The sequence below is a fragment of the Actinoplanes sp. NPDC051861 genome (assembly GCF_040681145.1).
Lineage (GTDB): Bacteria > Actinomycetota > Actinomycetes > Mycobacteriales > Micromonosporaceae > Actinoplanes.
In genome coordinates, this window is record NZ_JBFAYE010000030.1 from 57672 (window position 1) to 106933 (window position 49262).

Sequence of the window (49262 nt, forward strand, 5' to 3'; positions counted from 1 at the left end):
GGGCAGGGTCGCGCCACTTGATCGGGCACGTTCGTACTCCAGCAGGCCCGCGTACCGGCCCGCCGTCCGCAGCATCTCCTGCCGCCGGGTCAGCTCGCCGTCGATCGCGTCCGCCATCCGGTCCACCAGCGGCAGCGCGTCCTCCAGGTTCGTGATGAGGGCGGCGGTGTGCGGCAGCCGGTCCATCGAGGCGAAGGTCGCGCCACCCTTGAAGTCGATCAGGACGAAGTTCAGCGTCTCCGGCGAGTGCGTCACCGCCAGCGCGAGCACCAGCGTGCGCAGCAGCTCCGATTTGCCCGAGCCGGTGGCGCCGACGACCAGGCCGTGCGGGCCCATCCCGTCCTGCGCCGACTCCTTCAGGTCCAGCAGCACCGGCACACCGTCGTCGGTCACCCCGATCGGCACGCGCAGCCGCGTGCGTGGCCTCCGGTCGACGGTCACGGTGAAGCTCTCCAGGTCGCCGATCCCGAGCAGGTCGGCCAGCCCGGCCTCGGCGATCGGCGAGCCCGGGTCCGGGCCCGGCGCGCTCATCGGCCGCAGCGGCGCCAGGCGCCTCGCCACGGCCTCGGCTTCGGAGGTGGAGATCTGGTCGGCACGCCCGGCCTGGATTTCTTGATTCAAGGTGTACGAGGTGAGCACACCGCCCGCACCGACCTCGAGTACGAGCATGGACGTGTCCAGCGCCCGCGGCGGCGACGAGTCCAGATCCAGGACGGTCATCGCGCCCGCTCGCACCTCGATGTCACCGGCCTCGTCCCGGACCACCACCAGATGCTGTCCGTCGTCCGGCAGCGACTCCAGGTCGGCGCCGTCGCCGAGGATCAGCCGGACCGGGCCGAGCGCGTCGCCGCGAGTGGGGTGCCGCGCGTGCGGCAGCCACTTCACCCACTCCCACTCCCCGCGGCGTTCCGGCCCGGCGCACACCGCGATCAGCAGGTCGTCCGGCGCGTGGAAGACGGCGAGCTGCAGGAGAACCGCGCGAACCAGGGCTCGGCCGCGCGGGCCGCCGGACCGGACGAACACCCGGGTGAAGGAGCGCAACGACATCGCGACCGGAAGGTCCGGCACGACCGAGTAGGCGTCGAGGAAGCGGCGCATGGCTCCGGCGGTCGTCGGATCCAGCTCGTCGAACGGCCGGGTCTCCGGCGGGATCAGCGGTGTCGCCAGCGTCTGCGGTCCGAGACCGACCCGGATCACGGCGAAGTCGGCGTCGGTGTGCCGTCGCTCCCAGACCCGATGGCTGACCACTGTGGACCAGAGGCGCTCCGGCGCGGGATGCCGATAGAGCAGGCCGACTCGCTGGCGGTGGGCGGTCTGGCGGACCTGCCGGCGCAGCCTGGCGAGATGCCGCAGGTAGTCGCGGCGGGCGGCGGCCATCTCGGCCCTGCGCGGACCGGCGGCGGCACCGGCCGACAGCGTCAGCATGGCCAGCGAGGAGACACCGAAAAGAGCACCGATTGCGTACGAGTAGGGCCCCGCGCGGCCCTGGCCCATCATCAACGCCATGGCCACCGTGCCACCGAGCATCGGCAGGGCCATCAACCACTGCTGCCATCGCCCGCCGGTCTGCCGTGGGATCTCCGGCGGCGGATCGACGGCCAGCTCACCGGAGGGAATCGCCGGGGCGGGCCGCCGGGCGGACCTCCGGATCGTCACGGTGCCCATCGACTGCCCCCTGTGGACGATCGCTTTCCGTATACGAACGGCTCATGCTAAGTAGTGTCCGATGGCCTGCGCCGGTTCATCTCCATCGATGTGGACAACCCCCGCGGGCCTGTGGATAACCCTGTGGACAACGGAGGACCCCGGTGAGCGCCGGTCTGGCCCGCGTCACGATCGACGCGCCGCAGCGCCGCGTCGACGTCACGCTCCCCGAGCACGTGCCGCTCGCCGAGCTGCTCCCGGACGTCCTGCGCCACGCCGGCGAGGGTCTTGCCGACGAGGGCGAGAAGCACGGCGGCTGGCTGCTCCGGCGCGCCGACGGCGTCGCGCTCCAGGTGGGCCAGGGCCTGCACCCCCAGGGCGTACGCGACGGTGAAGTCCTCCACCTCGTCCCCGCCGACGAGGAGTGGCCGGAACCCGACTACGAGGACGTGGTCGAGGTGATCGCCGAGGGCGCCCGGCGGCGTGGCGGCCTCTGGACTCCCACCGCCACCCGCCGGGCCTGCCTGGTCGCGGCCGCGGTCCCGCTCCTGCCGGCGCTGCTGGCCGCAGGTTCCTCGAGCACCGGCTGGGTGGCCCTGGGCCTCGCCGGGGTGCTCACCCTCACCGGGACCATCGCCTCCCGGGGGTACGCCGACCGCGACGCCGGCCTCACGCTGGCCGCCTACGCCCTGCCCTTCGCCTTCGTCGGCGCCGCCCTGACCGTCACCGATGCTCTCTCCCTGACCCGGATCGGCGCTCCGGAGCTGCTGGCCGGATCGGCCGCGGTGCTGGTGTGCGCAGCCCTCGGCGGCACGGGCGTAGCGGCCGGCCGCCGCTTCTTCACGGCGGCCGTGACAGCCGGCCTGCTGGGTGCCCTGACCGCCCTGATCGGACTGGCCGCCCCACCCGTAGCCGCCGCGGCCGCCCTGATCGCGACCCTGGTCTGCGGGATCGCCGCCCTGCCCATGCTGGCGACAAGACTGGGCCACCTACCACGCCCACCGATCCCCGTCCACGCAGAACCGGACTCGCCGACCGGCCTCCCGCAAGAGCCCACGAGCTCTCCCGTGGATCGGGCCGCCGTCTTCGCCGCGGTGGATCGTTCCGACGACTTCCTGGGCGGGATGCTCCTGGGACACGCGGTCCTGGCTGTCGGCGCCCTCTCGGTGCTCGCGTTCGCCGGCACCCTCCCCGCGAGAGTCCTCATCGCGGTCAGCGCGGTTGCTCTGCTGCTGCGCGGCCGGATCTTCCTCGGCCGCAGCCAGCGCATCCCGCTGCTGGTGGGCGGGCTCTTCGGGCTCCTGGCGCTGCTCGTGGACCTGCTGCGCCCGGCCGCGGCCCTGCTCGCCGCGAACACCGGCACCCTGGCCGCCGCCATCGCCGGCGCGACGCTGGTCTCGCTGCTGATCGTGGTGGCGGGCGCGACCTACGCGGCCCGTCCGCCGTCGCCCTACCTGAGCCGAGCCGCCGACCTCCTCGACGCCACAGCCGTCATCGCCGTGATCCCGACGGCCTGCTTCGTGGCCGGCCTCTACACAGCGATCCTCGACCTCACCTGATCCGCCGCTCTGCCGCCCGCCTGGCCCGCCGCTCTGGCGCCCCACCCGACACGGCGGTCGCCGCCCCACCCGGCGCGGCGCGGGCGAAATGCGGAACGACCGCACCTGCGGGGCAGTCACGCGGGTGCGGTCGTTCGGCGGTGCGGCGGGGGAGTGCGGTCAGTGCTCTCCTTCAGTGGCCTCGGCGGCCTCGGCGCGCTTGAAGGAGGCGCGGATCTCGTTCTCCGCCTCGATGCGGCCCACCCACGTGGCGCCCTCGACGGACTTGCCCGGCTCCAGGTCCTTGTAGACCGTGAAGAAGTGCTGGATCTCCATCCGGTCGAACTCGCCGAGGTGGTGGATGTCGCGCAGGTGCTCCTGACGCGGGTCCTCGTAGGGCACGCACAGAACCTTGTCGTCGCGGCCCTTCTCGTCGGTCATCCGGTACATCCCGATGGCGCGGGCGCGGACCAGGCAGCCGGGGAACGTCGGCTCCTGGATCAGCACCAGTGCGTCCAGCGGGTCGCCGTCCTGGCCCAGGGTGCCCTCGATGTAGCCGTAATCCGCGGGATACTGTGTCGCGGTGAAGAGGGTCCGGTCCAGGCGGATTCGCCCGGTCTTGTGGTCGACCTCGTACTTGTTGCGCTGCCCCTTGGGGATCTCAACCAGAACGTCGAAATCCATTATTCGCTCCCCTTTAGCTTGCCCGCATGATTAGACCGGTCCGGCGTGCGGGAGCGGGGCGTGGAAGCAGGGCCCGCAGGATCCGCGCGCAACGGTGTGCCGGATGTCGCTAGTCTCCCCTAAGTCTGACGCCACGGGCGAGGAGGGGCGTGTGACGAGGCAAGATTCACATAACGGTCCGGACAATACCGGCGTGTCGGGTTCGCAAAACGTCTCCGAAGGCGCTAGTCGGTCAACCGGCCAGGCCAGCGTGCCCCCGTCGCACCCACCCGTCCCGGGCCGCGCGGCGGTTCCGGCTCCTCCTGCTCAGGACCCCACCTCGTCCCCGGATCGACAGCCGTTCCCGTGGCAGCGAGAGCAACCCTCGCCCGCCCTACCCACACAACCACAGTCTTCCGCCTGGCCGGGCGGTTCTCCCGCACATCCCCCATCTCCGACATTTCCGCAGCCCCCGACCCGACCCGCGTCCGCCTGGGCCGACCTGCTCTCGGCACCCCAACCTCCGGCCCAGCAACCAACGCCGCCTCAGCCGCCGGTCCCGCTCCAGCCGCCGGTCTCACACCAGTCGCCGGTCCCGCCTCAGCCGTCGGTCTCACATCAGCCGGCGGTCCCGCATCAGCCGTCGGTCTCACACCAGCTGGCGGTCCCGCATCAGCCGGCGGTCCCGCATCAGCCGACGCAGGCGATGCCGCATGTGCCGGTGCCGGGCCAGGCGTCCGTGCCCCCCGTTCCCGGGCAGGCGTCCGCGCCCAGGCCCCCGATTCCCGGGCAGGCGTCTGTGCCCGCGCCGCGATCGGCTCCGGTTTCGCCGCCAGGGACGGATACCGGCAAATCGGTCGGCTATCCGGCGGCTGCGTCCGCCCCGGTCAGCCCGTGGAGTGCTCCTCCGGCCGGATATCAGGCGGTCGCCGATGAGAGCGAGCGCACCCAGAACCTGAGCACTCCGGCGACGCCGGGCGTCCGCCCGCCGGTGCAGCAGCCGATCAGCCCCGCGGCTTCCGGGGGCGGCATTGTCGACGCGCTGGGTGGGTGGAGTTCGGGGGCGGGGGAGGCTCAGGGGAAGGCTCTGGCGGGCGATCAGAACCGTGTGAGCGGATCTTCCGGGGAGCCGGGGCAGCCGCGTGCGGAAGCGTCGGCGGAGACCGCGGCGGGGACCTATGGGCGGGCGTCGGTTCCGCTGAACACGCTGCGGCCGACCTCACCGGCCGGGACCAGGGGAGCGGCAGCCACCGGCGGCAATGCCAAGCCGGGCGGAAGCGCGGGCGTGAGCGGCAATGCCAGGCCGGGCGGAAGCGCGGGCGTGAGCGGCAATGCCGGGCCGGGCGGAAACGCCGGGGCGGTTGGAAACGCCGCGGTGGGTGGAAACGCCGGGACCGGAGCCGGAGGCGCAGTCGGAGTCGGTGGTGGCGGCGGGGTCGGGGTTGGTGGGGTGGCAGCTCCGCCCGGCGCGGGCGGCAAAGGCGGGACCGGCGACGGTGAGCGCGGGGTGGCGGCGGGGCCTGGCATATCGCGTACCAAATTGGTTTCTGGCTTTGTGGTCCTGATCGTCGTCGCGTTGGTGGCGGCAATCGGTCTCGTCGTGCGGCCCGGGCCTGTCGACGGATGGCTCGGCGCTTCGGCGACCACCGCGCCCACCCTCCCGCCGGCGACGCCCGATCCCAGCCCTACGCCGGTCCTGGTGGCCGCAGAGGCACAGGGCACCACCCCGGACACCGCGGCGGTGAAGGCGGCGCTGGACCCGCTGGTGGGCGCGAACGCGCTCGGCTCCAAGGTGAACGTGCAGGTCATGGACGTCGCGTCGAGCACGGTGCTGTACGAGAAGAACGCGGACGGCATGATCACGCCGGCCTCGACGACGAAGGTGCTCACCGCGGCTACCGCGCTGGCGGCGAGGGGGCCGGCCTACCGGTTCGAGACGAAGGTCGTGGCGGGGGCGAACCCGGGCGAGATCGTGCTGGTCGGTGGCGGTGACGTGACGCTCGGTGTGGGTAAGAAGACGCTGTTCCCGGGTGCGGCGCGGCTGGATCTGCTCGCCGCGCAGGTGAAGAAGAAGCTCGGCGGTACCGAGGTGACGAAGGTGCTGGTGGACACGTCGCTGTTCACCGGGCCGGAGACCGCCACCGGTTGGGGCAGCGGGGACATCGGGGCTGGTCAGGTCGCGCGGGTCCAGTCGTTGATGACCAACGGTGGCCGTGTCGATCCGGTGCACAACGAGCGCGGTGGTGACCCGCGGTTCGCGAATCCGGCGATCTCGGCGGGTAAGGCGTTCGCGAAGTTCCTCGATGTCACGTCGGTGAGCAAGGGATCGGCGCCCGAGCAGGCGGAGGCGTCGGCGGCACCGGCGATCGCGCCCGGCACCGAGTTGGGGAAGGTGCAGTCCCCGCCGCTCGTGCAGGTCGTCGAGTGGATGCTGCAGATGAGCGACAACGTGCTGGCCGAGGCGATCGGGCGGCAGGTGGCGCTGGCGGCCGGCAAGGAGGCCAGCTTCGAGGGCACCGCGGACGCGATGGGTGACAAGCTGACCGAGCTGGGGCTGCCCTCCGAGGAGGCGCTGCTCTACGACGCCAGCGGGCTCTCCGACCGCAACGCGATCAGCCCGGCGCTGCTGGTGCAGACCCTGGCCCTGGCGGCCGGCGGGCAGCAGTCCGCGCTGAGCAACATGTTCAACGGGCTGCCGGTGGCCGGCTGGTCCGGGACGCTGCGGACCCGGTTCGTCACGCCCAGCCCGAATCAGAGCGCGCAGGGCATCGTCCGCGCCAAGACCGGAACGCTGAGCGGGGTGAACACTCTGGCCGGTGTGCTGATCACCAAGGACGGGCGGGTCCTGGCGTTCGCGATCATGGCGAAGGGTGGGCCGAGCGCGATCGCCGCACGCGCCGCGCTGGACCGGGTCGCGGCCCGTCTGGTGGCCTGCGGCTGCTGATCTCCGGGTTTCACCTGAGTGCGCTCTGGAGCCGCGCGGGTACGGTGGGCTGCATGGCGCAGTTCGTTGACTGGGATCTGGCCGCCGCGACCGCGGGAGCGCTCGCCAAGACCGGCCCCGCGGTGAGCCTGGACGAGGCGACTCAGGTGGTGTCCGAGCTGCGGGCCCTCACCGATGAGGCAGCCGGGCACGTGGCGGAGTACACGGGGTTGGCTCCCCAGGTCGAGGTGCCGCCGGTGCGCGTGGTCGACCGGCGGGACTGGGCGAAGGTGAACATCGCCGGCCTGCGGCAGGTGATCGGGCCGCTGGTCAGCCGGCTGTCCGGCGACAAGCAGCCGGGCACGTTCGCCGACGCGATCGGGTCCCGGGTGACCGGTGTCCAGGCCGGGACGATCCTGGCCTACCTGTCCGGCCGCGTCCTCGGGCAATACGAAGTGTTCTCCGCCGACCCCGGCCAGCTGCTGCTGAACGCGCCGAACATCGTCGAGGTGGAACGCAAGATCAACGCGGACTCCCGTGACTTCCGGCTCTGGGTGTGCCTGCACGAGGTGACACACCGGACGCAGTTCACCGCTGTGCCGTGGATGCGGGGCTACTTCCTCGGCGAGGTGCAGGCGTTCGTCGACGCCTCCCAGGACACCTCGCACATCCTGGAGCGGCTGCGCCGCGGCGTCGCCACGCTCTCCGACGCGCTGCGCGACCCGGAGAGCCGGGTCTCGGTGCTGGACATCGTGCAGACGCCGGGGCAGAAAGCCGTGCTGGACCGGCTGACCGCGCTGATGACGCTGCTGGAGGGGCACGCCGAGTTCGTGATGGACGGTGTCGGCCCCGAGGTGATCCCCTCGGTCGAGTCGATCCGCTCCAAGTTCAACCGGCGCCGGGAGACCGGTAACCCGCTGGAGAAGGCGGTCCGCCGCCTGCTCGGCGTCGAGGTCAAGATGCGGCAGTACGCGGAGGGCCGCAAGTTCGTCCACGGCGTCGTCGAGCGGGTCGGCATGACCGGCTTCAACAAGATCTTCACCTCACCGCTGTCCCTGCCCCGGCTGGAGGAGCTGGGTGACCCGGACGCGTGGGTCGCCCGGGTGCACAGCTGAGATGGCCCGGATTCCGCCTCCGGTCGCGGCCGTGCGCACCGCGGTGCGCCGCGGCCTGTCCGGGCTGCCCGCCGACGCCCTGGTCCTGGTCGCCTGCTCGGGTGGCGCGGACTCGCTGGCGCTCGCGTCGGCGGCCCGGTTCACCGGCAAGCGGGTCGGTCTGGTCACCGTGGACCACGGCCTGCAGGAGGGCTCGGACCGGCGCGCCCGGTCGGTGGCCGCCTGGGCCCGGGACGCCGGCTTCGACCCGGTGCGGATCGAGACCGTCTCGGTGGCCGGCCTGCACGGCGGGCCGGAGGCGGCCGCGCGCACCGCGCGCTATGCGGCGCTGAGTGCCGCCGCCGACGAGCTGGGCGCGGCCGCGGTGCTGCTCGGGCACACCCGCGACGACCAGGCCGAGACGGTGCTGCTCGCGCTGGCGCGGGGTGCCGGTCCGCGCGGCCTGTCCGGGATGCCGGCCCGCCGCGGGGTGTTCCGCCGTCCACTGCTCGACATCGCCCGTGCGGAGACCCGCAAGGCGTGCGCGGCGCTGGGACTGGCGCCCTGGGAGGACCCGCACAACACCGACCCGGCGTACGCGAGATCCCGCGTCCGCGCCTCGGCCCTGCCCGCCCTGGTCGCCGCGCTCGGGCCGGCCGTGCTGACGAACCTGGCCCGGACCGCGACCCTGATCGCCGCCGACACCGCCGCGCTCGACGAGCTGGCCGTCGCGGCGCTGGCGGAGTCGCGCAGCGGTGAAGGGCTGTCGGTGTCCGTTCTCGCCGGTCTGCTGCCCGCCGTCCGCGGCCGTGTGCTGCACAGCTGGGCCCGTGAGCTCGGCGCGCCCGGCGGCGCTCTGGCACACCGGCACGTGGTGTCTCTGGACGCTCTGGTGACCGCGTGGCACGGCCAGGGCACGGTGCATCTGCCCGGCGGGATCGGCGTGGCGCGGCGCTCCGGTGAACTCGTTCGGGTGGTTCCGGCACATATCAAGTGATGTGGCTGACCACAATCCGGCCCCGTTCGACTATCCGTAACCTCGATGGGGCAGGCTTACCCCCATGGCTGATGGCTCTTGGTACGACGCCGACATCGACCACGTGATCATCTCGGAGCAACAGATCCGGGACAAGATCGACGAACTGGCCAAGCAGGTCTCCGCGGACCACACCGATGCCGTGGACGGGATTCTGCTGGTCTGCGTGCTCAAGGGCGCGGTCATGTTCATGGCTGATTTCGCCCGTTCGCTCGGGCGGCACGGCCCGTCGACCGAGATGGAGTTCATGGCCGTCTCGTCGTACGGGCAGGGCACCACCTCCTCCGGTGTGGTGCGCATCCTCAAGGACCTGGACCGCGACATCGCCGGACGGCACGTGCTGGTCGTCGAGGACATCGTCGACTCCGGACTGACCCTGTCCTGGCTGATGAAGTACCTCGAGTCCCGGCAGCCGGCCAGCGTCGAGGTGGTCGCGCTGTTCCGCAAGCCGGACGCGGTGAAGGTGCAGGTCCCGGTCCGCTACGTGGGCTTCGACATCCCGAACGAGTTCGTGGTCGGTTACGGACTGGACTTCGCGGAGCGTTACCGGGAGTTGCCGTACGTGGGTGTACTGAAGCCCGAGGTGTACGCCCGTAGCTGAACCGCTTTCTCAGCGTGTTCTCAGTATTGGTTCGGTATGGGCGGTTTTGCACCTGAACCGCCCCGACTTATCGCCGGGTACGCGTGGTTCACCGTGAGGCCTCACGGGTTCGCAAACGGCACCTACGGTGTACGGTCGAGTGACCAATGGCGTAGTCGTCACTAACGCCGGAGGGGCCGCCTAACGCGCGGCGACGTTGAGGTGACCAGGACGCCGATCAGGAGGGTCCGGGCGCTTGGCGCCCGACAACAGTATGGAACGTACGCGTTTCTTCCGCCGCCCGGTGGTCTGGATCATTCTGGTGATCATCGGCGTAGTCGCGCTGAGCTCTTTCTTCACCAGTGGTCCCAGCTACCAGCGGGTAGACACTTCGGTCGCTCTCGAGCGCCTGAACCAGCCGAACATCGAGAAGGTCGTCCAGAAGGACAAGGAGCAGACGCTCCAGATCGATCTCGCGCAGTCCGAGCGGTTCAACGGCAAGATGACCGACAAGATCGAGACCCAGTATCCGTACGAGGTCACCGCCGCCATCTGGGAGGATGTGCAGCAGGCCAAGACCGCCGGCCGGATCACCGGGACGATCAACGCCACGGTCTCGGGCGACAACATCCTGATCAGCCTGCTGATCAACCTGCTGCCGATCGCCATTCTCGTGGTGCTGCTCCTGCTGTTCATGTCGCAGATGCAGGGCGGCGGCTCGCGGGTGCTCAACTTCGGTAAGTCCAAGGCGAAGATGATCACCAAGGACACGCCGAAGACCACGTTCGCGGACGTGGCGGGCGCCGACGAGGCGGTCGAGGAGCTCCAGGAGATCAAGGACTTCCTGCAGAACCCGGCGAAATACCAGGCGCTCGGCGCGAAGATCCCGAAGGGCGTGCTGCTCTTCGGCCAGCCGGGTACCGGTAAGACGCTGCTGGCCCGTGCGGTCGCCGGCGAGGCCGGTGTGCCCTTCTACTCCATCTCCGGTTCGGACTTCGTCGAGATGTTCGTCGGTGTCGGCGCCAGCCGGGTCCGCGACCTCTTCGAGCAGGCGAAGTCGAACGCTCCGGCGATCGTCTTCGTCGACGAGATCGACGCGGTCGGCCGGCACCGTGGCGCCGGCATGGGCGGTGGCCACGACGAGCGTGAGCAGACCCTCAACCAGCTGCTGGTCGAGATGGACGGCTTCGACACCAAGGGCGGCGTGATCCTGATCGCCGCCACGAACCGGCCCGACATCCTCGACCCCGCGCTGCTGCGCCCGGGCCGTTTCGACCGGCAGATCCCGGTGGACAACCCGGACATGGAGGGCCGCAAGGCGATCCTGCGGGTGCACGCCAAGGGCAAGCCGTTCACGCCGGACGTCGACCTCGACTCGGTGGCCCGCCGGACGCCCGGTTTCTCCGGTGCCGACCTGGCCAACGTGATCAACGAGGCAGCGCTGCTGACCGCCCGTAACGAGAAGCGGGCGATCTCCAACCACTTCCTCGAGGAGGCGATCGACCGGGTCATCGCCGGCCCCGAGCGCCGCACCCGGGCGATGAGCGACCACGAGAAGAAGATCACCGCGTACCACGAGGGCGGTCACGCGCTGGTGGCGTACGCGCTGCCGCACTCCGCTCCGGTGCACAAGGTGACGATCCTCCCGCGTGGCCGCTCGCTGGGTCACACGCTGGTGCTGCCGACCGAGGACAAGTACACCCAGACGCGGGCCGAGATGATCGACACCTTGGCGTACGCGCTGGGTGGCCGGGCCGCCGAGGAGCTCGTCTTCCACGAGCCCACCACCGGTGCCGGCAACGACATCGAGAAGGCCACCGGGCTGGCCCGCGCCATGGTCACCCAGTACGGCATGAGCTCGAAGCTGGGCGCCGTGAAGTACGGCACCAGCGGGGACGAGCCGTTCCTTGGCCGCAACATGGGCCACGAGCGGGACTACTCGGACTCGGTCGCCGCCGACATCGACGCCGAGGTGCGCGCGCTCATCGAGCTCGCCCACGACGAGGCCTGGGAGATCCTGGTCGAGTACCGCGACGTGCTCGACACCATGGTCTTGGAGCTGATGGAGAAGGAAACCATCACCCGCGAGGACATGGACCGGATCTGCGGCCGGGTGGCCAAGCGCCCGCCGATGTCGCCCTTCAACGGCTTCGGCAAGCGGCTCCCCTCGGAGGCGCCGCCGGTGCTCACCCCCGCCGAGCGGGACAAGCTGAAGGCACAGGCGGAGGCGGACGGCCAGATCGCCGTCGGACAGAACCCGGGCGCCAACGCGAACGGTTCGGAAGGTAGCAACTGATCAGCCCTTCAGAAGAGCTCGACTATCTCGCCGCCCGGCTGGTCGACGGCAAGCTCACCGGTACCCCGGTCGAGCAGGCCGTCGACCTCGGGCGGATCGAGAAAGCGGTCCGGGAGATCCTCATCGCGGTCGGTGAGGACCCGGACCGTGACGGTCTGCAGCGCACCCCGGCCCGGGTCGCCAGGGCGTATGCGGAGCTGTTCGCCGGTCTTCGGGTCGACCCGGCGACCGTGCTCACCACCAGCTTCGAGGCGGACCACGAGGAGCTCGTGCTGGTCCGTGACATCGAGGTGCAGAGCATGTGCGAGCACCACCTGCTGCCGTTCAAGGGTGTCGCGCACATCGGTTACATCCCGGGCACCGACGGCCGGATCACCGGCCTGTCCAAGCTGGCCCGGCTCGTCGAGGTCTTCGCCCGCCGCCCGCAGGTGCAGGAGCGGCTCACTTCGCAGATAGCCGACCTGCTGATGGCGCAGCTCGGCGCGCGCGGCGCGATAGTCGTCCTGGAGTGCGAGCACCTCTGCATGGAGATGCGCGGCATCCGCAAGGCCGGCGCGCGGACCGTCACCAGCGCGGTGCGCGGCGGCTTCCAGACCGACGGCAAAGTCCGCGCCGAGGCGATGGCCTTGATAAACGCTAGATGAGGCTGCGGAACTGGTTGGCCGAGTCCATCGCCGCCCGGGTCAGCTGAGTCGCCTCGTCCAGCCGCTCCCGGGCCTGCTGCAGGCTCGCGATGGCGGCTGCGGCAGCGGGGTGCAACGAGCCCACCGCGGTCAGCCGCATCAGAGCCAGGGACTGGTCCAGCTGCTCGGCGACGGCCTGGATGCCGACGATCGCGCGTTCCGACCCGGCCACCGACGTCGCCACGTTGACCTTGACCTCTTCGACGTTCGCCATCCGCGCCTCCTTCAGTTCAGCAGTGCCTCTAGACCCGCGCCCATGCAGGTCAGCAGCACCGGGGTGAGACAGGTGATCACGCCGAGGATCGGGGTGCGGTCCACCGCGGCCTCGCCCTCGCCGCCGTAGACGAAGCCGATCGTCGCCCACCCCAGCCCGAACGCCAGCAGCGGCATGCTCAGGCCGCAGAGCAGGGCGTAGGTCGGCGGTGAGCCGGGCGGGGCGACCAGGAACAGCAGCACCTGCACGATGAGCACGGCGGCCGCGAACGGTCCGTAGATCAGCAGGTTGCGCACCCAGGGACGATGCGGTCCGGCGGGTGCGGGGCCGATGAAGGCGTGATCCGCGGCGTCCGCGGTGACCCGGGCCTCGCGAAGCGCGGCCAGCACGGCGGCCGGACCGCCGGTCACCCTTTCCATCGCCGCCGCCTGGTCCGTGGGCTGCGGTGTCAGATCATTTTCCGGTACGGCGAAATCGCGCACCAAACGCGCCTTTTGCGGTGCCAGCCGTGCGCGTACCGAAGAAAGCTCCTGCCTTGCTGCCGCCACTGTCGCGGCGTGCTCGCCGGCCGCGTTGCTGACCGCACGGCGAACCTGGTCGAGTTGCTGGGCCGCCCGCAGATATTCCGCCCAGGGGTCGCTCTCCCGGGGGGTCTGGGCGGGAACGATCTGTCCTTCCTTCTGCTCGGTCACGGGGCCTCACCCTCCGCGTTCACAAAAGGCACGATGGTCACCAACTGGTCGGCGTGCCGATCGTGGAGCAGAGCCCGGTTCGCCCGGGGGTGCCAGTCCACCGGGCGGCCCAGCAGCAGCATCACGTCGGACTGCGGCACGTTGAGGAACAGCAGCCCGGCCACGTCCTCGCGGCCCATGCTGCCGCCGGTCTCCTCGCCGAACCGGCGAACGCCACGCCACCAGGACAGCAGGTGCGCACCCCGGCCCGGGCCCTCGCGCAGCAGCTTCCGCAGACCGGTCAGGCTGCCGGGCGCGGCGGCGTCCATCCCGAACACCACCCGATAACCGGGGCGGTCGGCGTCCAGTTCCTCGGCCAGTCCCGCCGCGTCGACCACGACGACGTCCTGGCGGTGCGCGATCTCCGCGGCCAGCGCACGAGCCGAGGCGTCACCCTCGGCGACCAGTGAGGCGATCACGAACCGAGCCGTACGCGGAGCGTGGCAGGCGGCGACACTGCGGGCGGCGGCGTCCAGCACCTCGGCGCCGGTGGTCTGGGAGCCCAGGATCGCCAGATGGCGGCCGGGGGACGAGTCCAGGGGGAAGGTGGCGGTGGAGAGGTTCACGTCGATCACGCGGCCGATCAGGGCCGCGGGGCGGGCCACCCGTCCGGCCAGGGCGGATCGGTAGGTGGGGTCGTCCTCGAGGTGCTGCTGCGCATAACCGGCGAAGACCCGCGGGGGCAGCGCCTCCGGGTCGCGGGCACCCCACAGCCGGTGCCGCAGGTCGCTGAGCAGCGGCTGGTCGGCGTGCGGATCGGGGAAGCGCACCACGCGCTCGTGACCGCGCGTCGCACCACGCGGCCCGCCAAGACCGCCGGCCGTGTTCACCACGGCACTGCCCATCGGCAGCCCGGCGGCCGAGTCGTTCGTCGGCTCCAGCACGTCGCCGCCGCCGGGCAGCGCGATCCGCACCGGGAACTGCCCGAAGATCGAGTCACGCTTGGCATAGAGCGCTTCCACACCGAGCACGGTCTGGCTGGCCAGGACGAGGTGTATCCCGTACGACCGGCCCTTGCGCGCCAGCGACTCCAGCAGGCCGACGGCCTCGGTGGCCATCGGGTCGTTGCCGGCCAGCAGCACCTGGAACTCGTCGATCACGCACAGGATCCGGGGCAGCGGGGTGCCACGGCCCTCCTCGGCGACGACCGCCCGCAGATCGGTGAAGCGCGAGACACCCGCCCGTTTGTACGCCAGAGAGCGGCGGCTCATCTCGGCGTCCAGCTCGCGGAGGACGGCCAACCCGTACTCCCGGTCCGACTCGACGCCGACGGCGCGCGCGTGCGGCAGCCAGGTGCGGTCCCGCTGGGTGGGGACGAACTCCGCGAAGGAGACGCCCTCCTTGAAGTCGAGCAGGTAGAGAGCGAGCTGGCCGGGACCGTACCGCGCGCCGAGCCCGTAGAGCACGTTGATCAGGAAGGCGGTCTTGCCGGCGCCGGACCGGCCGCCCACCATCCAGTGCGGAGTGAGGTCGTTGAACCGCAGGATCAGCGGCACGTCGCCGTGGTGACCGACCACGGTCTCCACCCCGGCCGCCGCGTCACCGCTCCACAGCTCCTCGCCGGAGTCCGGCAGCAGGTCGGCGAGCGTGACCCGGGACGCCTCCAGGGTGTCCGCGGCCAGCTCGTGGCAGACCGCGTCGATCAGGTGCGGCGGCGGGTCCTCGTCGAGGAACACCGGCGCGTTCAGCCACAGCGCCTCCGGCGTCGAGCCGAACGTGCCGCCCGGCGGGTCACCGATGATGGCGAACGGGTTCCGCACCGACACGGCGGTCGTCCGCGGCAGCGGCGCCTGGGTGGTCTCCGTGGTCAGCGGCGGGGGCGGCCAGCCGGCCACGATCAGATGCAGCCCCGAATCCGGCCCCTGCTGCGCCAGCGCCGCGATCCGCCGCAGTTCCTCGCCCTCGGTCATCTCCGGCAGGCTGGCGATCACCACGAGCATCATCCGGTCCCGCCGGGACCGCCGCGTGGCGCCGCCCCGCACCGGGCGCAGCCATTTCTCCGCCTCCGACAGCACGTCCCGCAGGCCCTGCCGATCGGTGGCCGGCGGCGCCATCAGCCCGGCGTCGGCAAGCTCCTCGAACGGCGCGAACACCGAGCCGCCACCGACCCCGTCCACGGTGCGGACCAGCAGCGAACCCGCCGGAGCCGCCGCCAGCAGGCGCAGCAGCAGCGACCGCAGCAGGCCGAACACCCGCGGATCGGTCGCGGTCGCGTCGATGGTCAGGTGACCCGTGCCGAGCAGCGGCACGATCGCTGGAAAACGGACGTCGTCCAGCGGCTGGGCGATCCCCAGCCGGACGAACGGCGACGTGGCCTGGCTCTTGAGGCTCGTGGACACCACCGTGTTCAGATCGGCGCCCAGCCAGCCCGGTGCCAGCTCACGGGCCACCGTCCGCAGCCGCTCGGCAAGCCGATGCTGCTCCCGGGGGTCCGGCGGGGCCGGCGCATAGGCCTCGAGCGCGGCTGCGGCGGCGTCCACCGTGGCCACTGCCTGCCGGTGCAGAGCAGCGGCCTGCCGGACTCGCAGAGTCGAATCAGCCACTGCCACCACCTCCTGTCCGCGGATAAAACTTATCCCAGAGCCGCTCGGGCGCCGCGCCGCGTCCCCGGTGCCACTTTCGTACCTCTACGTATCGCCTTGAACCCGGAGCGTGCATCCGCGGTACTCGTCTTTACGGGAGGTCGACATGTTCTTTGGTGACGCTTTGGACGGCCGGGTTCGGATCGAACTCGGCGATGACGGGCGGCTGTGGGATCTGACCCTTGACCCCCGGGTGACACAACTGCCGGTCTCGGAGCTGCGGGCCGGGCTGATCGCGGCATTCACCCGTGCGCAGGACTCCCTGCTCGGCTCCTTTGCTGCTCCGGCTCTTGAAGATGGTTCGGAAGCGGTCGAGATCGCGTCGCGCCGGTTCGAGGAGATCTCCTCAGTTCTGTACGACCTGTCGCGCCAGGCGGTGCGGAAATGGTGAGCGTGGGGCTCCGGGTGGATCCCGACGCGCTCACGGCGGTGAGCAGTGAGCTGGCCGGGATCGCAAAGCGGATGGCGGATGACGTCGCCGCTCTGGAGGCCACCGTGGCGGCCCCCGGGGCGCCGTGGGGTGCCGATGAGGGTGGGAGTGCCTTCGGGGTGGCCTACCAGGGGGTGCTGGGGCACGCGTTGACGGCTCTGGGGTCCTATGTGCAGCAGGTCGGGCAGGCGGCAGTCGGGCTGGCTGTGCAGGCTCGCTCGGTCGCCATGACTGACGCGTCATCGGCCGCGTCCCTCGGTGATCCCCCGTGACCATCGAGCTGCCTGTCGAGCTCACCGAGCCGCTCGGCTGGGTCGGGCTCACCTGGCCGCAGGCTGACGAGGACCGCCTCTATGCCGACGGGCGCGCCTGGATCGAGCACGGCGCCCGGCTCCGCATCCACGCGGCTGCGGCGAACACGGCTGCCCGCCGGGTCTGGATGGAGAACGAGGGCGCGTCGGTTGAGGCCTTCGAGCAGTGGTGGAACGGCCCCGACGGACCTGGAACCCACCTGGACGACGCCGCCACCGCGGTAGAGCTGATCGGCGCCGGCCTTCTTGCCATGGCGGGCGTCACCGTTGCTCTCAAGACCGCCTTCATCGCGCAGCTGACCGTCCTCGCCTTCCAGGTCGGCCAGGCGGTAGGAACCTCGTTCGTCACCGCCGGCGTCACCCTCGCCGAGATCCCGCTCTTCATCGCCGCCAGCCGGGTCGCCTGCCGCGAGATCGTCCACAAGGCGTTGCAAGTCGTGGAGGGCGAGGTGGCCACGTGTTTCGCCCGCGCTGCCGACCTCCTCCAAACCGCCGGCACCCGAGCCGCCGCGCAGCACGCCGGTCAGCTGGCTCGACACTTCGGACAAAACTCCGAATTCCATCGGCTCATGCGGGAGGTGGAGAGGGCCGACGTCAACAGTCCTCTCAACGGAGCCCATTTCTACTCAGGACGCAGTCCCGAAGGGGTCCCCATGCGCCTCTACGCCGAGAAGAACGCGGACGGTGTCGACTCGGTAACCTTGGAGCAAACCCCTGGCGGGCGAACCTTCGACGACATGAGGCTCTTCGCCGACAACTCACCGGTACGCGCCACCCACGCCCGCGACATCTGGGGCCGCCTCTCCGAACGCTACGCCGAGAACGCCGCAGGCGAGGTGACCGCCTGGACCCACAACCCCCGAGCCGACGGCATCTGGAACGCGATCGAACGCCGAGCCTTGGACAACAACCAGTCCGTAACGTCCTTGACCGAGATCGACCCGGCAGCCTGAGAGGAGCCAGCATGGGCGTCCAGGACCTCGACAGCCAGGCAGCCCGCACCGACACAGGCGTCCTCCTGCAAAGCCTCGACCGCGAAACCATGAGGCTCGAGTTCGCCGGCCACACGATGAACCTCCCGGTCGAACGGGGCTTGCTGAGCTACGGCTTCTACCTCCCACTTTCCCCACAGTGGTCCGACGGCGCCCCGATCTCCCCCAACGACCTAACCGTGATCAAACAAGCCATAGTGGAGATCCAAAAACACTGGGGCTTCCACGTCGACTTCCTGGTCTTGGAGACGTGATCCACCCTCCCGCCCAACTACGAACTACTGTCGTATGTATGCAGCCGCGCGATCCCGAGACGGGCACGGAAGCCGTACCGCCATCCACAACGGGCACGACTGGCGGTGCCATCGTGACGTCAGGGCCCGTAGCTGAGCGGTCTAGCGCAGCGGCGCGAAGAAGTGGCTGGCTGAAGAGCCGCCGAGCGCGGTTAGGGGTAGCGCTTGCTGGAGGTATGGCGGTGTTGCTGTGTTTAGGTGGCGTGCCCGTTCTGCTTTCACTCTACGATGACGCCACTGAGATCGAACGGACAGCTCCGAAAGCCGTAGTGGTGAGCTTTCTAGGTGCCTTCTTCATTACTGAGGACGACGAGCAAGCTGCGCTGTATCAGTGCGAGTCAGGCGGCGAATTCGAGCAGCTACTCCAGTTTCGGGAAGATACCCATCGCCGGGAGCAGGACTATTCCGTGGGGATATCGGTCAGCTGGTCCAATCTGCAGGAAGTCACCAGCGGTTCCAACAGTGTTGTCACGGCTGAGCTTACGCGCACCATCTCTGGCCAGAAGGGACGCGATAGCTCGTCATGGCAGTTCTCTCTAGTGGATCAAGGTGGCTGGCGAGTTTGTAAGGCAGTGTCAGCGTAGGATCTACTCAACCCAGGTTAGATGTGCGGGCATTTCTAGCGTTCTAGGCGTCTTCCCGTCCCAGGCCCAGCGATACCAGTCGAGTTCCTCGGCGACTCTCAAGCAGATATCCCCGCAGTCGCTGGTGTAGAGTTCGGTAACGGCGCGCAAACCGCGTTGTTCCCGACCGTCCTCCAATAATCGAACGACACGTCGGCCGGTTAGGAGGCCGGAGTCGCCGGCTGGAATCGGCGGACGACGCGGCGGCTCGTCAAGCGAAACAAGGCGGGTGACTGGGACCTCGGGTTCGCGCATGCCGGGAAAGCCGTACTCTTCGACCCAGACACGCTCTACTGGTACCAATGCCGCGAATACTTCGGTTTGTTCAGACTCGGCTCGATACCACTCTGCCTCGGCCATTACTGGCACATATGTTCGGCTGCCTTGTATGACCTTCTCATCGGCTCTTAGGTCAGCCCGCCATCCTAGACCTGGTGCGCCGACCAATATGCGTCGACCACGCAGCTGCCCACCCATCGTTGCAGGAGTCGGGACTATTGGGCGCGGCGCCTCTAGCTCCCCACTAGCCCTATCAGAAAAGGGTTCTGGCATCGGTCCGCTGATCATCCGTCACTACCTAGAGATGCTCCTTGCTCCCGCATGAATACCACCGGGTCAACGGCGCCGCTACTGGAGCGATCATTGTTGAGGTGAACTTCGAAGTGTAGGTGCGGGCCGGACGAGTTGCCGCTTGAGCCGACCCGTCCGATGACGTCACCTGCGGCTACCTGCTGGTTCTCGCGCACAAAGGGCCGTTGCACGAGATGACAATACCGCGTCATGACGTTGCCGGCATGCAGGATTTCGACCATCCAGCCGCAGCCTCCCTTACCCGGGTAGCCATCCACATTGCAGCTTTTCCGATTTCGGAAGTCCTCATCGCACTTAACGAGTGATACGACACCGCTCGCTACCGCTGCGATCGGAGTGTACTTTCCAATGCTCAGGTCGACACCCTGGTGGTTGGGCCGTGATGCAGTCCTGAATCCTGACCCGACACCAGCTCGTAGGGGAATAGTCCATCCGGAGGCCGCCACCTGTCCTGCCGCTGCGCAGACCATACTCGTCGAGCTGCCGACCGCGTTCGCGGCACCGTCGGCTAGGGAGTTGACGATCCGGGTGGCCAGCATTTCATGCTTCGCGTAGGCGTCAGGGTACGCACTAATCTGCACTGCTTGAGCGGCTCGGGTCAGCGACATTGCCTCCCATCCCTCAATGGTCTGGAGTTTCTTGTAGAACTTCGTGCTGGCGTAAACGGGATCTCGGATCTGCTCCGGGGTACCCCAGCCCGAGCTTGGACGCTGCTGAAATAGGCCGAGTGAGTCGTGGTCGTTGCGGGCGCCAAGATGTCCGAGATTGTTCAGGCGCGACTCTTGCATCGAGGTAGCCACGGCAATCACCCATGCGCGGGGCGGCATCTGCAGTTGCGAGCCGACATCGATGATAATTGCTGCATTACGGAGCTGTGCAGAGCCATAGGGGCGAATGCGTGGCAGCTTTGAGTCGGGGTCGACTACACCGCCCTGACCGCAGCCCAAAGCTGCGTTCAGTTGGTTTTGACCCTCATCGTCCACGCCATTGACTACGAAGACTGTGAGGCCTCCACCACAACAGAGCAGGGCAAGCGTGAGGACGAGGGCGACAAGGACGACAACTTTCCGCGGCCGCGCAACTCTCACGCTGGCTCCCAGTCGATGCCATCGACCAGCCAGGTTCCCTCCGGAGCCACGAGCCGCAGGCTCAGTTTTCCGGCGTCCATGGTGACTATCGCGTTCACCATAGAATCGTTAATCGCAACTAGTTCTGGCTTGCCGATTACTCGGTTAGCCGGCACTCCGGCCGGGTCTACACCTCGGAGTTGGTCTGACAGTTGCTCAGTGGTGTTTGGGAGAAGTCGGTCAAGCCACTTCTTTGAAGTGATGTCCACATGATCAACCCACGCTGAGGCGAATGCGTACGCCACTTGTTCTGGTTCTGCGCGACCGGGGCTTGTTTTCGGGGTCGGCGGCGGCTCGGGCGAGATGATGCTGTCGTCCTCAGAGGGGTCGACGCTGATTGCGGGCGCTGGGCTCCCTGCGCCCAGTGAGGGCGTCGGACTGCCATCTGAGAAGAGCCGTCCGAGTCCGACCACGAAGAGAACGATGAGGGCAAGCACCAGAGCAACCCCCCATCGGGACCGGAAGATCCCGGTGAGGCCGCGCTCGACAACTCCAGCCACCTAGCTCACCTGACCTCGGACCGCACCCGGGGGTTCGCTGGCTCCTGTGTGGTCGAGCCCGTCTCTGGCCGGTAGATCGCATAGGAGGTTGGGCGTTCGGCGACGTCAGGTTCGGTCCAGTCAGAAGTACTTCGAGCGCGAGCAGGCGCGGGGAGGCTGCGGGGTTTTGAGGAGTCGACCGGCACGTCCTCCCGGGCAGATTCAGTGCCATCAGGACGGGTCGCCACGACTGCAGCACCTGTCTCTACGCTATTCAAGGCGCCGCGACTGCCAGCGGAGTGTGCCGGGTCTTCGAGGCGTGCTTCAGGGCGAAGACTGCGCTGCTCCAGGTAGACGGGGCGGCCATCTTTGCCGAAGGTCGGCTCGCGAGTGCCTCCGCCCTCGGCAACCTCAAGCTTCGCGGCCTCTCGCATGTCACGGAAGAAGCGCCGATGCCACGAACCGGCTGAGGCGATCGCGGCAGCACTGTCTTTACCGCCAAGCTGAGTGACTCGGCGATACGGACGAAGAAGCAACCACCCCACCACACCGGTAAGCCACACCAATACGACTTGAAGCCAGCCAGCCAGGCTTGCGGTGTTCATGATTAGGTCAACCGCGAATAGATAAATGGCTGCGCCGGTGCCGAAGATAGCGATGTTGAAGATTGCTGCTACAACCGCGTTTCCAAGGCGCCGAATTCCAGCGCTGGCTGGCCTGAGGAGTCCGATTGTTCCGAGGATAGGGGCGGCGATCACAGCCCATCTAAAAACGAGGAAACCGAGGAGCACTAGGAGAGATGCTGTGATATCGAACATGGCGTATAGGAACGCGGCCAACATGGCAATGAATCCGGCGCCTACCCGCTCCATGCCGTTAGTGCCCTGCAGGTATTGGTAAGCCTCCGGATCTTCGCCTTTAATCTGCTCAGCGACCCTCATCCACTGCTCTCTCTTCTGATTGAGCATCGCGTCGCGAGTTTCGGGGTTGTTTCGGATGTCCTCGACCTGGTCCCATGTCAAAACACGGGCGTCGTAAAGCGCCTCACCGTACTTCTTCGCCGTTTCGCTGTCGGCCGACCCGAGTAGGCCTCGTAGCCAATTGCGGTAGAGCATGGTTTCAGTCGCAGTGTCACTAGCGCGAACCGCGGGTGATCTGTCGTCCGTACATGCCTGAGGTCCGAGAGCGCAATCGTCACTCTGTTGTTCAGGACGAGGACCAACTGCATCGTGGACGACGCCAAGCGTGCTGATCAACGTTTGGTCAGCAATATTGGCGGAGCGAATGGGCCAGGCGGCGATTGCGGTGACAATGACCATGATTAGTATTGCCCAGCCCGTGGTGGTGGTTGCAGCCCCCATCTCGGCTTGTCTGGATCGCCAAAGTAGATATACTCCAACGATTGCCAGCGTCACCACGCCGAACACGGTGAATACCTTCTCGTAGATTGCCTTAGTCGCCTGGTCTACGAGCGGATCCGCCCATCCCCAGAGAGCTTCTGGATTCCAGGCGCGCTCCCTAAGGGCGTTAGATGCACCGATCACGGCAGTTGCTATCATTAGCTCGCCGTTGGCAATAGTTGTTTCGACCCTGACGTCAGCCTCGCTGATTGCTGATGTACAGCCTAAGTCATATGTAGAGTAGCTGTAACCTGCATATCCATAATCACTGTACAAGCCAGGAAAGCTGCTACTGGTCGATGACTCCGGGCGTTCGGCGAACCAGCCGGCCAGCCCAGAGTCGGGCGCGCTTGCCGTAGGCGGGCCGAGGCAGTCAAGTCTTTGATCTGTGACCTTAGCTAGCCTTTGAACGCAGCCCGGGATGTCCTGCTGCCACTCTTCGACACTGCACGCGCCGCCCGGCGCCTGAGCTGTCGGCGCTGCGTATGCGCCTTGCGGTGCCGCCACCGCCCAAGCAATAGACCCCACCACCATCACAAACAAGGCTGTAACAAACGCCACTCCCCGCCGCGCCATCTCACACCTCCGGCTCGGACGGGAGGGGCACCGGTACCGCCGGTTGGGCCACGCCCGGCGTCGTGTCCAGATGTTCGAGCAAGCCGTCGACGTAAGACACGTCGACTCTGACCTTCTGGACTCGCCCGTCCACGTCTCGCATGACGAATTCGCGGAAGCCCAGGCGTTGCTGGGATGAGGTGTCGACCTGGGACAGGGAGGCAAGTGTCGCCTCGTAGCCGTCGTGTACCGGGACCCGGAGGAGGCGGAGGGCTTCGGAGGCGATTTCCTGGTCCTCGGCGATGCGGCCCACGAAGACCGTCGAGACCAGGTTCTGCACGTCCAGGCCCAGGATGTCCTTCGGGTTCTGGGAGGCGACCAGTGCTGCCAGGTTCCACTTGCGGGAGTCTCGGGCGAGGCGGACCAGGAAGCTGCGGCCGGAGCGCCAGCCTTCCATGAAGTGGGCCTCGTCCAGGCCGACCATTTTGCGGGACGACATGGAACCGCCGTAGCAGCGGCGTACCGCCAGGCGGTGGGCCGTGTGCAGCATCGGCAGGGCCAGGGATTCCTCGGCCGACCAGTACTCGCGCTCGATTTTCAGGTCGGGTAGGCGGAGGCCGGCCATGGTGATGACCGTGAGTGCGGCGTCGGCGCCCAGGAGGTGCTGCGGGGGGTGGCCGAAGAAGAGCAGGGCCAGCGGCATCTCGGCGGTGTCCAGGAGGAGGTTCGCGAGTTCCTTGCCCTCGTCGTTGTCGAGGCCCTGGAGGGTACGGACGACGTCGTCGAGAGTGGACGACTCCTCGGCCGGGACCTGCCGGACCGCGTGCCGGAGCAGGGTGGCCGTGGATGCTTCCCGGGCGACCTGCGGCGGCACCAGCATCGAGCAGATGTCCTGGACGAGCATGCGGCGTTCGGCGCGGGCGTTGGAGACGGCGATCTCGAACTCGCGGTCGCCGGACGGGCCGGTGGGGAACTCGGAGCGAACGGGGGTGGGGATCAGGGCGTACGGCGCCAGGGTTCCCTGTTCCGAGCCGGTGAGGTTCAGAACGCGGCTGTAGGGGCGCAGTTCCGGCATCTGGCAGAGCCGGGCGAGCGGGCCGGACGGGTCGAGCAGGGTGACCTGGACGCCGCGGCGGGCGTTCAAGTAGCCGAGCGCGCCCATCAGGGTCGACTTGCCACCGCCGGGTTCGGCGACGAAGACGCCGAGGCCGGAGCGTTCGCGTACTTCCATGGGGAAGTGCAGGTCGAGGAAGACGGGGCGCCGGCAGGTTCCCGCCGTGCGGCCGATCAGGTCGCCTCGGCGGTCACCGACCGTGGAGGCCGCCTGGGGCAGGGCCGCCGCGAGCAGTTTGACCGGCATCCGGCGTACGTATCCGGTGTTGGCGATCGGTTCGCCCGGGATGAATTCCCGGGCGAGCTGGTCCTGGTTCTTCGGGTGCTGCAGCGAGATGCGCAGCTCACGGGAGTAGAGCTGGATCAGGCGCCGGGCGCGTTCCAGGCACTCCTCGCGGGTGGCGCCGCCGACCGCGATCCGGTGCCAGCCGTGCGCGCGGGCCGACTCGACCGGGAGGCCGGTGGTCATCTCGTCGCCGATGACCAGGGCGCGCTTGGCGAGGCGTTCGAGTTCCGGTGGTGCGTCGATGCCGTGCTCCGCGTAGTCCAGCTGCTGTGAGCGGATCATGCGGAGCCGGTGTTCGAGGTTCTTGAAGGAGCTGTTGGAGCCGAGGATGTCGATGCGCGAGGAGAGTTCCATCGGCCAGGGCAGCCGCTCGTGGAAGTGCATCCACGGCTCGTGCTTCTCCGGGATCTCCAGGGGTTCCATCCGGCCGACCGAGAGGACCGCGACGTGCCGTTCCTCGCCGGACATCCGGTTGACGAGTTTGACGGTCGACCCGTACGGCGTGCGGTAGCGCTCCACCTGCTCGGTCAGCGCGAGCAGGTCACCGGTCTCCCAGTGGCCGTTGGTGACCGGCGAGAGCAGGCCGGGCGGCGCCATGCACAGCGCCACCGAGCGGTACAGCAGCCACTCCAGTTCCTGGGGTGTTACCCGGCGCCCGCGCATGCCGAACGCGTTGAGCACCTCGTCGAACTGCTCGACGGTCCGGCCCAGCTTGCGGCGTTCGCCGTCGGAGGTGCCTCGGCCGAAGACCCGCAGGATCCGCTCGGAGAAGGTGTCGCCGAGCGAGCGCCGCGCGAACGTCACCCCCAGATAGGTCTGGCCCTCCGCGTGGTTCACCGAGAGCAGGTGCCGCTGTGCCGCGACCAGGTGGTTGGACCAGGAGGTGGCGCCGTGCACGTCGGGCAGCGGCTTGGTGGTGAACGAGTCGACCGTGCGGGCCCACTCGTCGGCCGGGAACGGGCGCGTGGTCCGGCGCAGGTGCAGCCGGAAGCCGGCGAGTCCCGCGTACTGCTCGGAGATGGCGCTGAGCAGTGCCTCGCGCTCCGCGTCGGGCCGGAAGGCCCAGCGCACCTCGGGCAGGTGATACCACGCGGTCACCGTGCTCTGGGTGAAGGTCAGGTGCCCGGCGATCTCGCTGATCGCGAGCTCCATGGCGGGGTCGCGGTCGCTGAACTTGAGCTTCTGCGGCCGCAGCGGCGCCGGCTTGGCCGGTTTCGGCTCGCGGCGCTTGACCTCCTTGGTCTTCTCGCGCTTCGCGGGCGCCTTCTCCGTGCGCTTGGCCGGCGCTTTCTCCGGCACGGGGACCGGGAGGGGCGCCGACGGCGCCTGCTGCCACAGGGCGGGCGAGGAGGGCGCGATCGAGGCGGGCGCGGGCAACGGGGGCGACACCGGCGATGCGGCAGGCGCAGAGGGGGTACGCGGTGAGCGCGCCGGCGCCGACGAGGGCCACTCGTCGAACTCGCTCCAGTCGTCCTCGTCGATGACGGGAGGTGTCACCGCGGGAGGCGCCGAGGCGGCCGGCGTCTCGACGGGCGGGTCCGGGAAGAAGTCCGCCTTGGGGCCGACCGGCGCCCGCGTGAACGGTGCTCCGTCCCACCCCGGCGACGCCTCGGAACCGTTGGATCCATTGAGTCCGAATCCCCGGTCCGGTTCGGATTCCACCGGTTTCGCGTAAAGATCACTCGGACGGGTACTCGTCGTACCGCCGAACAGGTCCAGGAACGGGGAGTCGATGTCCATCGTGGTGTCCACGGACGAACCGCGAGGTCGCACGGGTTGCGGCGCCTGGAACACCCCCACGCCACCGTGTCCGGGCGCGGGAACGAACTCGTCAGCGTCGTCCAGCGAATCAGGCGGCGAGTAGTTGTTCGAGCGCACACCGTTACTCTGCCTGCCTGTCGACGAGGCATCCGCGCGGGGATGCCCGTGCGGAGGAGTTCCGGTCATGCGGAGACCCCACCGAGACGCACGACAGTCCAGCCGGTCATACCAACTCCTCCCGAACCCGGATGCGAGTGGCGACAAGTCTCGGATCGCGCTGCTCCACCGCGGGCTCGCGGGTGCGACGCCAGTCGGTGAGCGCTGTGCGGATCACGACCCGGGCCGGCCGGTCCGGGTCGACGTGCCGGAACACGTACGAAGTGGTGACCATGGCCAGGGCGATCTCCCAGGCCGGGAACGGGTCGAACTTCAGCGTGATCAGGTAGTGCAGGAACATGAACAGCGGCACGAGTACGACGAACATGCCGTACTGCGCGTACGGAAGGTGTACCGGCAGCGTGTAGCCGGGCGGGCCGAGATAGACCAGGCGCGCCCGGTAGATGTCGTCGTCGGTCCGGAGCCGCATCTCAGTTGAAGATCAGGTCGATGATCGACTCGCCGACGAAGAAGAGAGTCGCGGCGCCGGCGATGAACGCCAGGCCCACGATCGCGATCGCCGAGCTGGTGAGAACCTTGGAGATCTCGCCGCGACTGGCGCGGCCGATGAAGATCACGCCGAGGACCGCGAGCAGGATCGGAGCGATGTTGCTCGCGAAGAAGGTGACGATTCCTTCGGTGTTGATGCTGCCTGCTGGCTCAGCCGCCAGGATGGCGAGCTCGGTGGCGATCATCGGTAAACCTCCCCGTGTCCGGTATGGGGGGTACGGACACGCTGCAGTTGTGAAGCCGTGCGGCAACGCCCATATGGTGCTACCTCTGGCCCACCACGTCGAGTGAGCCGTTCGGGCCCTGCCATGCTCATCTGCTCTCTTCGGTTACTTCATGATGCCCAGTTCCGAAGAGTACGGCCCGTACTTGCGAGCAACAAGCGCCCGTTTCGTTACCCAAGGTGAAGGAGTGGATGAATAGGAGTCACGTCGAATCGTACACGTGTTCGAAAACTACCCTTCTCCTGTGCCGACTAACCCGACAGACGCGCAGGTCACAGGCTCTGACCTGCTGCTCCGGGATCACCCGGTGGTGATGGGTGTCCTCAATGTCACGCCGGATTCCTTCTCCGACGGTGGGAGATACACCGATGTCGACGCCGCGGTTCAGCACGGCGTCGACCTTTTTCGTCAAGGTGCGCACGTCATCGACATCGGGGGTGAATCGACCAGGCCCGGCGCTCAGCGAGTGGACGCCAAGACGGAGACCGATCGGGTCGTTCCGGTGATCGAGCGGTTGTTCGCCGAGGGCGTACCGGTCAGCATCGACACGACCCGTGCCGCGGTCGCCGAGGCCGCGCTCGCCGCCGGTGCGGTGGTGATCAACGACGTCTCCGGCGGGCTCGCCGATCCGGACATGGCCGCGGTCGCCGCGGCGGCGCGCTGCCCGTGGGTGCTGATGCACTGGCGCGGGCACTCCCGGGACATGCAGAGGCTGGCCGAGTACACCGATGTGGTCGCCGAGGTCCGTGACGAGCTGCGGGCCCGTGCCGACGAGGCGGTCGCCGCCGGCGTCGACCCGGGCATGATCGTGCTGGACCCGGGTCTCGGGTTCGCCAAGCGCGCCGAGCACAACTGGGCGCTCAGCGCGCACCTCGACGTCCTGATCGATCTCGGGTTCCCGCTGCTGTTCGGTTCGAGCCGCAAGACCTATCTGGGTCATCTGCTGGCCGGCCCGGACGGCACGCCGCGGCCGGTCGGTGGCCGCGAGGCGGCCACCCTGGCCACGTCGGTGCTGGCGGTCGCTTCCGGCGCGTGGGGGGTCCGGGTCCACGAGGTGGGCGCGACCGTCGACGCGCTTGCGGTCTGGCGCGCCACCGGGTCACCGAGATTCAGGGGTACGCGAGACGCGCGCGACGATCGACAGGAGCGACGATGACCGGCCGGATCACGCTGACCGGGCTGCGTGCACGGGGGCATCACGGCGTCTACGACTTCGAACGGGAGCAGGGCCAGGACTTCGTCGTGGACGTGCGGCTGGACCTGGATCTGAGCCGTGCCGCCGAGACCGACGACGTGGCCGACACCGTCCACTACGGCGAGCTGGCCGGCAGCCTCGTCGAGGTGCTCACCGGCGAGCCCGTCAACCTGCTGGAACGGCTCGCCGACCGGCTGCTCGACGTCTGCCTCGCCGACGAGCGGGTGGCCGCGGCCGAGGTCACCGTGCACAAGCCGCAGGCGCCGATCCCGCACGAGTTCGCGGACGTCGCCGTCACCCTGCGGCGGAGCCGGTCGTGACCCGGGCGATCCTCTCCCTGGGCAGCAATCTCGGCGACCGGATCGCACACCTGCGCGCCGCCGTCGACCTGCTCGGCGAGAGCGTGCAGCTGGTCTCCGGCGTGTACGAGACGCCTCCTTGGGGCGACCGTGCTCAGCCTCCGTACATCAATGCTGTTGTGCTCGTGAACGACGAGAGCGCAAGCCCGCGGCACTGGCTGGAGCTGGCACGGGCGTGCGAATCGGCCGAGGGCCGGGTCCGTGACCCGGACCGCCGCTTCGGCCCCCGCACGCTGGACGTCGACGTGATCGCGGTGTGGGAGACGGACGGCACGCCGGTGCTCAGCGACGACCCCGAGCTGACGCTGCCGCACCCGCGCGCCCATCTGCGTGCGTTCGTGCTGCGGCCGTGGATCGACATCCATCCGCACGGCAGGCTGCCCGGACACGGCTGGCTCACCGACCTGCTCAACGCGCCGGACCTCGCGGACGACCTCGCCACGATGAGCCCCCGCCCGGATCTGTCGCTAGAGTCGAAGGCGTGAGCGCCAACCCGGAAGGCCGCCGGACCGACCCCTCGCTGCGGCCGACGAGCATCTCCGTGCTCGTGGTGGCCGGACTCGCCTCCGCCGCGGTGGGCTGGCTGGTGCTCAGCTTCACCTACTCGCGCCTGCCCGCCCTGCCCTGGACGCCGGTGTTCGTGCTGGCCGTGCTCGCGGTCGCCGAGGGCCTGCTCGCGCAGAACACCAGCGCGCGAATCCAGCGCAAGCCCGGCGCGCTGCCGGTCCAGCCGCTGATGGTCGCCCGGTATGTCGCGTTGGCCAAGGCCTCCTCGCTGGTCGGCGCGATCTTCGCCGGCTTCTCCGCCGGACTGCTCGGCTGGCTGCTGCTGGAGCCCACCGACGCGGCCCGCGAGGACGTGCCCGCCACGGCCGGTGGCCTGGTCGCGGCGCTCGCGCTGATCGGTGCGGCGCTCTGGCTGGAGCGCTCCTGCAGGGTGCCGGAGCAGCCCGATCGTCAGGATGACGACTCCGACCGGCCGTCTGGCCGACGTTGACGTTTGTCGAAGTCATCTAGCCTCTGAACTGAGGCCGTCTCGTATCCGTATGCTTTGCGGCGGGCGACCATAAGCCGGAGTAGCGTGCGCCTCGAACCGCTCGTGGAGGCGTGAGGAGGCGCGGAACATGGCCTACGACGAGACCACCTTCCGCCGGCCCGGTGGCGAGCCCGCCGCAACCGACCCGGCGGCCTACCGGCGCCGCGTGCAGTACGACGACACCGCCGGGACCACGCTCGACCAGTCGCTCAACGCCCCGGTCACCACCGGGTCGCTGACCCCGGTCGGCGACGAGGACGGGCGCGACCGGCTCGGCATCCATCTCGGCTGGGAGGTCATCCTCCTGGTCGTCGCGGGTGTCCTCGGCTTCTTCCTGTGGCGTGAGGACTCCGGCGCGCTCCAGCGGCCCGCGCTCGACTCGCTGCTGGTCACCGGCGCCGCGATCGGCCTGCTCACGCTCGGCGCCGGGCTGAGCCTGCGCGCCGGCGCACCGAACCTGGCGCTCGGCCCGGTCGCCCTGGCCGCCGCCATGCAGTATGCGGAGAACGGCGACAAGGGCGTCCTCCAGGCGCTGGTCCCGGCCCTGATCATCGGTGCGGCCGGTGGCCTCGTGGTGGCCCTGTTCGTCGTGACGCTCCACGTGCCCGGGTGGGCGGCCAGCCTGGCCGCGGGACTGGGCGTGATCGTCTACATCCAGCTGCGGGTCGAGCCGATCGTGGTGCAGGGCGACTGGGACCCGACCGACCAGGCCTTCATCCTCTTCGGCGGCTTCGCGTTGCTGGCCGTGCTCGGCGGCGGTGTGGGGGCGATCGGGCCGGTCCGCCGGTTCTTCGGCCGGCCACGCCCGTTCGGCGACCCGGCCCGCCGGCAGGGCACCATGGCCGCCGTGCCGGTCGTCCTCGCGCTGATCGTCTCCACGGTCTTCGCCGTCGGCGCGGGCGTCATCCTGTCCGCCCAGTCGGCCACCCCGATCGTGCCCGGCACCGGCCTCGAGTGGACCGGCATCGCGCTCGGCCTCGCGCTGCTCGCCGGCACCAGTGCGTACGGGCGTCGCGGCGGCATCTTCGGCACCCTGTTCGCGGTCACCGCGCTGACGCTCTTCCTCGACTTCGAGAACCGCCGTGAGCTCGACATCGCGCTGTTCGCGATCGCCGCGGCCGTGTTCTCCGCCGGCCTGATCGTCACCCGTCTGGTGGAGACGTATGGGAGCGCCTACACCTCCGGCTCCACCGAGGAGTGGAACGCGGCACCCTCCAGCGGCACGGCGAACTGGTCACCGGCCTCCCCGGAGACCTGGAACACCCCGGCGGCGCCGCCCGCGCGCAGCGACCGTTGGGATGACGGCCCGTGGGGTGCCGCGCGCTGATCTAAGCTTCGTTCATGACCGCCAGCTTCGCCGAACTGGACGCCCTGCCCACCGAGGTGCTGCGCGAGCGCGCCTTCGCCAAGGCCCGCGAGCACCACGACGTCAAGTTCTACTGGTCGGTGCTGCAGCACCTGCCGGACGCTGACGAGGCCGCCTCCCTCGACGGCGCACCGAACTCGATCGGACCGACCGTCGACGAGGCCGCCGCCCTCTGGCGCGAGCTGGAAGGCCGCGATCTGGGCGAGCTGGAGCCGCTGCTGCGCGCCGCGTTCATCGATTATCTGAGCAAGTAGTGACGGTCGTCGTTTGAGAGGCGTGCCCCGCTGGGAATAGCGGGCGCATGGCTCTCGGTAATCGATATAAGACCGCACCAGGCGCGGGCACACTCGCGGCTCTGGTGCTCGTACTCGTCTTCGGCAGCCCCTGGTATGCGGACTGGGCTGTGGAGAACACCGACCCGGAGACGGCCGGTGGATGGTGGCTGCAACTGCTGGCCTGGCCGCACTGGAGCTTCGACACCGACGACTCGTTGCGTGACGTGATCGTCGGCGACCTCAAGGCGATCCTGGTCGTCGTCCTGACCTTCCTCTTCCTCTACCTGCTGCCCGGTTCCCAGCTCGCTCGGGCGCGCGGCACCATCAGCCAGTTCTTCGCCGGCTGGGCCGCGTACATCTTCGCGGGCGGGTTCGCGGCCCTGCTCGCCACGCTGTTCCTCAGCAACCCGTCCCTGCTGGGCGCGTTCCGGGCGGCCGGGTCCGGCGCGTCGTACGGCCTGTTCGTCGGCTGGATCATCGGCCTGGCCACGCTCGGTGGCTGGCGCGGGACCCGGTGACGTTCAGACCGTCGCCGGCACCTGAAACACGGCCGCCCGAGTGACCGAACCCACCGGGCGGCCGTTCTCGACCACGACGACGGTCTCGCTGTCGTCGGTGAGCATCACGGCCAGCGCGTCGTGCAGGCTGGCGGTGGCCTCGACGGTGGGCAGGCCGTCGGTCGGGCCGTCGTACGGGCTCATCACGTCCCGTACCGGGGTCACGGCGAGTCGGCGGATGCCGCGGTCGGCGCCGACGAAGTCGCGTACCTCGGGTGACGCCGGCCGGCTGAGCAGCTCGGCGGGCGGAGCGAACTGCAGGAGTTTGCCGCCCTCGGCGAGCACCGCGATCCGGTCGCCCATCCGGACCGCCTCGTCGATGTCATGGGTGACCAGGACGATGGTCTTGCGCACCGAGGCCTGCAGGCGCAGGAACTCCTCCTGCAGCCGGGCCCGGACGATCGGGTCGACCGCGGAGAACGGCTCGTCCATCAGCAGCACCAGTGGGTCCGCGGCCAGTGCCCGGGCCACGCCGACACGCTGGCGTTGACCGCCGGAGAGCTCGTGCGGGTACCGCTTCGCATAGCGTGCCGGGTCGAGGCCGACCAGGTCGAGGAGTTCGTCGGCGCGGGCCTCGGTCCGCTTGCGGTCCCAGCCCAGCAGGCGCGGCACGGTGCCGACGTTGGTCCGGACGTTGTGGTGCGGGAAGAGTCCCACGTTCTGGATCACGTAGCCGATCTGCCGGCGCAGCTCGACCGGGTCCTGCTTCAGGACGTCGCGCCCGTCGATCAGGATCTGTCCGCTGGTCGGCTCGATCAGCCGGTTGATCATCCGCAGGATGGTCGACTTGCCCGACCCGGAGGGCCCGATCAGGACGGTCAGCTCACCGGCGCGCACCTCGAGGCTGAACCCGGAGACGGCGGCGGTGCCGTCCGGATACACCTTTCCGACGTCCTCCAGCGTGATCGATGCAGAGGTAGCGTCCACGTATGCCCTTCCTGTCGTGGGGACCGGCGCTGCACGCGCCGGTCGCCGCCCCCGCCGATGACGGCCCGGGGAACCCCTGGTTCTCCTGGCGGTACGTCCAAGAGAACGCCGACGCGATCGGCTCCGCGCTCAGTTTCCACGCCGGACTGACCGCGCAGACGATTCTCATCGCCCTGGTGGTCGCACTGCCACTCGCTGTCGCCGCCTACTGGATCAGACCGCTGACCGCGCCGATTCTCGCACTCTCCGGGGTTCTCTACACGATTCCCTCGCTGGCACTGCTCGCGCTCCTGGCCCCGCTGGTCGGCACCACCAACACCAGCTCGGTCCTGATCGCCCTGGTCATGTACGCGTTGCTGGTGCTGGTCCGCAACGCTCTCGCCGGGCTCACCCAGGTGCCGGCCGAGGTGCTGGAGGCGGCCACGGGCATGGGATACGGGCGGCTCGGCCGGCTGTGGCGCGTCGAACTGCCGCTGGCCCTGCCCGGGATCCTGACCGGCATCCGCCTCGCGACCGTGTCGACCGTGGCGCTCGTCACGGTCGGTTCGCTGATCGGCCAGGGCGGCCTCGGTGACCTGATCATGAGCGGCTTCCGGAACAACTTCTACAAGGCGCAGATCATGACCGGGGCGATCCTCTGCGTGGGCCTGGCGCTCGTGCTCGACCTGACCCTGACCGGTATCGGGCGGCTGCTCACCCCGTGGACGAGGGGACGGGCCGCGTGAACTACTTCGAGGAGGGCTTCGTCTGGTTCAACGACCCGCTCAACTGGACCAACCCGGGCGGGCTCCTGGACCGGCTGGGCGAGCACCTGGTGATCAGCTTCTGGGCGGTGCTGCTCGGCTGCGCCGTCGGCTGGCCCATCGGCATCTGGCTCGGTCACCGCGGCCGGGGCGGCGGCGCGGTGATCACTGTGGCCAACCTCACGCTCGCGATCCCGACGTTGGCGCTGCTCACGATCCTGCCGCTCACCCCGCTCGGCTTCGGCAAACCGCCGGTCGTGGTGGCGCTCGCCGTGTTCGCGGTGCCGCCGTTGCTCGCCAACGCGTACACCGGTCTGCGATCGATCGACCCGGAAACCAGGGACGCCGCGCGGGGAATGGGATTGTCCGGCGGACAGTTGCTGCGTCAGGTGGAGTTGCCGCTCGCGGCGCCGTATTTGGCGGCCGGGCTGCGCACCGCCGCAGTCCAGGTGGTGGCGACCGCGGCACTGGCCGCGTTCGTCAACGGCGGTGGTCTCGGTCAGATCATCAGCGCCGGGTTCGGGATCGGGATGAGCAACGGAGGTGGTGGCCAGATCGTCGCCGGCGGGCTCGCTGTGGCGCTGCTCGCACTCGCCGTCGAAGGGCTGCTCGCCCTGGTCCAGCGCCTGGTCACACCGCCTGCGCTGCGGGTCAGGAGACGTCGGGCACAACCTGCGGCGGCCCCGGCCGGATAACACTCCGGCATCGGAATAATGATCTTGTCATACCCGGCGAGTAGGAATGGCTGGGTAGGCAACTTTACGGGCATCGCTTTTCCGGCTGCCCGTCGGACACGCGGCACGGCCACCAGGGCCGTGCCGGGACACAGAAGGCGGCAGTAATGCGTCGAAATCTTTTGCGGGCGGCCGGCGTTTTTGCCGTGGCCGTCGTGCTCGCGGGTTGTGGTGAGGCCGGCTCGTCCGGCACCGAGGCTCCGGCGTCGGTGGCCGCGGGTGGCGGCGCGGGTTGCGCACCGGTCGCCGGTGACGCGCTGGTGGTCCTCACCGACGACAAGCAGTTGCAGAACACCGACAACGTCATTCCGGCCATCAACAAGAAGGCCGCTACCCCCGAGCTCATCGCCGCGCTCGACAAGGTCTCCGCGGCCCTCGACACCAGCAAGCTGATCGACCTGAACAAGGCGGTCGACATCGACCGCAAGTCGTCCAAGGCCGCCGCGCAGGAGTTCGCCACGGCGAACAACGTGACCGCCGGCATCACCAAGGGCGCGGGCGGCAACATCACCGTCGGCGCCGCGGACTTCAGCGAGAGCGCCACGCTCGGCGAGCTGTACGGCATCGCGCTGACCGCGGCCGGCTACACGGTCAAGGTCCAGCAGATCGGCAACCGCGAGCTGTACGAGCCGGCCCTCGAGAAGGGCGACATCCAGGTCGTCCCGGAGTACGCGGCGACCCTGGCGTACTTCCTGGCCGGCAAGGTCGAGGGCAAGGACGCCAAGGACCCGTCCTCGCCCGACCTGAACACCACGGTCACCAACCTCAAGGCGCTCGGCGACAAGAGCGGCCTGGCGTTCGGGCAGGCCAGCACGGCGCAGGACCAGAACGCCTTCGCCACCACGCAGGCGTTCGCCGACAAGTACGGCCTGAAGACCCTCTCCGACCTGGCGTCCAAGTGCTCCGGCACGGCGACGGTCCTGGGCGGCCCGGCGGAGTGCCCGCAGCGGCCCAAGTGCCAGCAGGGCCTCGTGGAGACGTACGGGTTCCAGGCCGGCACCTTCACCACGCTGGACGCCGGTGGCCCGCTCACCAAGACCGGCCTGAAGCAGGGCACCATCTCGGTGGGTCTGGTCTTCAGCTCGGACGGCGCACTGGCAGCGGGTTAGTCACTTCCGTCCCGTGGGCCACACCTGTTGCCCACGGGACGGCAATCCCCCGAGGGGCCGAGCGCTCCATGGTCCGGTGTGCCGTCCCGGCGCTCGGCCGTTTCGCCCCGGGCGCACTCTCGGTAACATCTGCGCCCATGCCGGAACGGGACCCCCAAGCGGGACACAACGCGCGCCTGCTCCGTGGCCTCGTCTGGGCGGGAGTGGTGATCGCTCCGCTGGCGGCCGCGGTCGTGCTGGTCAGCGGCGGGGCGACCGCGATGCGCTTCGCGGTGCTGATGGTCGCGGTCAGCGTGGTGCTGATCGGCGCGTCGGTGCTGATCCGCAGCGATCCCGTCCTGCTCCGGATGGAGGTCGAGGACCGCGTCGGCGAGGAGGTCGAGTCCCTCCGCAGAGAGCTGCGCGCCGAGATCGCCGCGGTGGCGTCCGCGCCGGCCCGGTCGGCTCCGCTGACGCCTCGCAAGCCTGGTGGTCGTGCGCAGGTCGGCCCGCCGCCGGCCGAGGGCGGGTTCCGGCCGCAGACCAGCTTTGTGGACCAGCCCGGCTTCGCGGACCAGGACGTTCCGGAGCAGGGCTACGACGAGTTCGAAAAGGCCGGCTCCGGTTTCTTCGGCCCGGACGCGGATGGGTACGGGCAGAGCGACTTCGGGTCCGGTGACTATGGGCCGGACGTGTCGAGCAATGGCGTGCGGCCGACGAATCCGGGGCGCAACACCGGTGGCCGGGCGTCGGTTCCCGGTCCCGGCCAGCCGATGCACGGCAACGCTCCGGCCGGGCGAGCTTCGGCAGCGGTCCCCGGCGGCCCCGGACCCGGCGGCCCGGGACCTGGCGGCCACGGACCCGGCGGCCCGGGACCTGGCGGCCACGGACCCGGCGGCCACGGACCCGGCGGCCACGGCGGCCACGGACCCGGCGGGCCCGGTGCGGCGGGTGCGGCTCAGGTGCGGCCGGTGGCGGCTTCGGGTGCGGCCTCGGTCAGCGGTGCGGCGTCGGTGAACGGGACGGGATCCTTCGACGCGGGCGCCGGGGACGGCACGACGTCCTTCGGCGCGGCATCCGTGAGCGGCGCCGGGACATATGGCACGGCGTCCGGGGACGGTGCAGGGACATATGGCGCCGGCGCCGGGACGTATGGCGTGGGTTCCGGGAATGGGCCGGCCGTCTACGGCGGGGCCTCCCGTAAGAGCCCGGGGACCTACGGAGGATCGGCCTCGGCGGCGCCTTCCTCGGACTCCGGGCCGGTGCCGCGACCGCGCGCTGCCGCGTCGGTGCCCCCGGCCGCCGGCCAGGCGCGGCCAGCGGGTGCGGCCTCGGTTCCGCAGCCCGGCGCGGGTCCAGCCCGCGCGGCGGCCTCGGTCCGGCCCGGCGGCATGCAATACGGACGCCCGGAGGCTCCCGAGGGTGATTTCGGCGCGGCCAACGGCTATGCCGACTACGGACCCGGCTACGAGCAGCAGAACAGCTTCGATCCCCAGCCCGGTTTCGACCAGCAGAACAGCTTCGATCCCCAGCCCGGTTTCGAGCAGCAGAACAGCTTCGACCAGCAGTCCGGTTTCGATTCGCAGGGCGGCTTTGTCTCGCAGGGCGGCTTCGACCATCAGGGCGGCTTCGAGCAGCAGGGTGGCTACGACGAGCAGGGCGGCTACTACGAGACGACCGGCGGTTACGACCAGGGCGGCTATGACAGCGGCTACGAGTCCGACGGCTACGACTCCGGCGCCTACCGAGCGGAGGTCTTCGAGTCGGGTGGGTTCGCACCGCAGGGCGCGAACGGATTCGACTCGGGCGGCTACCAGAGGGCGGACCAGACCGGGGACAGCGCCGAGTACAAGGCCCGCCGCCACCGCCCCTCAGCCAACGACACCAACGTGGGCAGCCTCGCCGACTTCGCCACCTACGGCGGCTACCGCGACGACCGCCGCTGACCAACCCAAACTCCACACCCCGCCGCTCTCACCCGCCTCCGTGTGGAGTTGCGGTGCGCACGCGGGCCAAACTCCACACGCTGCGGTTCTGACCGGTCTCCGTGTGGAGTTGGGGTGCGCACGCGGGCCGAACTCCACACGCCGTTGTCCTGACCCGCTTCCGTGTGGAGTTGGGGTGCGCACGCGGGCCGAATTCCACACGCCGTTGTTCTGACCCGCTTCCGTGTGGAGTTGGGGTGCGCACGCGGGCCGAATTCCACACGCCGTTGTCCTGACCCGTCTCCGTGTGGAGTTGGGGTGCGCACGCGGGCCGAACTCCACACGCTGCGGTTCTGACCGGTCTCCGTGTGGAGTTGGGGTGCGTGGGTGGGTCGAAGTTCACACGTTGGATGCTGTTGACGGGTGGGCGTTATTTGTCTATGTCGCCTACTACGAAGAACATGGAGCCGAGGATGGCGATCAGGTCGGGGACCAGGCAGCCGGGGATCAGCGTGGCCAGGGCCTGGACGTTGGCGTAGGAGGCGGTTCGCAGCTTCAACCGCCACGGGGTCTTCTCGCCTCGGGAGACCAGGTAGTAGCCGTTGATGCCCAGTGGGTTCTCGGTCCAGGCGTACGTGTGGCCCTCCGGCGCCTTCACCACCTTCGGCAGGCGCACGTTGACCGGGCCGCCGGTGCGGTCGACCTGGTCCAGGCACTGTTCGACCAGGTCGAGGGAGACGAACACCTGCTCCAGCAGGACCTCGAAGCGGGCGTGGCAGTCGCCGGCGGTGCGGGTCACCACCGGGACGTCCAGCTGGTCGTAGAAGAGGTAGGGCTCGTCACGGCGTACGTCGAAGTCCAGACCGCTCGCCCGCGCGACCGGCCCGGAGGCGCCGTAGGCAGCCGCGTCGGCGGCGGTCAGGACGCCGACGCCGACGGTGCGTGCCAGGAAGATGTCGTTCTTGTGGATGATGTTGTCGAGGTCGGGCATCCGCCGCCGCACGGCCGCGACCGCCTGCCGGGCCCGTTTGGTCCAGCCGGCCGGCACCTCCTCCTTCAGGCCGCCCACCCGGTTGAACATGTAGTGGATCCGGCCGCCGGAGACCTCCTCCATGACCGCCTGCAGCGTCTCCCGCTCACGGAACGCGTAGAACATCGGCGTGATCGCGCCGATCTCCAGGGGGTAGGAGCCGAGGAACATCAGGTGGTTCAGGACCCGGTTGAGTTCGGCCAGCGCCATCCGCAGCCAGACCGCCCGTTCCGGCACCTCGATGCCCATGAGGCGTTCGACGGCCAGGACGACGCCCAGTTCGTTGGCGAACGCGGAGAGCCAGTCGTGCCGGTTGGCCAGCATGATGATCTGGCGGTAGTCGCGGACCTCGAACAGCTTCTCCGCACCCCGGTGCATGTAGCCGACGATCGGCTCGCAGTCGACGACCCGCTCGCCGTCGAGGGTGAGTTTCAGCCGGAGGACGCCGTGCGTGGAGGGGTGTTGCGGCCCGATGTTGAGGACCATGTCGGCGGTGTCCAGGCCTGCACCGGTTCCAACAGTCATCTCACGCATCAAAGGCAGCCTTCAGTCCGCATTAGGGTGGCGGGCGGGGAGGTCGGACGGGGTCACAGCAGCATCGTCTCAGACGGGACGCCGATGGAGTGGAACAGCCACCAGTGGGAGCCGAGGCCGGCCGGGTCGATGAGTTCGGCGGCGGAGCCTGCTGCGGCGAGAGCACGCAGATACGCCGCCGGGTCGGTGCGGGCAAGATCCAGCGGTGGCCGGGCGCCGTCGATTCCGAGCGCTTTCAGCGCATCACGCTGGCGGACGAGGGTGTACGGGGTACCGACGGCAGCTGCCACGGCATCCATCGCCACGTGTGCTGTGACATCGCAACTGCCGTCCGGGACCGGTGGCACCTGCCGGCCGTCCCGGAAGCCGGTGAGCGTGCCGAGCGGCGGGCGTTCGTCGCGGCGGTGTCCGTAGTCGACACAGAGCGCCGCGCCGCGCCGGATCGAGTCGACCGCGTCCGCCCAGGCGGTGTCCCGTGGCCATCCGATCTCGACCCGCCCGGGGCCGGGCCACCAGCGGCTCATCCAGAACAGGTCCGCCGGGTCGGCCGGTGCGCCGAGGGTCTCCGTGCCGGTCGCCCGGTCCACCAGGACCTTGCGGTGCCGGCCCTCTTCGTCGGCGTCCACGATGTCCAGCGGCACGTTGTCGAGCCACTCGGTGGCGACGAGGAGGCCGGTGATGTTCTCCGGTACGTCGCGTCGCCAGCGGATCGCCCGGTCGAGGCCGTCCGGCCGGGGGGCCACCTCCACGGCGACCATCCGGACCCGCTCGGCCAGGTCGCCCGGCAGCAGCGTGCGCACTGTGGTGAGCAGTTCGCCGCGGCCGGCCCCGACGTCCACCAGGTCGAACGTCTTCGGCCGGCCGAGGGCGGCGTCGAGGCGCTCGATCACCCGCAGCAGGGCGCCGGCGAACAGCGGTGAGGCGTGCACGCTGGTCCGAAAATGCTCGGCCGGTGCGCCGCTGGGCCGCACGAAGAACCCGCCGGAGCCGTAGAGGGCCGCCTGCATCGCGAGCCGCCACCCGATCGCCGTCATCGCGTCAGCGTAGGGCCGGGCTCAGCCGATGCGCGGGAGGCCGGAAGGGGTCCGGCTCAGCCGATGCGCGGGTCGGCCGAACGGGGGAGGTGCGGTTTGCCACTCGGTGTTGCTACGAGCGTGTGAACGCGGAGCATACTGGCGCTCGACCGGTACCCCGATCTAGAGGACTGGATCCACAGATGAACGCACTGACCGTCGGCGTCGTCGGCGCCGGCCGGGTGGGCGCTGTGCTCGGCGCGGCCCTCAACTCGGCCGGGCACCGCGTGGTCGCCGCCGCCGCTGTCTCCGCCGCCTCCCGCGAGCGCGCCGCCCGCCTGCTGCCGGACGCCGCGATCCTGCCCGCCGACGAGGTCGCTCGGGCCGCCTCCGACCTCCTGCTCCTCGCGGTTCCGGACGACGTCCTGGGCAGCGTCGTCGCCGGGCTGGACCGGACCGGGGCGCTGCGCGCCGGTCAGGTCGTGGCACATACCTCAGGGGCTCACGGACTCGCCGTTCTGGGCGATGTGAACGGCATGGCCCTGCATCCCGCGATGACCTTCACCGGCGCGGACTCCGACCTGGACCGGCTGCCCGGCATCGCCTGGGGCGTCACCACGCCGGACCGGGCTTTCGCCACCCGCCTGGTCGCCGACCTCGGCGGTGTGCCGGAGTGGGTGGCCGAGGACGCCCGGCCGCTCTATCACGCGGCGCTGGCACACGGCGCGAACCACCTGGTCACGCTCGTCAACGAGGCGGCCGGCCTGCTGCGCTCGGCCGGGGTGAGCCGTCCGGAGCGGGTGCTGGAGCCCCTGCTGACGGCCGCGCTGGACAACGCGCTGCGGATGGGTGACAGCGCGCTGACCGGCCCGGTCTCGCGCGGCGACGCCGGCACGGTGGCCCGGCACCTGGACCGGATGCCCGCCGAGGCGGTACCGGCGTACCTGGCGATGGCCCGCCGCACCGCGGACCGGGCGATCGCCTCCGGCCGTCTGCGCCCGCAGGACGCCGCCGCGCTGCTCGACGTCCTGGCCAACGCCTCGGTGGGGAGTTCCCGATGACGTCGCTGGTGCACACCCGCGCCGAGCTGGCCTCGGTCCTGGACCTCGTGCAGGACGAGATCGCCGTCGTGATGACCATGGGTGCGCTGCACGAGGGCCACCGGCAGCTGATGCGCGAGGCCCGGAAGCGGTCCGCGTTCGTCCTGGTCACGATCTTTGTGAACCCGCTGCAGTTCGGCCCGAACGAAGACTTCGAGAAGTATCCGCGGACGCTCGACGCCGACGTGGCGGCCTGCGCGGCCGAGGGTGTGGCGGTGGTCTTCGCGCCGGGACGCGACGACGTCTACCCGGCGGGGGCGCCGTCGATCACGATGCACCCGGGGCCGCTCGGCGAGATCCTGGAGGGTGCGAGCCGTCCCGGGCACTTCAGCGGGATGCTCACCGTCGTCGAGAAGCTGCTGATGCTCACCCGGGCGGACGTCGCGTACTTCGGGGAGAAGGACTTCCAGCAACTCGCGCTGATCCGCCGGATGGTCGCCGACCTGGAGCTCGGCGTGGAGATCGAGGGCGTTTCCACCGTACGCGAAAGTGACGGCCTGGCCCTTTCCAGCCGTAACCGATATCTCTCGGCGGATGACCGTCAGGCTGCTCTGGCGCTTTCCCGCGCTTTGCGCGAGGGCGCCGCGCGGAGTGACCCCGCGTCGGTCCTGGCCGTCGCTCACAAGATCTTGGCGGAAGAGCCGGGGGTACGCGTGGACTACCTCGAACTGACCGCCGCCGACCTCGGGCCCGCGCCGGACGAGGGAGATGCTCGCCTGCTGGTGGCCGCCAGGGTCGGCAGCACCCGGCTGATCGACAACGTTCCGCTCCGTCTCCAGAAGGGCGCCTGATGCTCCGCACGATGCTGAAGTCCAAGATCCACCGGGCCACCGTGACGCAGGCCGACCTGCACTACGTCGGCTCGGTCACGGTCGATCTCGACCTGCTCGAGGCGGCCGACCTGATCCCCGGCGAGCAGGTGGCGATCGTCGACGTCACCAACGGGGCGCGGCTGGAGACGTACGTGATCCCGGGCGAGCGCGGCAGCGGCGTGATCGGCATCAACGGCGCCGCCGCCCACCTGGTGCACCCGGGTGACCTGGTCATCCTCATCTCGTACGGGCAGATGGACGACGCCGAGGCGCGTGCCTACCAGCCGCGGGTCGTGCACGTCGACGCGGAGAACCGGATCATCGAGCTGGGCGCGGACCCGGCCGAGGCGGTCGCCGGAATGGCCGGCGAACTGGTCCGGGGGGATCTCACGCTGAGCGCTCGCTGACTTTCCCGAACGCCACCGGTGTCCGAACAGATCATCATATGATCGATAAATCGGACACCGGCGGCGTGTGGGAGGCGGGCGTTCATGCGACACCGGTGGGGCCTGGCCGCCACGAGTGTGGTCCTGCTGCTGGCCGCCGGGTGCGGCAGCGGTGGCGACGTCGACGGTGACCTGACCGACAACTGGGGCGCGATGGCGCCGGCCACCGTGTTCAAGCCGGTCGCCGGCACGTGCCACCTCGCCAACTTCGCCGTCGCGGGCCCGCGGGCCACCTACGAGGAGGCGAACTGCGACGTCCTGCACCGCACCGAGACCGTCTTCGTGGGCGAGTACGAGGCGCCGGCCGTGGACGGGGCGGAACCGCCGGAGAACACCTCGGCCGGGGCGAAGGCGGCGTACGAGTCCTGTGACCAGAAGACGTCGGCGTACGTCGGCGGTCAGTGGCGCGACGCCCGGCTCTGGATCGGCGTCACCCATCCCTCGCCGGCCGCCTGGACCGGCGGTGCCCGCTGGTTCCGGTGCGAGGTGGTCGAACTCGACTCGATCGAGGACGACGGCGCGCTCACCCAGCGCGAGGGCAGCCTGCGAAACGCCCTCGCGGGCGGGACCTCCGAGCTGATGCTGACCTGCTACGCCATCGAGATGCAGGACTCCGGCTCGATCGACACGATGCCGCCGGCCGAGTGCACCGACAAGCACAACGCCGAGTACGTCGGTGTGTGGAACGCGCCGGAGAAGGCCTCCTACCCCAAGGGCGACGCGACCTGGGAGGAGTTCCACGACGGCTGCCGCGGGCTGGTCGCCGACTTCGTGGATGTGCCCGAGGACGGCGACCTGCGGTACCGCACCGGCGTGGTCTCGCTGCCGGGCAACACCGACGTCTGGGCACAGGGCGACCACAGCGTGCGCTGTTACCTCTGGCTGGACGGCACCGAGCTGACCACGTCGCTGAAGGGCAAGGGGACGAAGGCCCTCCCGGTCCAGTACAAGTAACGGTGACCACGAATGGTGCCCCCGCCGCGACCGGTCCGCGCGGGCGGAGTGTACTGAAACACATGTCTCCACTCGCGGATCTTCCGGCGCTGCCCCGCCGGCTCGCAGCCGCCGAGCCGGGCTGGTCCGAGACGACCGACGTCGTGGTCGTCGGCTCCGGGATCGCCGGCCTGACCGCGGCCCTCCACCTGCGCGAGCACGGCCTGCACGTCACCGTCGTGACCAAGGTGAACATCGACGACGGCTCCACCCGGTGGGCCCAGGGCGGCATCGCGGCGGTGCTGGATCCGCTGGACACCCCGCAGGCCCATGCGTACGACACCGAGATCGCCGGTGTCGGCCTCTGCGACCCGGAGGCGGTCCGCGTCCTGGTCGAGGAGGGCCCGGCCCGGATCCGCGAGCTGATCCGCCGCGGCGCCGAGTTCGACCGCAACCCGGACGGCTCGCTGATGCTGACCCGCGAGGGCGGTCACCGCGCCGACCGGATCGTGCACGCCGGCGGTGACGCCACCGGTGCCGAGGTGCAGCGCGCCCTGCACGAGGCGGTACGCCGCGACCCGTGGATCCGCCTCGTCGAGCACGCCCTGGTCCTGGACCTGCTGCGGGCCGCCGACGGCCGGGCCTGCGGGCTCACCCTGCACGTGCTGGGCGAGGGCAGCGAGGACGGCGTCGGCGCGATCCTGGCCCGGGCCGTGGTGCTGGCCACCGGCGGGATGGGCCAGATCTACTCGTCCACCACGAACCCGTCGGTCTCCACCGGCGACGGTGTGGCGCTCGCGCTGCGGGCCGGCGCCGAGGTGACCGATGTCGAGTTCGTCCAGTTCCACCCGACCTCGTTCGTGACCTCGGATCTCAACTCGGTCCAGCGGCCGCTGATCTCGGAGGCGCTGCGCGGGGAGGGTGCCCACCTGGTCGACGAGGCCGGCAACCGGTTCATGGTCGGTCAGCACGAGCTCGCCGAGCTGGCGCCGCGCGACGTGGTCGCCAAGGGCATCTACCGGGTGCTGCGGTCCACCGGGACGGACCACGTCTATCTCGACGCCCGGCACCTGGGCAAACAGTTCCTGGAGGGCCGGTTCCCGACCATCATGGCCTCCACCCGCGGCGCCGGCGTCGACCCGGCCACCGACCTGATCCCGGTCGCACCGGCCGCCCACTACGCCTCGGGCGGGGTCCGCACCGACCTGCACGGCCGCACCAGCATCCCCGGCCTGTACGCCTGCGGCGAGGTGGCCTGCACCGGCGTGCACGGCGCCAACCGCCTGGCCAGCAACTCGCTGCTGGAGGGCCTGGTCTTCGCCAAGCGGATCGCCGACGACGTGGCCCGTGACCTGCCGGCGCAGGCCGAGCCCGCCCGGCAGGCCGCCGGCCCCGCCTGGGTGGCCGACCCGGCGATCCGCGGCGACCTGCAGCGCGCCATGACCCGCGGTGCCGGGGTGCTGCGCTCGGCCGACTCGCTCGCCGCCGCCGCCAAGGAGCTGACCCGGCTCGCCGAGCAGCGCTCCAAGCCGAACACCGCGGCCTGGGAGGCGACCAACCTGCTGACCGTCTCCACCGCGCTGGTCGCCTCGGCGCAGAGCCGCCGGGAGACGCGCGGCTGCCACTGGCGCGAGGATCACCCGACCGCTGCCGACGAGTGGCGCGGCCATCTGCTCGACGCGCTCGCCGCCGACGGCACCGTGACGCAGACCTTCCAGGAGATGGCGTGACCCACGCAGAAGTGGACCTGAACCTCGCCGAGGTGCAGCGTATCGTACTTACCGCGCTCGCCGAGGACCTCGGCGAGCCGCCCCGCGACGTGACCAGCGAGGCGACCATCCCGGCCGACCAGACCGACACCGCCGAGCTGGTGGCCCGCGCCGATGGCGTCGTGGCCGGCCTGCTGGTCGCGGCCGAGGTCTTCGCCGTCACCTCGGCCGGCACGGCCACGTTCGAGCGGATGGTGGCCGACGGCGCCGAGGTGCGCCGCGGCGACGTGCTGGCCGTGATCACCGGGCCGACCCGGGCGCTGCTGACCGCCGAGCGCACCGCCCTGAACCTGCTCTGCCGGATGTCCGGTGTGGCCACACACACCCGCAAGTGGGCGGACCGGCTGGCCGGCACCGGGGCGACCGTGCTGGACACCCGCAAGACCACGCCCGGCCTGCGCCTGCTGGAGAAGTACGCGGTCCGGGCCGGCGGCGGCACCAACAAGCGCATGGGCCTCTACGACGTCGCCATGATCAAGGACAACCACAAGCTGGCGGCGGGCAGCGTCACGGCCGCGTACCGGGCGGTGCGGGAGACGTTCCCGGACGTGGCGGTGCAGGTCGAGGTGACCACGCTCGACGAGGCGCGCGAGGCGGTGGCGGCCGGTGCGACGTTCCTGCTCTGCGACAACATGACGCCCGAGCTGCTCACCGAGGTGGTGGCGGCGGTCGGCGGCGGCGGGGTGGAGCTGGAGGCGACCGGGAACCTCACGCTGGAGACGGCCGCGGCGTACGCGGCGACCGGGGTCGATTACCTGTCGGTCGGTGGTCTGACCCACTCGTCGCCGATCCTCGACATCGCCCTCGATCTCCGGGCGCGCTGAGTCCCGTACACAATGAGGCTCTTGATTTTGATTCTTAGGGGCTGTCGTGCTGCTTTGCATTGACATCGGTAACACCAACACCGTGCTTGCCACCTTCGATGGTGACAAACTGGTGCACAACTGGCGGATCAAGACCGATGCCGCGTCGACCGCCGACGAGCTGGGCCTGATGTTCCGCGGGCTGCTCGCCGGCGACGCCGTGGAGATCACCGGGGTGGCGGCCTGCTCAACCGTCCCCGCGGCGTTGCGCAACCTGCGCACGATGCTGAAGCGCTACTACGGCGAGGTGCCCAGCGTGATCGTCGAGCCGGGGGTGAAGACCGGCGTCCAGCTGGCCATCGACAACCCCAAGGAGGTCGGCGCGGACCGGGTGGTCAACACGCTGGCGGCGCACGCGCTCTACGGCGGGCCGTCGATCGTGGTCGACTTCGGCACGACGACCAACTTCGACCTGATCAGCGCGAAGGGCGAGTTCCTGGGCGGCGCGTTCGCACCCGGTATCGAGATCTCCTTCGACGCGCTCGCCGCCCGCGCCGCCCAGCTGCGCAAGGTCGAGCCGATCAAGCCGCGCTCGGTGATCGGCAAGAACACCGTCGAGTGCCTGCAGGCCGGCCTCTACTTCGGCTTCGGCGGCCAGGTGGACCGGATCGTCGAGCGGATGGTCGAGGAGATCGGCCCGGTCCGCGCGGTGATCGCCACCGGCGGGCTGGCCTGGGTGGTGAAGGACGAGTGCCGCACCATCACCGCGCACGAGCCGATGATCACGCTGATCGGGCTCCGGATGGTATATGAGCGGAACGTCTGAGAGCCGCTGAGTACGCTTTCCTGGTCCTAGACACCTTCACCAGGAAGTCGAGCCGTGACCGAGCAGAACACGCCAGCGACCGATCCAGCCGAGGACCTTCCCGAGCAGATGCGGGTCCGCCGGTCGAAGCGGGACCGGATGCTGGCCGAGGGCGTGGCGCCCTACCCGGTCAACGTCCCCCGCACCGCCGAGATCGCCGAGATCCGCACCCGTTACGCGGACCTGCCGACCGACACCGCCAGCGGCGACAGGGTCTCGGTCACCGGCCGGGTGATTTTCGTGCGCAACGGCGGCAAGCTCTGCTTCGCCACGCTGCGCGCGGGCGACGGCACCGAGTTGCAGGGCATGCTCTCCCTGGACAAGGTCGGCCCCGAGGCTCTCGAGGAGTGGAAGCGCCTGGTCGACCTCGGTGACCTGGTCGCGCTCACCGGTGAGGTGATCACCAGCCGGCGCGGTGAACTCTCCGTTCTCGCCGATTCCTGGACCATGAGCGCCAAGGCGCTGCGCCCGCTCCCGGTCGCGCACAAGCCGCTTTCCGAGGAAACCCGGGTGCGGCAGCGTTATGTCGATCTGATCGTCCGCCCGCAGGCCCGCGACGTGGTACGCACTCGTGCCACCGTCGTGCGCAGCATCCGCGAGTCGCTGTTCCGCCGCAATTATCTCGAGGTGGAAACGCCCATGCTGCAGTTGCTGCACGGGGGCGCGGCGGCCCGGCCGTTTGTGACGCACAGCAACGCGCTCGATACGGATCTTTATCTGCGGATCGCTCCGGAACTGTTTTTGAAGCGGGCCGTGGTCGGCGGCATCGAGCGGGTCTTCGAGATCAACCGCAACTTCCGAAATGAGGGGATGGACTCCACCCACTCCCCGGAGTTCGCGATGCTCGAGGCGTATCAGGCGTATGCCGACTACAACGTCATGCAGCAGCAGGTCCAGGAGTGGATTCAGGAGGCCGCGTTCGCGGTCGCCGGTTCGCACGTGGTGACCCACGTCGACGGCACTGAGCTGGACCTGGGCGGCGAGTGGAAGCAGATCACCCTGTTCGGCTCGATCTCCGAGGCGCTCGGCGAGGAGGTCACGATCCGGACCGAGCTCGCCCAGCTCCAGCAGTACGCGGAGAAGGTCCAGCTCTCGGTCGACCCCAAGTGGAGCGCCGGGAAGCTCGCCGAGGAACTTTTCGAGCACCTGGTGCAGTCGAGCTTGCAGGCTCCCACGTTCGTGCGGGACTACCCGGAGGAGACCGCACCGCTCACCGCGGCGCATCGGGAGACCCCCGGGCTCACCGAGAAGTGGGACCTCTACGTCGGCGGATTCGAGCTCGCCACGGCGTATTCGGAGCTCGTCGATCCGGTCGTCCAGCGCGAGCGTCTGCACGCTCAGTCCCTGCTCGCGGCGGGTGGCGACGCCGAGGCCATGCAGCTCGACGAGGATTTCCTCCGCGCCATGGAGTACGGAATGCCGCCCACCGGCGGCATGGGAATGGGAATCGACCGGCTGTTGATGGCGCTGACCGGCCTCGGCATTCGGGAAACGATCCTCTTCCCGTTGGTCCGCCCGGAGTAGACGCGCAACAATTATCCCACCGCCATTGACGGCCTATGCGTCCCTGGCGTTATTGTCTTCCCATTGCTAGGGAGAGAACCTGTGTTCGGGAGGATAACCGCGCGTGGCGAAGCAGATCATTCACAAGTTGGTCGATGACATCGACGGTGGCGACGCCGACGAGACCGTGAAGTTTGCGCTCGACGGCATTCAGTATGAGATCGACCTCTCGGAGAAGAACGCCGCTGAATTGCGGCAGGTGTTCGACCCCTACCTCAACGCCGGCACGAAGGTGGCCCGCGGTGGTGTGGTGGTGGGTGGCCGCGCGGCGCGTGGCCGCGGTGGCGCGACCGCCGACCGGGAGCAGAACAAGGCGATCCGGGAGTGGGCCAAGAAGGCGGGGAAGGACATCTCCGACCGGGGCCGGATCCCGCAGGAGATCGTGGACGAGTTCCACGCGAAAGGTCCCGGCCGGGCCTGAGCATCTCTGGCCCCGGTTGAAGAGGGCGTGCTGATCACACGATCGGCGCGCCCTCTCGGCGTCTCTGTCCCCAGGTTATCCACAGGGCCCGAACGAGTTGTCCACAGCCTGTGGATCGCAGGGATTTCGCTGTACGCGTACACGTTCGGGTGGGGGAACAGCCGTTGAGCGTGCGAAGTTGGCTAAATCAACGTTGCGGATCGTTTCGAAGGGTCGCGAGGACCCAGCGGACCCCGTCGGCGGCGATAGAGTTACTGCACGGGCATCACCGATGCCCGTGCGCTGGCCCCGCCAGTTCAATTGGCGCACGGCACGTGAGGAGCACGAGGGCATGTTCGAGCGGTTCACCGACCGAGCGCGACGGGTTGTCGTCCTGGCCCAAGAAGAGGCCCGGATGCTCAACCACAACTACATCGGAACCGAACACATCCTGCTCGGCCTGATCCACGAGGGTGAGGGCGTCGCGGCCAAGGCTCTGGAGAGCCTGGGCATCTCCCTGGAGGGAGTGCGGCAGCAGGTCGAGGAGATCATCGGTCAGGGCCAGCAGGCGCCGAGCGGGCACATCCCGTTCACGCCACGCGCCAAGAAGGTTCTCGAGCTCTCCCTGCGGGAGGCTCTCCAGCTCGGCCACAACTACATCGGCACCGAGCACATCCTGCTCGGCCTGATCCGCGAGGGCGAGGGCGTCGCCGCCCAGGTGCTGGTCAAGCTCGGCGCCGACCTCAACCGGGTCCGCCAGCAGGTCATCCAGCTGCTCTCCGGATACCAGGGCAAGGAGCCGGCCGCGGCCGGCACCGCCACCGGCGAGGCGGCTCCGTCCACGTCGCTGGTCCTGGACCAGTTCGGGCGTAACCTGACGCAGGCCGCCCGGGAGGGCAAGCTCGATCCGGTGATCGGCCGGGAGAAGGAAATCGAGCGGGTCATGCAGGTGCT

The 49262-nt window shown here is 69.5% G+C and carries 48 protein-coding genes (1 of these 48 only partly in view); 33 read left to right on the forward strand and 15 right to left on the reverse strand.

What is annotated here, in order from left to right; all coding sequences use genetic code 11:
- Nucleotides 1–1665, reverse strand: partial view of a type VII secretion protein EccCa gene (gene eccCa / locus AB0M02_RS43155; RefSeq protein ID WP_364238311.1) — the 5' end (the start) only. 2154 nt of this gene lie to the left of the window's left edge; 1665 of the gene's 3819 nt are visible here — the first part of the coding sequence; it begins with the start codon at nt 1663–1665; the stop codon falls past the left edge of the window.
- Between the two features lie 143 nt (nt 1666–1808).
- On the opposite strand from eccCa, the gene eccD reads away from it, so the two are divergent.
- Nucleotides 1809–3203 (forward strand): type VII secretion integral membrane protein EccD, encoded by a 1395-nt coding sequence (gene eccD, locus AB0M02_RS43160; RefSeq protein WP_364238312.1) that lies wholly within the window; start codon nt 1809–1811, stop codon nt 3201–3203.
- 159 nt (nt 3204–3362) lie between these two features.
- Here eccD and AB0M02_RS43165 read toward each other — a convergent pair whose 3' ends face one another.
- Complete coding sequence (locus AB0M02_RS43165) at nt 3363–3866, reverse strand: inorganic diphosphatase (RefSeq protein WP_364238313.1); 504 nt, start codon at nt 3864–3866, stop codon at nt 3363–3365.
- Between the two features lie 1519 nt (nt 3867–5385).
- Here AB0M02_RS43165 and dacB point away from each other — a divergent pair.
- From dacB to folE, 6 genes are all read left to right on the forward strand, one after another.
- The gene (dacB, locus tag AB0M02_RS43170) at nt 5386–6789 is read left to right on the forward strand and encodes a D-alanyl-D-alanine carboxypeptidase/D-alanyl-D-alanine-endopeptidase (protein ID WP_364238314.1); all 1404 of its coding nucleotides are present in this window, start codon (nt 5386–5388) and stop codon (nt 6787–6789) included.
- Between the two features lie 53 nt (nt 6790–6842).
- The gene (locus tag AB0M02_RS43175) at nt 6843–7883 is read left to right on the forward strand and encodes a zinc-dependent metalloprotease (protein ID WP_364238315.1); all 1041 of its coding nucleotides are present in this window, start codon (nt 6843–6845) and stop codon (nt 7881–7883) included.
- Between the two features lies 1 nt (nt 7884).
- On the forward strand, nt 7885–8859 hold the full coding sequence (gene tilS / locus AB0M02_RS43180) for a tRNA lysidine(34) synthetase TilS (protein WP_364238316.1): 975 nt from the start codon (nt 7885–7887) through the stop codon (nt 8857–8859).
- 64 nt (nt 8860–8923) lie between these two features.
- The gene (hpt, locus tag AB0M02_RS43185; RefSeq protein ID WP_364238317.1) at nt 8924–9499 is read left to right on the forward strand and encodes a hypoxanthine phosphoribosyltransferase; all 576 of its coding nucleotides are present in this window, start codon (nt 8924–8926) and stop codon (nt 9497–9499) included.
- Nucleotides 9500–9752: 253 nt separating this feature from the next.
- The gene (ftsH, locus tag AB0M02_RS43190) at nt 9753–11774 is read left to right on the forward strand and encodes an ATP-dependent zinc metalloprotease FtsH (RefSeq protein WP_364238318.1); all 2022 of its coding nucleotides are present in this window, start codon (nt 9753–9755) and stop codon (nt 11772–11774) included.
- The gene (folE, locus tag AB0M02_RS43195; RefSeq protein ID WP_364238357.1) at nt 11771–12418 is read left to right on the forward strand and encodes a GTP cyclohydrolase I FolE; all 648 of its coding nucleotides are present in this window, start codon (nt 11771–11773) and stop codon (nt 12416–12418) included. Before ftsH ends, folE begins: the two co-directional genes overlap by 4 nt.
- On the opposite strand, the gene AB0M02_RS43200 is transcribed toward folE, so the two are convergent.
- From AB0M02_RS43200 to AB0M02_RS43210, 3 genes are read right to left on the reverse strand one after another with little or no spacing between them, the layout of a single operon-like run.
- Nucleotides 12411–12671, reverse strand: a complete 261-nt coding sequence (locus AB0M02_RS43200; RefSeq protein ID WP_364238319.1) for a hypothetical protein — start codon at nt 12669–12671, stop codon at nt 12411–12413. The genes folE and AB0M02_RS43200 overlap by 8 nt on opposite strands.
- An 11-nt stretch (nt 12672–12682) precedes the next feature.
- On the reverse strand, nt 12683–13363 hold the full coding sequence (locus AB0M02_RS43205; protein WP_364238320.1) for a hypothetical protein: 681 nt from the start codon (nt 13361–13363) through the stop codon (nt 12683–12685).
- Nucleotides 13360–15954, reverse strand: a complete 2595-nt coding sequence (locus AB0M02_RS43210) for an FtsK/SpoIIIE domain-containing protein (protein ID WP_364238321.1) — start codon at nt 15952–15954, stop codon at nt 13360–13362. Before AB0M02_RS43210 ends, AB0M02_RS43205 begins: the two co-directional genes overlap by 4 nt.
- 136 nt (nt 15955–16090) lie before the next feature.
- On the opposite strand from AB0M02_RS43210, the gene AB0M02_RS43215 reads away from it, so the two are divergent.
- The 5 genes from AB0M02_RS43215 (at nt 16091) to AB0M02_RS43235 (ending at nt 18594) form a co-directional block, all read left to right on the forward strand.
- Nucleotides 16091–16375: a hypothetical protein gene (locus AB0M02_RS43215; protein WP_364238322.1), complete on the forward strand. Its 285-nt coding sequence runs from the start codon at nt 16091–16093 to the stop codon at nt 16373–16375.
- Nucleotides 16369–16686, forward strand: a complete 318-nt coding sequence (locus AB0M02_RS43220) for a hypothetical protein (RefSeq protein WP_364238323.1) — start codon at nt 16369–16371, stop codon at nt 16684–16686. Before AB0M02_RS43215 ends, AB0M02_RS43220 begins: the two co-directional genes overlap by 7 nt.
- Complete coding sequence (locus AB0M02_RS43225; RefSeq protein ID WP_364238324.1) at nt 16683–17678, forward strand: hypothetical protein; 996 nt, start codon at nt 16683–16685, stop codon at nt 17676–17678. Before AB0M02_RS43220 ends, AB0M02_RS43225 begins: the two co-directional genes overlap by 4 nt.
- 11 nt (nt 17679–17689) lie before the next feature.
- Entirely contained in the window at nt 17690–17971 is a 282-nt protein-coding gene (locus AB0M02_RS43230; protein ID WP_364238325.1) for a hypothetical protein, read from the forward strand.
- Nucleotides 17972–18186: 215 nt separating this feature from the next.
- A complete protein-coding gene (locus AB0M02_RS43235; RefSeq protein WP_364238326.1) occupies nt 18187–18594 on the forward strand; it encodes a hypothetical protein in 408 nt (135 codons plus the stop codon).
- Nucleotides 18595–18597: 3 nt separating this feature from the next.
- Here AB0M02_RS43235 and AB0M02_RS43240 read toward each other — a convergent pair whose 3' ends face one another.
- Genes AB0M02_RS43240 through AB0M02_RS43270 form a run of 7 tightly spaced genes read right to left on the reverse strand, consistent with a single transcriptional unit; the run spans nt 18598 to nt 26796 of the window.
- Complete coding sequence (locus tag AB0M02_RS43240; RefSeq protein ID WP_364238358.1) at nt 18598–19197, reverse strand: hypothetical protein; 600 nt, start codon at nt 19195–19197, stop codon at nt 18598–18600.
- On the reverse strand, nt 19197–20312 hold the full coding sequence (locus AB0M02_RS43245; protein ID WP_364238327.1) for a M23 family metallopeptidase: 1116 nt from the start codon (nt 20310–20312) through the stop codon (nt 19197–19199). The genes AB0M02_RS43240 and AB0M02_RS43245 overlap by 1 nt, the downstream gene beginning before the upstream one ends.
- Nucleotides 20309–20851 (reverse strand): hypothetical protein, encoded by a 543-nt coding sequence (locus tag AB0M02_RS43250; protein WP_364238328.1) that lies wholly within the window; start codon nt 20849–20851, stop codon nt 20309–20311. Before AB0M02_RS43250 ends, AB0M02_RS43245 begins: the two co-directional genes overlap by 4 nt.
- A gap of 5 nt (nt 20852–20856) precedes the next feature.
- Nucleotides 20857–22806 (reverse strand): MFS transporter, encoded by a 1950-nt coding sequence (locus tag AB0M02_RS43255; protein ID WP_364238329.1) that lies wholly within the window; start codon nt 22804–22806, stop codon nt 20857–20859.
- Nucleotide 22807: 1 nt separating this feature from the next.
- Nucleotides 22808–26131, reverse strand: coding sequence for an ATP-binding protein (locus AB0M02_RS43260; RefSeq protein ID WP_364238330.1), 3324 nt, complete (start codon nt 26129–26131; stop codon nt 22808–22810).
- A gap of 37 nt (nt 26132–26168) precedes the next feature.
- Nucleotides 26169–26531, reverse strand: a complete 363-nt coding sequence (locus AB0M02_RS43265; RefSeq protein WP_364238331.1) for a hypothetical protein — start codon at nt 26529–26531, stop codon at nt 26169–26171.
- A 1-nt stretch (nt 26532) separates the two neighbouring features.
- The gene (locus AB0M02_RS43270) at nt 26533–26796 is read right to left on the reverse strand and encodes a hypothetical protein (RefSeq protein ID WP_364238332.1); all 264 of its coding nucleotides are present in this window, start codon (nt 26794–26796) and stop codon (nt 26533–26535) included.
- A gap of 352 nt (nt 26797–27148) precedes the next feature.
- Here AB0M02_RS43270 and folP point away from each other — a divergent pair, with 352 nt between their 5' ends.
- The 7 genes from folP (at nt 27149) to AB0M02_RS43305 (ending at nt 31584) form a co-directional block, all read left to right on the forward strand.
- The gene (gene folP / locus AB0M02_RS43275; RefSeq protein ID WP_364238359.1) at nt 27149–27991 is read left to right on the forward strand and encodes a dihydropteroate synthase; all 843 of its coding nucleotides are present in this window, start codon (nt 27149–27151) and stop codon (nt 27989–27991) included.
- On the forward strand, nt 27988–28350 hold the full coding sequence (gene folB, locus AB0M02_RS43280) for a dihydroneopterin aldolase (RefSeq protein ID WP_364238333.1): 363 nt from the start codon (nt 27988–27990) through the stop codon (nt 28348–28350). Before folP ends, folB begins: the two co-directional genes overlap by 4 nt.
- Nucleotides 28347–28874: a 2-amino-4-hydroxy-6-hydroxymethyldihydropteridine diphosphokinase gene (gene folK, locus AB0M02_RS43285; protein ID WP_364238334.1), complete on the forward strand. Its 528-nt coding sequence runs from the start codon at nt 28347–28349 to the stop codon at nt 28872–28874. Before folB ends, folK begins: the two co-directional genes overlap by 4 nt.
- Nucleotides 28871–29386, forward strand: coding sequence for a DUF3180 domain-containing protein (locus AB0M02_RS43290; protein WP_364238335.1), 516 nt, complete (start codon nt 28871–28873; stop codon nt 29384–29386). The genes folK and AB0M02_RS43290 overlap by 4 nt, the downstream gene beginning before the upstream one ends.
- A gap of 127 nt (nt 29387–29513) precedes the next feature.
- Entirely contained in the window at nt 29514–30752 is a 1239-nt protein-coding gene (locus tag AB0M02_RS43295) for an ABC transporter permease (protein WP_364238336.1), read from the forward strand.
- Between the two features lie 14 nt (nt 30753–30766).
- Nucleotides 30767–31045 carry a hypothetical protein gene (locus AB0M02_RS43300; RefSeq protein WP_364238337.1) on the forward strand — a complete coding sequence of 93 codons (279 nt, stop codon included), beginning with the start codon at nt 30767–30769 and terminating at the stop codon, nt 31043–31045.
- Nucleotides 31046–31092: 47 nt separating this feature from the next.
- On the forward strand, nt 31093–31584 hold the full coding sequence (locus AB0M02_RS43305; RefSeq protein WP_364238338.1) for a hypothetical protein: 492 nt from the start codon (nt 31093–31095) through the stop codon (nt 31582–31584).
- A gap of 3 nt (nt 31585–31587) precedes the next feature.
- On the opposite strand, the gene AB0M02_RS43310 is transcribed toward AB0M02_RS43305, so the two are convergent.
- Nucleotides 31588–32550 carry an ABC transporter ATP-binding protein gene (locus tag AB0M02_RS43310; protein WP_364238339.1) on the reverse strand — a complete coding sequence of 321 codons (963 nt, stop codon included), beginning with the start codon at nt 32548–32550 and terminating at the stop codon, nt 31588–31590.
- A gap of 29 nt (nt 32551–32579) precedes the next feature.
- Here AB0M02_RS43310 and AB0M02_RS43315 point away from each other — a divergent pair, with 29 nt between their 5' ends.
- From AB0M02_RS43315 to AB0M02_RS43330, 4 genes are all read left to right on the forward strand, one after another.
- On the forward strand, nt 32580–33275 hold the full coding sequence (locus AB0M02_RS43315) for an ABC transporter permease (RefSeq protein WP_364238360.1): 696 nt from the start codon (nt 32580–32582) through the stop codon (nt 33273–33275).
- Nucleotides 33272–33988 carry an ABC transporter permease subunit gene (locus AB0M02_RS43320; RefSeq protein WP_364238340.1) on the forward strand — a complete coding sequence of 239 codons (717 nt, stop codon included), beginning with the start codon at nt 33272–33274 and terminating at the stop codon, nt 33986–33988. The genes AB0M02_RS43315 and AB0M02_RS43320 overlap by 4 nt, the downstream gene beginning before the upstream one ends.
- 146 nt (nt 33989–34134) lie before the next feature.
- Nucleotides 34135–35136 carry a glycine betaine ABC transporter substrate-binding protein gene (locus AB0M02_RS43325; RefSeq protein WP_364238341.1) on the forward strand — a complete coding sequence of 334 codons (1002 nt, stop codon included), beginning with the start codon at nt 34135–34137 and terminating at the stop codon, nt 35134–35136.
- 137 nt (nt 35137–35273) lie between these two features.
- Nucleotides 35274–37061, forward strand: a complete 1788-nt coding sequence (locus AB0M02_RS43330; protein WP_364238342.1) for a hypothetical protein — start codon at nt 35274–35276, stop codon at nt 37059–37061.
- 409 nt (nt 37062–37470) lie between these two features.
- Here the strand turns inward: AB0M02_RS43330 and AB0M02_RS43335 are convergent, their stop codons facing one another.
- Together AB0M02_RS43335 and AB0M02_RS43340 are read right to left on the reverse strand one after the other, a co-directional pair.
- Complete coding sequence (locus AB0M02_RS43335) at nt 37471–38604, reverse strand: NADH-quinone oxidoreductase subunit D (protein WP_364238343.1); 1134 nt, start codon at nt 38602–38604, stop codon at nt 37471–37473.
- 53 nt (nt 38605–38657) lie between these two features.
- The gene (locus tag AB0M02_RS43340) at nt 38658–39638 is read right to left on the reverse strand and encodes an SAM-dependent methyltransferase (RefSeq protein ID WP_364238344.1); all 981 of its coding nucleotides are present in this window, start codon (nt 39636–39638) and stop codon (nt 38658–38660) included.
- 182 nt (nt 39639–39820) lie between these two features.
- Between AB0M02_RS43340 and AB0M02_RS43345 the strand changes: the two genes are divergently transcribed.
- The 10 genes from AB0M02_RS43345 to AB0M02_RS43390 all read left to right on the forward strand — a co-directional run.
- Nucleotides 39821–40678, forward strand: a complete 858-nt coding sequence (locus tag AB0M02_RS43345) for a Rossmann-like and DUF2520 domain-containing protein (RefSeq protein WP_364238345.1) — start codon at nt 39821–39823, stop codon at nt 40676–40678.
- Nucleotides 40675–41508, forward strand: a complete 834-nt coding sequence (gene panC / locus AB0M02_RS43350; protein ID WP_364238346.1) for a pantoate--beta-alanine ligase — start codon at nt 40675–40677, stop codon at nt 41506–41508. The genes AB0M02_RS43345 and panC overlap by 4 nt, the downstream gene beginning before the upstream one ends.
- Nucleotides 41508–41936: an aspartate 1-decarboxylase gene (panD, locus tag AB0M02_RS43355; RefSeq protein WP_364238347.1), complete on the forward strand. Its 429-nt coding sequence runs from the start codon at nt 41508–41510 to the stop codon at nt 41934–41936. The genes panC and panD overlap by 1 nt, the downstream gene beginning before the upstream one ends.
- A gap of 84 nt (nt 41937–42020) precedes the next feature.
- Nucleotides 42021–42929, forward strand: coding sequence for a septum formation family protein (locus AB0M02_RS43360; protein WP_364238348.1), 909 nt, complete (start codon nt 42021–42023; stop codon nt 42927–42929).
- Between the two features lie 62 nt (nt 42930–42991).
- Nucleotides 42992–44638 (forward strand): L-aspartate oxidase, encoded by a 1647-nt coding sequence (locus AB0M02_RS43365; protein WP_364238349.1) that lies wholly within the window; start codon nt 42992–42994, stop codon nt 44636–44638.
- Complete coding sequence (gene nadC / locus AB0M02_RS43370) at nt 44635–45501, forward strand: carboxylating nicotinate-nucleotide diphosphorylase (protein ID WP_364238350.1); 867 nt, start codon at nt 44635–44637, stop codon at nt 45499–45501. The genes AB0M02_RS43365 and nadC overlap by 4 nt, the downstream gene beginning before the upstream one ends.
- A 46-nt stretch (nt 45502–45547) precedes the next feature.
- Nucleotides 45548–46306, forward strand: a complete 759-nt coding sequence (locus AB0M02_RS43375; protein ID WP_364238351.1) for a type III pantothenate kinase — start codon at nt 45548–45550, stop codon at nt 46304–46306.
- Nucleotides 46307–46360: 54 nt separating this feature from the next.
- The gene (gene lysS / locus AB0M02_RS43380; protein ID WP_364238352.1) at nt 46361–47869 is read left to right on the forward strand and encodes a lysine--tRNA ligase; all 1509 of its coding nucleotides are present in this window, start codon (nt 46361–46363) and stop codon (nt 47867–47869) included.
- A 103-nt stretch (nt 47870–47972) separates the two neighbouring features.
- Nucleotides 47973–48329 carry an Lsr2 family protein gene (locus AB0M02_RS43385; protein ID WP_364238353.1) on the forward strand — a complete coding sequence of 119 codons (357 nt, stop codon included), beginning with the start codon at nt 47973–47975 and terminating at the stop codon, nt 48327–48329.
- Nucleotides 48330–48660: 331 nt separating this feature from the next.
- Nucleotides 48661–49262: Clp protease N-terminal domain-containing protein (locus tag AB0M02_RS43390; protein ID WP_364238361.1), on the forward strand; the 602-nt coding region annotated here is incomplete at its 3' end.

Excerpts from the sequence above, each read along its gene's own strand:
- AB0M02_RS43165 (WP_364238313.1), bottom strand. The coding sequence starts at position 3,866 with ATGGATTTCGACGTTCTGGTTGAGATCCCCAAGGGGCAGCGCAACAAG.
- AB0M02_RS43175 (WP_364238315.1), top strand. The coding sequence starts at position 6,843 with ATGGCGCAGTTCGTTGACTGGGATCTGGCCGCCGCGACCGCGGGAGCG.
- tilS (WP_364238316.1), top strand. The coding sequence starts at position 7,885 with ATGGCCCGGATTCCGCCTCCGGTCGCGGCCGTGCGCACCGCGGTGCGC.
- hpt (WP_364238317.1), top strand. The coding sequence starts at position 8,924 with ATGGCTGATGGCTCTTGGTACGACGCCGACATCGACCACGTGATCATC.
- ftsH (WP_364238318.1), top strand. The coding sequence starts at position 9,753 with ATGGAACGTACGCGTTTCTTCCGCCGCCCGGTGGTCTGGATCATTCTG.
- AB0M02_RS43200 (WP_364238319.1), bottom strand. The coding sequence starts at position 12,671 with ATGGCGAACGTCGAAGAGGTCAAGGTCAACGTGGCGACGTCGGTGGCC.
- AB0M02_RS43215 (WP_364238322.1), top strand. The coding sequence starts at position 16,091 with ATGTTCTTTGGTGACGCTTTGGACGGCCGGGTTCGGATCGAACTCGGC.
- AB0M02_RS43220 (WP_364238323.1), top strand. The coding sequence starts at position 16,369 with ATGGTGAGCGTGGGGCTCCGGGTGGATCCCGACGCGCTCACGGCGGTG.
- AB0M02_RS43230 (WP_364238325.1), top strand. The coding sequence starts at position 17,690 with ATGGGCGTCCAGGACCTCGACAGCCAGGCAGCCCGCACCGACACAGGC.
- AB0M02_RS43235 (WP_364238326.1), top strand. The coding sequence starts at position 18,187 with ATGGCGGTGTTGCTGTGTTTAGGTGGCGTGCCCGTTCTGCTTTCACTC.
- AB0M02_RS43255 (WP_364238329.1), bottom strand. The coding sequence starts at position 22,806 with ATGGCGCGGCGGGGAGTGGCGTTTGTTACAGCCTTGTTTGTGATGGTG.
- AB0M02_RS43260 (WP_364238330.1), bottom strand. The coding sequence starts at position 26,131 with ATGACCGGAACTCCTCCGCACGGGCATCCCCGCGCGGATGCCTCGTCG.
- AB0M02_RS43265 (WP_364238331.1), bottom strand. The coding sequence starts at position 26,531 with ATGCGGCTCCGGACCGACGACGACATCTACCGGGCGCGCCTGGTCTAT.
- AB0M02_RS43270 (WP_364238332.1), bottom strand. The coding sequence starts at position 26,796 with ATGATCGCCACCGAGCTCGCCATCCTGGCGGCTGAGCCAGCAGGCAGC.
- folP (WP_364238359.1), top strand. The coding sequence starts at position 27,149 with ATGGGTGTCCTCAATGTCACGCCGGATTCCTTCTCCGACGGTGGGAGA.
- folB (WP_364238333.1), top strand. The coding sequence starts at position 27,988 with ATGACCGGCCGGATCACGCTGACCGGGCTGCGTGCACGGGGGCATCAC.
- AB0M02_RS43295 (WP_364238336.1), top strand. The coding sequence starts at position 29,514 with ATGGCCTACGACGAGACCACCTTCCGCCGGCCCGGTGGCGAGCCCGCC.
- AB0M02_RS43300 (WP_364238337.1), top strand. The coding sequence starts at position 30,767 with ATGACCGCCAGCTTCGCCGAACTGGACGCCCTGCCCACCGAGGTGCTG.
- AB0M02_RS43305 (WP_364238338.1), top strand. The coding sequence starts at position 31,093 with ATGGCTCTCGGTAATCGATATAAGACCGCACCAGGCGCGGGCACACTC.
- AB0M02_RS43325 (WP_364238341.1), top strand. The coding sequence starts at position 34,135 with ATGCGTCGAAATCTTTTGCGGGCGGCCGGCGTTTTTGCCGTGGCCGTC.
- AB0M02_RS43330 (WP_364238342.1), top strand. The coding sequence starts at position 35,274 with ATGCCGGAACGGGACCCCCAAGCGGGACACAACGCGCGCCTGCTCCGT.
- AB0M02_RS43335 (WP_364238343.1), bottom strand. The coding sequence starts at position 38,604 with ATGCGTGAGATGACTGTTGGAACCGGTGCAGGCCTGGACACCGCCGAC.
- AB0M02_RS43340 (WP_364238344.1), bottom strand. The coding sequence starts at position 39,638 with ATGACGGCGATCGGGTGGCGGCTCGCGATGCAGGCGGCCCTCTACGGC.
- AB0M02_RS43345 (WP_364238345.1), top strand. The coding sequence starts at position 39,821 with ATGAACGCACTGACCGTCGGCGTCGTCGGCGCCGGCCGGGTGGGCGCT.
- panC (WP_364238346.1), top strand. The coding sequence starts at position 40,675 with ATGACGTCGCTGGTGCACACCCGCGCCGAGCTGGCCTCGGTCCTGGAC.
- panD (WP_364238347.1), top strand. The coding sequence starts at position 41,508 with ATGCTCCGCACGATGCTGAAGTCCAAGATCCACCGGGCCACCGTGACG.
- AB0M02_RS43360 (WP_364238348.1), top strand. The coding sequence starts at position 42,021 with ATGCGACACCGGTGGGGCCTGGCCGCCACGAGTGTGGTCCTGCTGCTG.
- AB0M02_RS43365 (WP_364238349.1), top strand. The coding sequence starts at position 42,992 with ATGTCTCCACTCGCGGATCTTCCGGCGCTGCCCCGCCGGCTCGCAGCC.